This window comes from Pseudoalteromonas sp. SCSIO 43201, from assembly GCF_023716725.1.
In the GTDB taxonomy this organism is placed as follows: domain Bacteria; phylum Pseudomonadota; class Gammaproteobacteria; order Enterobacterales; family Alteromonadaceae; genus Pseudoalteromonas; species Pseudoalteromonas peptidolytica.
The window spans coordinates 3,282,501-3,340,171 of sequence record NZ_CP072683.1; the positions used below are offsets into that span (position 1 = coordinate 3,282,501).

Annotated in this window: 58 protein-coding genes and 2 tRNA genes (2 of these 60 cut by a window edge); 18 read left to right on the plus strand and 42 right to left on the minus strand. The window is 42.5% G+C overall.

Going from position 1 to position 57,671, the window contains the following annotated elements:
- Window positions 1–179: the beginning of a porin gene (locus tag J8Z24_RS14225; RefSeq protein ID WP_125254339.1), read on the minus strand. It extends 751 nt beyond the left edge of the window; only the first 179 of its 930 coding nucleotides appear in the window; it begins with the start codon at window positions 177–179; its stop codon lies off the left edge, out of view.
- Between the two features lie 148 nt (window positions 180–327).
- A complete protein-coding gene (locus J8Z24_RS14230) occupies window positions 328–1,173 on the minus strand; it encodes a LysR family transcriptional regulator (RefSeq protein WP_125254340.1) in 846 nt (281 codons plus the stop codon).
- Between the two features lie 87 nt (window positions 1,174–1,260).
- On the opposite strand from J8Z24_RS14230, the gene maoP reads away from it, so the two are divergent.
- Window positions 1,261–1,632, plus strand: a complete 372-nt coding sequence (gene maoP / locus J8Z24_RS14235; RefSeq protein ID WP_125254341.1) for a DUF413 domain-containing protein — start codon at window positions 1,261–1,263, stop codon at window positions 1,630–1,632.
- A gap of 203 nt (window positions 1,633–1,835) precedes the next feature.
- Window positions 1,836–3,071, plus strand: a complete 1,236-nt coding sequence (locus J8Z24_RS14240; RefSeq protein WP_252094877.1) for a diguanylate cyclase — start codon at window positions 1,836–1,838, stop codon at window positions 3,069–3,071.
- On the opposite strand, the gene rarD is transcribed toward J8Z24_RS14240, so the two are convergent.
- The gene (rarD, locus tag J8Z24_RS14245) at window positions 3,060–3,950 is read right to left on the minus strand and encodes an EamA family transporter RarD (protein ID WP_128729599.1); all 891 of its coding nucleotides are present in this window, start codon (window positions 3,948–3,950) and stop codon (window positions 3,060–3,062) included. The two genes, J8Z24_RS14240 and rarD, sit on opposite strands and share 12 nt — an antisense overlap.
- Window positions 3,951–4,159: 209 nt before the next feature.
- Here rarD and recQ point away from each other — a divergent pair, with 209 nt between their 5' ends.
- The 4 genes from recQ to J8Z24_RS14265 all read left to right on the plus strand — a co-directional run bounded on the left by recQ (window position 4,160) and on the right by J8Z24_RS14265 (window position 8,701).
- Window positions 4,160–5,974, plus strand: coding sequence for a DNA helicase RecQ (gene recQ / locus J8Z24_RS14250; protein WP_252094878.1), 1,815 nt, complete (start codon window positions 4,160–4,162; stop codon window positions 5,972–5,974).
- Window positions 5,975–6,262 carry a DUF3630 family protein gene (locus tag J8Z24_RS14255; RefSeq protein WP_128729597.1) on the plus strand — a complete coding sequence of 96 codons (288 nt, stop codon included), beginning with the start codon at window positions 5,975–5,977 and terminating at the stop codon, window positions 6,260–6,262.
- A gap of 112 nt (window positions 6,263–6,374) precedes the next feature.
- Complete coding sequence (locus J8Z24_RS14260; protein WP_252094879.1) at window positions 6,375–8,081, plus strand: POTRA domain-containing protein; 1,707 nt, start codon at window positions 6,375–6,377, stop codon at window positions 8,079–8,081.
- Window positions 8,082–8,137: 56 nt separating this feature from the next.
- The gene (locus J8Z24_RS14265) at window positions 8,138–8,701 is read left to right on the plus strand and encodes a mechanosensitive ion channel domain-containing protein (protein WP_128729595.1); all 564 of its coding nucleotides are present in this window, start codon (window positions 8,138–8,140) and stop codon (window positions 8,699–8,701) included.
- Here the strand turns inward: J8Z24_RS14265 and J8Z24_RS14270 are convergent.
- From J8Z24_RS14270 to J8Z24_RS14280, 3 genes are read right to left on the minus strand one after another with little or no spacing between them, the layout of a single operon-like run.
- Window positions 8,691–9,719 carry a succinylglutamate desuccinylase/aspartoacylase family protein gene (locus J8Z24_RS14270; RefSeq protein WP_252094880.1) on the minus strand — a complete coding sequence of 343 codons (1,029 nt, stop codon included), beginning with the start codon at window positions 9,717–9,719 and terminating at the stop codon, window positions 8,691–8,693. The genes J8Z24_RS14265 and J8Z24_RS14270 overlap by 11 nt on opposite strands.
- Window positions 9,706–10,611 (minus strand): 30S ribosomal protein S6--L-glutamate ligase, encoded by a 906-nt coding sequence (gene rimK, locus J8Z24_RS14275; RefSeq protein ID WP_128729593.1) that lies wholly within the window; start codon window positions 10,609–10,611, stop codon window positions 9,706–9,708. The genes J8Z24_RS14270 and rimK overlap by 14 nt, the downstream gene beginning before the upstream one ends.
- Window positions 10,608–11,042 carry an ATP-dependent zinc protease family protein gene (locus J8Z24_RS14280; protein WP_252094881.1) on the minus strand — a complete coding sequence of 145 codons (435 nt, stop codon included), beginning with the start codon at window positions 11,040–11,042 and terminating at the stop codon, window positions 10,608–10,610. Before J8Z24_RS14280 ends, rimK begins: the two co-directional genes overlap by 4 nt.
- A 394-nt stretch (window positions 11,043–11,436) precedes the next feature.
- On the opposite strand from J8Z24_RS14280, the gene J8Z24_RS14285 reads away from it, so the two are divergent.
- Window positions 11,437–12,402: a zinc transporter ZntB gene (locus J8Z24_RS14285; RefSeq protein WP_252094882.1), complete on the plus strand. Its 966-nt coding sequence runs from the start codon at window positions 11,437–11,439 to the stop codon at window positions 12,400–12,402.
- Window positions 12,403–12,406: 4 nt separating this feature from the next.
- On the opposite strand, the gene J8Z24_RS14290 is transcribed toward J8Z24_RS14285, so the two are convergent.
- Window positions 12,407–12,481, minus strand: a tRNA-Arg gene (locus J8Z24_RS14290).
- A 216-nt stretch (window positions 12,482–12,697) separates the two neighbouring features.
- Between J8Z24_RS14290 and J8Z24_RS14295 the strand changes: the two genes are divergently transcribed.
- Complete coding sequence (locus J8Z24_RS14295) at window positions 12,698–12,880, plus strand: helix-turn-helix domain-containing protein (RefSeq protein ID WP_010378988.1); 183 nt, start codon at window positions 12,698–12,700, stop codon at window positions 12,878–12,880.
- Window positions 12,881–12,950: 70 nt separating this feature from the next.
- Here J8Z24_RS14295 and J8Z24_RS14300 read toward each other — a convergent pair whose 3' ends face one another.
- The 15 genes from J8Z24_RS14300 to trmJ form a co-directional block, all read right to left on the minus strand.
- On the minus strand, window positions 12,951–13,763 hold the full coding sequence (locus J8Z24_RS14300; protein ID WP_252094883.1) for a phosphotransferase: 813 nt from the start codon (window positions 13,761–13,763) through the stop codon (window positions 12,951–12,953).
- Window positions 13,726–14,346 carry a nicotinamide riboside transporter PnuC gene (pnuC, locus tag J8Z24_RS14305; protein ID WP_128729590.1) on the minus strand — a complete coding sequence of 207 codons (621 nt, stop codon included), beginning with the start codon at window positions 14,344–14,346 and terminating at the stop codon, window positions 13,726–13,728. Before pnuC ends, J8Z24_RS14300 begins: the two co-directional genes overlap by 38 nt.
- A complete protein-coding gene (locus tag J8Z24_RS14310; protein WP_125254354.1) occupies window positions 14,346–14,612 on the minus strand; it encodes a hypothetical protein in 267 nt (88 codons plus the stop codon). The genes pnuC and J8Z24_RS14310 overlap by 1 nt, the downstream gene beginning before the upstream one ends.
- A gap of 236 nt (window positions 14,613–14,848) precedes the next feature.
- The gene (locus J8Z24_RS14315; RefSeq protein ID WP_128729589.1) at window positions 14,849–16,225 is read right to left on the minus strand and encodes a Gfo/Idh/MocA family protein; all 1,377 of its coding nucleotides are present in this window, start codon (window positions 16,223–16,225) and stop codon (window positions 14,849–14,851) included.
- A gap of 353 nt (window positions 16,226–16,578) precedes the next feature.
- Entirely contained in the window at window positions 16,579–17,652 is a 1,074-nt protein-coding gene (locus J8Z24_RS14320) for a phosphotransferase enzyme family protein (protein ID WP_176032601.1), read from the minus strand.
- Window positions 17,653–17,698: 46 nt separating this feature from the next.
- Window positions 17,699–18,580, minus strand: coding sequence for a nucleotidyltransferase family protein (locus tag J8Z24_RS14325; protein WP_176032591.1), 882 nt, complete (start codon window positions 18,578–18,580; stop codon window positions 17,699–17,701).
- A 94-nt stretch (window positions 18,581–18,674) separates the two neighbouring features.
- A complete protein-coding gene (locus J8Z24_RS14330; RefSeq protein WP_176032590.1) occupies window positions 18,675–20,108 on the minus strand; it encodes an NAD-dependent succinate-semialdehyde dehydrogenase in 1,434 nt (477 codons plus the stop codon).
- Window positions 20,109–20,196: 88 nt separating this feature from the next.
- Window positions 20,197–20,535, minus strand: coding sequence for an ISC system 2Fe-2S type ferredoxin (fdx, locus tag J8Z24_RS14335; RefSeq protein WP_125254358.1), 339 nt, complete (start codon window positions 20,533–20,535; stop codon window positions 20,197–20,199).
- A 1-nt stretch (window position 20,536) separates the two neighbouring features.
- A complete protein-coding gene (gene hscA, locus J8Z24_RS14340; RefSeq protein WP_252094884.1) occupies window positions 20,537–22,399 on the minus strand; it encodes a Fe-S protein assembly chaperone HscA in 1,863 nt (620 codons plus the stop codon).
- Between the two features lie 41 nt (window positions 22,400–22,440).
- On the minus strand, window positions 22,441–22,965 hold the full coding sequence (gene hscB / locus J8Z24_RS14345; RefSeq protein ID WP_176032588.1) for a co-chaperone HscB: 525 nt from the start codon (window positions 22,963–22,965) through the stop codon (window positions 22,441–22,443).
- Between the two features lie 60 nt (window positions 22,966–23,025).
- A complete protein-coding gene (gene iscA / locus J8Z24_RS14350) occupies window positions 23,026–23,349 on the minus strand; it encodes an iron-sulfur cluster assembly protein IscA (protein ID WP_125254361.1) in 324 nt (107 codons plus the stop codon).
- 9 nt (window positions 23,350–23,358) lie between these two features.
- Window positions 23,359–23,742, minus strand: coding sequence for a Fe-S cluster assembly scaffold IscU (gene iscU, locus J8Z24_RS14355; RefSeq protein WP_125254362.1), 384 nt, complete (start codon window positions 23,740–23,742; stop codon window positions 23,359–23,361).
- A 60-nt stretch (window positions 23,743–23,802) separates the two neighbouring features.
- A complete protein-coding gene (locus tag J8Z24_RS14360) occupies window positions 23,803–25,017 on the minus strand; it encodes an IscS subfamily cysteine desulfurase (RefSeq protein ID WP_125254363.1) in 1,215 nt (404 codons plus the stop codon).
- A gap of 23 nt (window positions 25,018–25,040) precedes the next feature.
- The gene (gene iscR, locus J8Z24_RS14365) at window positions 25,041–25,532 is read right to left on the minus strand and encodes a Fe-S cluster assembly transcriptional regulator IscR (RefSeq protein WP_125254364.1); all 492 of its coding nucleotides are present in this window, start codon (window positions 25,530–25,532) and stop codon (window positions 25,041–25,043) included.
- 291 nt (window positions 25,533–25,823) lie between these two features.
- On the minus strand, window positions 25,824–26,552 hold the full coding sequence (trmJ, locus tag J8Z24_RS14370) for a tRNA (cytosine(32)/uridine(32)-2'-O)-methyltransferase TrmJ (RefSeq protein ID WP_128729583.1): 729 nt from the start codon (window positions 26,550–26,552) through the stop codon (window positions 25,824–25,826).
- A gap of 216 nt (window positions 26,553–26,768) precedes the next feature.
- Between trmJ and suhB the strand changes: the two genes are divergently transcribed.
- Complete coding sequence (gene suhB, locus J8Z24_RS14375) at window positions 26,769–27,572, plus strand: inositol-1-monophosphatase (RefSeq protein WP_125254366.1); 804 nt, start codon at window positions 26,769–26,771, stop codon at window positions 27,570–27,572.
- 267 nt (window positions 27,573–27,839) lie between these two features.
- On the opposite strand, the gene J8Z24_RS14380 is transcribed toward suhB, so the two are convergent.
- From J8Z24_RS14380 to J8Z24_RS14395, 4 genes are all read right to left on the minus strand, one after another.
- Window positions 27,840–29,015, minus strand: a complete 1,176-nt coding sequence (locus J8Z24_RS14380; RefSeq protein WP_128729581.1) for a mandelate racemase/muconate lactonizing enzyme family protein — start codon at window positions 29,013–29,015, stop codon at window positions 27,840–27,842.
- A gap of 8 nt (window positions 29,016–29,023) precedes the next feature.
- Entirely contained in the window at window positions 29,024–29,791 is a 768-nt protein-coding gene (locus J8Z24_RS14385; protein WP_252094885.1) for a class II aldolase/adducin family protein, read from the minus strand.
- A 119-nt stretch (window positions 29,792–29,910) separates the two neighbouring features.
- On the minus strand, window positions 29,911–30,234 hold the full coding sequence (locus J8Z24_RS14390; RefSeq protein WP_125252082.1) for a c-type cytochrome: 324 nt from the start codon (window positions 30,232–30,234) through the stop codon (window positions 29,911–29,913).
- Window positions 30,235–30,307: 73 nt separating this feature from the next.
- Entirely contained in the window at window positions 30,308–30,844 is a 537-nt protein-coding gene (locus J8Z24_RS14395) for a DUF2058 domain-containing protein (protein WP_125252083.1), read from the minus strand.
- A 189-nt stretch (window positions 30,845–31,033) separates the two neighbouring features.
- Between J8Z24_RS14395 and J8Z24_RS14400 the strand changes: the two genes are divergently transcribed.
- Window positions 31,034–32,167: an MFS transporter gene (locus tag J8Z24_RS14400; RefSeq protein ID WP_176032587.1), complete on the plus strand. Its 1,134-nt coding sequence runs from the start codon at window positions 31,034–31,036 to the stop codon at window positions 32,165–32,167.
- On the opposite strand, the gene J8Z24_RS14405 is transcribed toward J8Z24_RS14400, so the two are convergent.
- The gene (locus tag J8Z24_RS14405) at window positions 32,132–32,638 is read right to left on the minus strand and encodes a prolyl-tRNA synthetase associated domain-containing protein (protein ID WP_125252085.1); all 507 of its coding nucleotides are present in this window, start codon (window positions 32,636–32,638) and stop codon (window positions 32,132–32,134) included. The genes J8Z24_RS14400 and J8Z24_RS14405 overlap by 36 nt on opposite strands.
- Window positions 32,635–33,030, minus strand: coding sequence for a hypothetical protein (locus tag J8Z24_RS14410; protein ID WP_176032585.1), 396 nt, complete (start codon window positions 33,028–33,030; stop codon window positions 32,635–32,637). The genes J8Z24_RS14405 and J8Z24_RS14410 overlap by 4 nt, the downstream gene beginning before the upstream one ends.
- 129 nt (window positions 33,031–33,159) lie before the next feature.
- Here J8Z24_RS14410 and J8Z24_RS14415 point away from each other — a divergent pair.
- Window positions 33,160–33,235 (plus strand) — tRNA-Ala (locus J8Z24_RS14415).
- Between the two features lie 323 nt (window positions 33,236–33,558).
- Here J8Z24_RS14415 and J8Z24_RS14420 read toward each other — a convergent pair.
- Entirely contained in the window at window positions 33,559–34,806 is a 1,248-nt protein-coding gene (locus J8Z24_RS14420) for a glutamate-5-semialdehyde dehydrogenase (RefSeq protein ID WP_252094886.1), read from the minus strand.
- Between the two features lie 3 nt (window positions 34,807–34,809).
- Entirely contained in the window at window positions 34,810–35,916 is a 1,107-nt protein-coding gene (gene proB, locus J8Z24_RS14425) for a glutamate 5-kinase (protein ID WP_404824199.1), read from the minus strand.
- Between the two features lie 556 nt (window positions 35,917–36,472).
- On the opposite strand from proB, the gene J8Z24_RS14430 reads away from it, so the two are divergent.
- Entirely contained in the window at window positions 36,473–38,344 is a 1,872-nt protein-coding gene (locus J8Z24_RS14430) for a cation:proton antiporter (protein WP_252094887.1), read from the plus strand.
- 231 nt (window positions 38,345–38,575) lie between these two features.
- Here J8Z24_RS14430 and J8Z24_RS14435 read toward each other — a convergent pair whose 3' ends face one another.
- The 4 genes from J8Z24_RS14435 to J8Z24_RS14450 all read right to left on the minus strand — a co-directional run bounded on the left by J8Z24_RS14435 (window position 38,576) and on the right by J8Z24_RS14450 (window position 43,051).
- Entirely contained in the window at window positions 38,576–39,214 is a 639-nt protein-coding gene (locus J8Z24_RS14435; protein WP_252094888.1) for a tetratricopeptide repeat protein, read from the minus strand.
- Window positions 39,215–39,783: 569 nt separating this feature from the next.
- Window positions 39,784–41,100, minus strand: a complete 1,317-nt coding sequence (locus J8Z24_RS14440; RefSeq protein WP_125252090.1) for an adenylosuccinate synthase — start codon at window positions 41,098–41,100, stop codon at window positions 39,784–39,786.
- A 340-nt stretch (window positions 41,101–41,440) separates the two neighbouring features.
- Entirely contained in the window at window positions 41,441–42,493 is a 1,053-nt protein-coding gene (gene recA / locus J8Z24_RS14445) for a recombinase RecA (RefSeq protein WP_128731631.1), read from the minus strand.
- Between the two features lie 66 nt (window positions 42,494–42,559).
- Complete coding sequence (locus tag J8Z24_RS14450) at window positions 42,560–43,051, minus strand: CinA family protein (RefSeq protein ID WP_128731630.1); 492 nt, start codon at window positions 43,049–43,051, stop codon at window positions 42,560–42,562.
- Window positions 43,052–43,075: 24 nt separating this feature from the next.
- On the opposite strand from J8Z24_RS14450, the gene mutS reads away from it, so the two are divergent.
- Window positions 43,076–45,667, plus strand: a complete 2,592-nt coding sequence (mutS, locus tag J8Z24_RS14455) for a DNA mismatch repair protein MutS (protein WP_125252093.1) — start codon at window positions 43,076–43,078, stop codon at window positions 45,665–45,667.
- Window positions 45,668–45,722: 55 nt separating this feature from the next.
- On the opposite strand, the gene J8Z24_RS14460 is transcribed toward mutS, so the two are convergent.
- Window positions 45,723–46,982, minus strand: a complete 1,260-nt coding sequence (locus J8Z24_RS14460; protein WP_128731628.1) for an outer membrane protein transport protein — start codon at window positions 46,980–46,982, stop codon at window positions 45,723–45,725.
- A gap of 374 nt (window positions 46,983–47,356) precedes the next feature.
- Here J8Z24_RS14460 and J8Z24_RS14465 point away from each other — a divergent pair, with 374 nt between their 5' ends.
- On the plus strand, window positions 47,357–47,674 hold the full coding sequence (locus J8Z24_RS14465) for a hypothetical protein (RefSeq protein ID WP_125252095.1): 318 nt from the start codon (window positions 47,357–47,359) through the stop codon (window positions 47,672–47,674).
- A gap of 16 nt (window positions 47,675–47,690) precedes the next feature.
- Here J8Z24_RS14465 and J8Z24_RS14470 read toward each other — a convergent pair whose 3' ends face one another.
- From J8Z24_RS14470 to ftsY, 7 genes are all read right to left on the minus strand, one after another.
- Window positions 47,691–48,965 (minus strand): cyclic di-GMP phosphodiesterase, encoded by a 1,275-nt coding sequence (locus tag J8Z24_RS14470; protein ID WP_125252096.1) that lies wholly within the window; start codon window positions 48,963–48,965, stop codon window positions 47,691–47,693.
- A gap of 200 nt (window positions 48,966–49,165) precedes the next feature.
- Complete coding sequence (rraB, locus tag J8Z24_RS14475; protein WP_125252097.1) at window positions 49,166–49,501, minus strand: ribonuclease E inhibitor RraB; 336 nt, start codon at window positions 49,499–49,501, stop codon at window positions 49,166–49,168.
- Window positions 49,501–50,214: a 1-acylglycerol-3-phosphate O-acyltransferase gene (locus tag J8Z24_RS14480; protein WP_176032580.1), complete on the minus strand. Its 714-nt coding sequence runs from the start codon at window positions 50,212–50,214 to the stop codon at window positions 49,501–49,503. Before J8Z24_RS14480 ends, rraB begins: the two co-directional genes overlap by 1 nt.
- 195 nt (window positions 50,215–50,409) lie before the next feature.
- Window positions 50,410–51,267 (minus strand): RNA polymerase sigma factor RpoH, encoded by an 858-nt coding sequence (gene rpoH, locus J8Z24_RS14485; protein ID WP_125252099.1) that lies wholly within the window; start codon window positions 51,265–51,267, stop codon window positions 50,410–50,412.
- A gap of 407 nt (window positions 51,268–51,674) precedes the next feature.
- The gene (gene ftsX / locus J8Z24_RS14490) at window positions 51,675–52,661 is read right to left on the minus strand and encodes a permease-like cell division protein FtsX (RefSeq protein ID WP_128731627.1); all 987 of its coding nucleotides are present in this window, start codon (window positions 52,659–52,661) and stop codon (window positions 51,675–51,677) included.
- Window positions 52,658–53,335, minus strand: coding sequence for a cell division ATP-binding protein FtsE (gene ftsE / locus J8Z24_RS14495; protein ID WP_125252101.1), 678 nt, complete (start codon window positions 53,333–53,335; stop codon window positions 52,658–52,660). Before ftsE ends, ftsX begins: the two co-directional genes overlap by 4 nt.
- 111 nt (window positions 53,336–53,446) lie before the next feature.
- The gene (gene ftsY / locus J8Z24_RS14500; protein ID WP_176032579.1) at window positions 53,447–55,519 is read right to left on the minus strand and encodes a signal recognition particle-docking protein FtsY; all 2,073 of its coding nucleotides are present in this window, start codon (window positions 55,517–55,519) and stop codon (window positions 53,447–53,449) included.
- Window positions 55,520–55,781: 262 nt separating this feature from the next.
- Here ftsY and rsmD point away from each other — a divergent pair, with 262 nt between their 5' ends.
- The 4 genes from rsmD to dnaG all read left to right on the plus strand — a co-directional run.
- Entirely contained in the window at window positions 55,782–56,366 is a 585-nt protein-coding gene (rsmD, locus tag J8Z24_RS14505; protein WP_125252103.1) for a 16S rRNA (guanine(966)-N(2))-methyltransferase RsmD, read from the plus strand.
- 175 nt (window positions 56,367–56,541) lie between these two features.
- Complete coding sequence (rpsU, locus tag J8Z24_RS14510) at window positions 56,542–56,757, plus strand: 30S ribosomal protein S21 (RefSeq protein ID WP_010362466.1); 216 nt, start codon at window positions 56,542–56,544, stop codon at window positions 56,755–56,757.
- A 20-nt stretch (window positions 56,758–56,777) separates the two neighbouring features.
- Window positions 56,778–57,224, plus strand: a complete 447-nt coding sequence (locus tag J8Z24_RS14515) for a GatB/YqeY domain-containing protein (protein WP_125252104.1) — start codon at window positions 56,778–56,780, stop codon at window positions 57,222–57,224.
- Window positions 57,225–57,650: 426 nt separating this feature from the next.
- A protein-coding gene (dnaG, locus tag J8Z24_RS14520) for a DNA primase (RefSeq protein ID WP_252094889.1) crosses the window boundary here: on the plus strand, window positions 57,651–57,671 show its start. The gene runs 1,719 nt beyond the window's last position; 21 of the gene's 1,740 nt are visible here — the first part of the coding sequence; it begins with the start codon at window positions 57,651–57,653; its stop codon lies beyond the right edge, outside the window.

Below are 57,671 nucleotides of genomic sequence, written 5' to 3' on the forward strand. Positions count from 1 at the left end.
TCAGAACCTTTGAAACCAAAGCGAGAAGCGTTACTTTTGATTTCAGTAACAGAGCCGGCACCATCATCTGAAGATTGCACCGATACGTTCGCTTTACCATAAACATCTACTTCAGCATTTGCTTGAAGGGTGATTGCACTTAATAATGATAGCGCCAAAGCAGTCTTAGTTAGTTTCATGTGTATTTCCTCAATATCGCAACACGTATTTTTAAAACATGCGCAGTGTGACATTGCTAAATGACAAAAATATTACACATAAAATATTTCTGAAAATAAAGTGACACTCAAAATTAAGAAATACGTCACAAAATATTCATTATAGGAACTACTGCACCGCTCCTAACAAATTTACTATCGTTTCAATCTGTTCTAACTGATCATTATCTTTGTGGTACGCTACATATATCTCCCTTGAATTACTCTCGACGTCATTAATTTGGAATAATTTTTCGGCCTCAATAGCCTCCAGCGCTAGCGCTTCCGGAACAAAGGCTGATCCGCCACATTGTAAGATCAAATCCAGCGCGATCCGTCCTGTACTTGTTCTGAAATATGGAGGTGTCGCACCTGTAAATTGCTTTGCATGCCATAATGAAAAAGCAGTACCCCAATCGACATAAACATATTGGTTGTCAAAGAAGTCTTCCTTGGTGGCAGTATCAAAGGTGCTCACAGGAATAATTGCCAAGTCACTGATCGGCCTGACCTCCAGCTCATCTACTTTAGGTGGATCGAATAGAACCGCAAGATCTAATGTTCTTTCTAATAGCAATCTTGTACTTTCTTGCTGCGTTTTGACTTCTGCTACTAGAGATACGCCTGGCATAGCAGAAACGATATGATTGATACCAAACTGTAAAAAAGCATCCCAAATATTCGCTGTGCCGCTTAGAGACAATTGTTTGTGCATATTATTTGCGAGCGCAACATCGACTTTTGCTCTTTGCATGCCCGTCAGTATCATTTTTGCGTGAGGTAGCAGTCTTTCACCGGGTGCTGTCAATTGAATATTGTTACGCTGGCGAATGAACAAGTTTACCCCTAGGCTCTGTTCTAATTGACGGATCCTAAAACTTACAGCTGATTGTGTAATGTATAAATTTTCAGCTGCCCTGCCAAAATGGCGGGTCTTCACAACTTCAACAAAAGTTTTTAATAGATCTATGTCCATTTTTCTTCCTGACGATAAAAATTACTCGTTTAAAAAATTTGAGAACTTGGTCCATACTCCAGCCAGATAACCTTAGAGGACTCAGTTATGGATCATAATTTAGCGACTTTGAAAAATGCCTTTGCAAGCAACAGAGCCTTTTATGATGATGCCAATTTCCCTAGAGGATTTGGACGCAGTGGCCACTTTACCCTTCAAGAAGCCGAGATTCTTGAACGCTGTGGAGCCACACTAAGAAGCTTATACAGCAAAGCAGCAGAACCTCAAAATAGTTTCCAGTCACAATTCGTTCAAGTGATGGATGGCTTAATCCCACCGACTAATGCCGTTGAAAAAGCTTGGACCAAATACCTCAAGCATACAACCTGCAAAACAAAGTTTCATACTCTATTTGGTCGCTCAAAAGTACAAAATGATAGCAGCGTGGTAATCCCAGCGGATATTGACGACGAACTATAACATCATGAATGTTAATAGTGTGCCGACACTATCATTGGCAGTTGTTGACAATATTTTAGTTCACAACTGTCAGTGTTTTCCTTCTTCAATCATTATGACAGTAGATTTATACGCTGTTATCCCGTTCAATTATTGATCCTCTCATTGCATTTCCTTTCAGTTAGGTTAAGAATTAATAAAACAGGAAATAATTGGCGAAGGTTGTGTTACGGAAAATCCTAATTATTGAAGACACCCCTACCATTGCGAAAGTGCAAAAGCACATTGCAACTTCTGCTGGGTATCAGGTAGATATTGCAGGGTCTCTTGCTGAAGCTCAGGCGTTGTTATCACAGCATACTTACTTCTGTGCTGTTGTTGATTTTGTACTGCCAGATGCGCCCCATGGAGAAGCTATCCCATGCACTGTTAGCGCAGATATTCCAACTATTGTTATGACGGGTAATATAGAAAGCCAGACTCGCTCTATTGTCGAACAGTACCCGATTATCGATTACATCATAAAAGAAAATAAACAGGCTTATCACTACTTACGGCGACAGTTGGAGCGCTTACCAAGAAATGAAAATGTAAAAGTTCTCGTTGTCGATGACTCAATGGCATCTCGGAACTATGTATCGGCACTTCTAATTAGACATAAATATCAGGTTCTAGAAGCATGTGATGGGCTTGAAGCGCTAGCGGTATTAAAAGAGAACCCAGAAATTTCTGTGATCATTACAGACAACGAGATGCCAAATATGCGTGGAGAAGAGCTTTGTATCGAAATACGACGACTCTACTCAGATGACGATAAAGCAATCATCGGTATTTCAGGAGTAGAAAATGCCAACCTGTCCACACGCTTTTTGAAAAATGGAGCTAATGACTATTTAAGAAAGCCATTTAATGCTGAAGAGTTTTATTGCCGCCTTAGTCAAAACGTCGATATGCTCGAACATATCCAAACAATCAGACGACAAGCTAATACTGACTACCTCACCGGACTGCCTAACCGCCGCTACTTTTTCGACACCGTAAAAAAGAGTTTAAAAGCACGATTTGGCAAAAAGCAGCATGGACTAATAGCCATGATTGACATTGACCACTTTAAACAAGTGAATGATAAGTATGGTCATGACGGTGGCGACGCTGTACTGGAATCTATTGGCAAGGTGTTCGCTACACACTTTGCGAGTGATCTCGTTGCGCGATTAGGCGGAGAGGAGTTCGCTATCTATTTTAAAGATACAAAATCAGAAGGTTGCGTGGAAAAGCTCGAACAATTTAGAAAATATTTGGAAAGTAACAGTAGCAAGCTGACAACTCAGAAAATTGCCTTTACTGTCTCAATGGGACTCGCTTCACAAGTGACAACCAATATAGAAAGCTTGATAAAAGATGCCGATGAGCAACTTTATCAAGCTAAAGATACCGGTAGAAACCGCTTAGTTTACTAAGCGCTTTCTCCTATCACGGTAAGAGTCGAGACTAAACATCACCAATGCACTCCAAATAAAAGCAAAGGTAACGGCTCGTTCAGCGTCAAACGGTTCTCCGTAAAATAGTACAGCCAACATAAACATTAAACTCGGCCCGATATATTGAAAAAAACCTAACGTTGAGTATGGAATGCGCTTGGCGGCACCTGTGAAACACAGTAATGGCAAAGTAGTTACAACCCCTGCGCTAACAAGGAGTATATTAGTATACCAATCATTGTTCATAAGGTTACTAGTAGCACTAGGTTCCGCCCACCACCAGTACACCAATGCTATTGGCGTTAAAATAAGCGCTTCAACCAATAGACCCGGTAGTGACTCTACCGCTAACGTTTTTCGAAGCAAGCCATAAATCGCAAATGAGCCAGCCAAAGAAAAGGCAATGATAGGAAAAGAGCCAAAACTAATAAGCTGTAGCAATACGCCAAATATTGCAAGCATCACAGCAAACTTCTGTCCTGCTCTTAGCTTTTCAGAAAGAAATAACATGCCCAGCAACACATTGAGTAGCGGGTTGATATAATACCCAAGGCTTGCATCTAACATATAGTCGTTTTGCACAGACCAAATAAACAGCCCCCAGTTAAACCCTAGTAATAAAGCAGTTAATGTCAACATCGCCAACAGCTTGGGATTGACTAAAATCGCTTTTATCTTTGGCCACTGTTGTCTAGCCAGCACAATAATAAAGATAAACAGCACCGACCATATTACGCGATGAATTAATATTTCAATCGCATCAACATGAGTCAATTGCTTAAAATAGATGGGGGCTAATCCCCACATCAAAAAGGCAAGTACAGCGAGTAAATGTCCTTTTTTCTGTTCTTCAATCACAGCTTTAGACCTTGTTTAATCTTGGTAGGATCCACTTAAAGGTCAAACAGTATACTATGGTTTGTAGTTAACAGCGATGAAAGTTGGATGAATATATACCAAGGCTTCCTCCAGTTTGTAGAGAGTTAAGTGTTTAAATCTTATTCACTCCCTCAATCCGAGCGTAAAAAGCAAAGACAAGGGTCAAAAAAAACTCTAAAATAGCGGCGATGAATACCCTCGAGAACACGCCAGCTAACGACCCTCATACAGTACTGAAAGATATATTCGGTTACAGTACGTTTCGACATGGTCAACTTGATATCATTCAGTCTAGCTTAGCTGGTCAGGACACGCTTGTGTTGTTGCCAACAGGCGGTGGCAAGTCTTTATGCTATCAAGTTCCTGCAGTATTACTGCCCGGGTTTACACTTGTTATTTCGCCCCTTATATCACTGATGCAAGACCAAGTTGCTCAATTAAAAGCACAAGGTATTGCCGCTGAATATATAAATAATAGTGTTGCATGGGAACAGCAGAGAGACATTTACGACAGGCTCTATAATGGAGACATAACGCTACTTTATGTTGCACCTGAAAAAGCCTTACAGCGAGAGTTTATTGACCGCATTGCTGGCTGCCACATCAGCTTATTCGCAATTGATGAAGCGCATTGTGTGTCTCACTGGGGGCATGACTTTAGACCTCATTACTTTCGCTTGAAAGAGTTACGGCAGTATTTTCCTAATGTTCCAATGATGGCATTAACGGCAACCGCTGATTTAGCAACGCGAAAAGACATCGTGCAGCAACTCGGGATGTATGAACCGTTTATTTATACTGGTAGCTTCGACAGACCGAATATCCGCTACACCATAGAAGAAAAATTTAAGCCACTATCACAACTGTTTCGGTACCTTAAAGAGCAAAAAGGCCAAAGCGGAATTATCTACTGTGGTAGTAGAAAACGTGTAGACGATATTGCCGAGCGACTTATCGATGCGGGGTTTAACGCTGCAGGTTATCATGCTGGCTTGGATAATGACCAACGACAATTTGTGCAAAACCGCTTCGCACGAGACGACATTCAAATTGTCGTAGCCACTGTTGCATTTGGAATGGGGATCAATAAGCCCAATGTTCGGTTTGTTGTACATTACGATATCCCAAAAAGTGTTGAGGCCTATTATCAAGAAACTGGTCGCGCCGGTCGAGATGGCCTTGCTGCTGAGGCGGTAATGTATTTCGATCCTGCTGACATTCCAAGAGTTAGGCGTTTTTTTGAAGATATTCCAGATGAGCAGCGCCGCAAAGTGGAAGAGCAACGTTTTCAAGCAATGTCTAGCTTTGCAGAAGCCCAAACTTGCCGCAGGCAAATTTTACTCAATTATTTTAGTGAGTATCAGCGCGAGGCTTGCGGCAACTGCGATATTTGTCTAAATCCTCCAAAGCAATTTGATGGTACTTTAGTTGCGCAACAAGCATTATCTTGTGTATACCGCGCAGAGCAACGCTTTGGCATTGGCTATATTGTCGATATTCTACGTGGGGCAAATACTGCCAGAATAAGAGAATATAACCACCATACACTGTCTACATACGGGATCGGAAAAGAACATAGTAATGAGTTTTGGCTCAGTATTTTGCGTCAACTTATCCATCATGGCTTATTAAATCAAGATATAACTCAAGGTGCGACTCTCAGACTTACCGAAGCCGCAAGAGCGGTGCTCAAAGGTGAATATGTTTTACAGCTGGCAGAGCCAAGACTCGTTGCTAAACACGTTTATCAAGACAAGCTTGCCCAGTTTAATTACGACAAAAAACTATTTGCTAAATTACGTGCATTGAGAAAACAATTAGCAGATGAAGATGACGTACCCCCGTATGTTGTATTTAACGATAGAACACTCGCTGAAATGGCACAAAAAACACCGACAAACGATAGTGAGTTTTTGCAAGTGTCAGGGGTTGGTTTCACCAAATTAAGTAAATATGGTGCTCCATTTATGCAATTAATTAGAAACTACTTGGAAAGAGACTAAATGACAACTCTGACTTTAGATCTGCTACACGAAGTGATCATCATTCACCCAGAGTTGTTACCTCAAGATGATGAGTTTGAATTATGGGGTCAAGTCTTCTTGCACCATGATGCCGTCGAGCTGATTGAGTTTTCGACAGGCGCAGATAGACATCTGTGGCGTTTTACATTTAGCGGCTGCTATTTCAACTTAAATTTTGAACACTACAGCAACAGCGTTTGGATAGCACCAGATGGTGTTGACGCCCTAGATTTACTGCCCTCGCTACACAAAAACCTTTCTCGTTAAGTCCATATAAAGCTCTTTAAGTCTATAAATATTATTACTTTTGTTGCAGATACAGAGCAAGTTGCAACAATATAATCCATACTAAAGGAAGATTCGACTTAAAGGCTTCAAGATGAAAGTAAATCGGTTATCGTACAGTTGTGTGCTACTCTTTTGCGGTACAAGCACCTTTGCTAACACAGAAAAAGTGACCGCTGAACACTACACTGACAGCTGCAGTAACAACCGTGTTGAAGCTAAAAGTGATGAAAACTTATCTCGTCAGCTTGATGTTGAGCAGATATATCCAGAGCCTGCCAATGGTAAGAAAATCGCAGAGATTACATTAAAACAGCTGAATGTTTTTGATACTAGCAACCCAGAAGAAGATAACGCATTATTTCGATTTGCAAATAATTACCATATCCAAACCAAACCTGAAGTACTGAAAAGTGTGCTCTTATTTCAAGAAGGTGATAAATACAATCCGAGGAAACTCAGCGAATCAGAGCGGCTACTTCGCAATCAGTCTTATTTATATGATGCACGGATCTTTGCCAGCGAAAACTGTGATGGTGATATCCTTGTTACTGTCGTCACTCGAGATCTATGGACTTTGCTACCCGACTTAAGCTTTAGTCGCAGTGGAGGGGAAAATACCTCAAGAGTAGGATTTCGAGAAAGTAACTTATTCGGCTGGGGTAAGCGACTTTCTTTTACTCAAATAACTGAAGTTGACCGCTCTGGGTATCAATTTGTTTATGATGACCCCAATATTTTAAATTCACGGTACCGAGGGAGAATTGAGTATTCCGATAACGACGATGGTGAGCGCCACTATATTGACGTGAGCTACCCATTTTTTGCTACGGATACGCCGTATAGTTATGGTTTTACTAGTTATTCCGATAAACGCGAGGAGCCTTTGTACTCTGAAGGGGAAACCATATCAGAATTTAGTCAATCCACAGAGGTAACCCAACTCTATTTTGGTCACTCAAAGCCATTGTCAGGGAACTGGACTCGTCGCTTAATAGCGGGTGCTCGCCATGAGCAACATACATTCGAGGAGATCGGCGACACTACATTGCCTATCGCAAAGGATCGAACACTAACCTACCCATATATCCAAGCACAATGGTTTGAAGACTCTTATGTCAAAGTGCGTAACTTTGATTCGATTTATAGGACAGAAGATCTCAATTTAGGCTGGAATATTAATGCACTACTTGGTTACTCAACACAAGCTTGGAGTGATGATACTGAGCGACTAATATATTCGTTCTCTGCTAACACTGCACATTACACCTCAGATCATAGCCTATGGCGTTTTTATTTTGATATTGAAGGAAATTGGGATAAAGAAGCAAAGAAATCTGAAAACCTCATCGCCACCACCACCTTTCAGTACTACTTTAACACCAGCATATATGAGTCTTGGTTTCTTAATGCAAGCTATACCTATGGTAAAAACCTTACCTTGGACAATCAAATTACATTAGGAGGGGAAACGGGCTTAAGGGGCTACCCAATAAAATACCAACAAGGTAGCCGCAGCATGCTGCTTAATATTGAAAAGCGTTACTACTGGGAATATGATTTATGGCGCCTATTTAAAGTAGGTGGTGCGGCGTTTTTTGATGTTGGCAGAGCTTATCATTCACACCTTGCGATAGAGGGGAATGAGTCAGTGTTAAAGAATGTTGGTATTGGACTGAGACTAGCACCAAGCCGAGCAAATTCAGACATCATGGTACATATAGACCTAGCAACGCCTATTAACGGACCAGGTAATGTCGATAGTATCCAATGGCTACTAACCGTAAAAAATCGTTTTTAGCGATGTCTTGAATAGGTAAACATGCTACAAAGCAAAAAAATTATTAGGATACCACCGTGCATTTTTTAGACTTTGCACTTAGCCAATACAAACTCATTGTTACTCTGCTGGCCATATTAAGCTTTCCACTGTTAATGAAAGCGTGCTGTAAACTACTAGAAAAAGTCACCAGAGGTAAAATTGATTCTCACCGCAAGCAACGAGCTGACTTACTCGTTAGGGTTCTAGTTGCATTTGTGTTTGTCTGCTTTATGTTGGTATTTTGGGGAATAGAACTACGAGGTCTACTTGTACTTGGGTCATCGCTTTTTGCAATGCTCGGTGTTGCCATGTTTGCTGGCTGGTCACTTCTTTCAAACCTAACGTCATTTTTACTCATGTTTATTCAAAATGATTACCGAGTTGGTAACTGGGTTAGAATAGTTGATGGAGCCAACTTTGTTGAGGGTTGTATTGTTGAAATGGGGTTGATGAGCGTCGTTTTGCGTCACGTCGACGGTCATAAAGTCGTCTACCCTAACAATTTATTCGTCACTAGACCTGTACTTGTACTGAGCCAAGAACCAGTCAAGCCAAAACAGCCAGCTGCGCCAAGACGACCACTAGGCCCTAAGAAATAGGGCCTATATCATCGATAAAGGTTTCTAGCTGCTGCTCCACAATACTATTCGCATGAGCAAAATAGGCAATATGAAATACCGCATCACCTTCATTGACTAAAGGCAACATCTGCTGCCCAATCACTATACCACTTCTTGGAGCAATAATTGCCTCTTCGCTGTGACCTAAGGGGCTGTCAATGTAAGCAAGAATTTGCCCTTTTGAAACGCGCTCACCTAGCGTAACCTGTGCACGTACAATACCGTCCACATCCGCCCTAACCCAGCTAGTCGCTGCTGCAATAACAGCATCATGAACTTGCTTTCGACGTCGCCCTCGTAGCATTTTTAAGTGACGCATGACATTTTCTACACCTTGTAAACCAGCTGCTATCGCAAGCGCATCAAAGCGTAATGCCTCTCCAGCCTCGTATGTGATCACCGGTATATCTAGACCTGACGCTTCACTGCGAAGTGAACCATTGCGCAGTCGTGCATCAATAGCCACAGGAGTACCAAATGCCATCGCCATTTCTTTTGTCATCTCACAAGACAAATCTCCACGGATCTGAGGCAAATTTGAACGATGAATAGCGCCTGTGTGCAAGTCGATGATATGAGTGGATTTTTTCACCACTAGATCGAAAAACATATGCGCCATTCTCGCTCCAAGTGAGCCTTGCTCTGATCCTGGGAAGCAGCGATTCAAATCCCGCCTATCAGGAAGGTAACGAGACTTGTGAATAAAACCGAAAATATTCACGATCGGTACCGCTATTAGTGTACCTCGCAATGTAGCTGCATCGACTTTACTCAATAGCTGACGCACCACTTCAACCCCGTTAAGCTCGTCACCATGAATAGCCGCACAGACCATTAATACAGGGCCAGACTCTGCACCATTAACGACTTCAATTGGAATAGTCATTGGAGTGTGGGTATACAGCTTCGCCACCTCCAATTGTACGGTTTGTCTTTCAGCTACCCCGACACGTGTATCGAGTAAAGTGAAAGGCTGGTTAATTTTAACCTTTGCCACGTGTCGCAGTCCTCTTAGCAGCCGCATTTTTCTCGATGAACGAAATTATCATGCCCGCAATATCTTTGCCTGTTGCTTTTTCTATCCCTTCAAGGCCAGGTGATGAATTTACCTCCATTACCAAAGGTCCACGTTCAGAGCGAAGTAAATCAACCCCCGCAACGTTCAAACCCATTGCTTTTGCAGCCGCTACCGCAGTGCGGCGTTCTTCAGGAGTAATTTTAACCAATGTTGCCGAGCCCCCTCGGTGCAAGTTAGAACGAAACTCACCTTCTTGCGCTTGGCGTTTCATCGCAGCGATAACTTTATCACCAATCACAAAACAACGAATATCCGCTCCACCAGCTTCTTTAATATATTCTTGCACCATAATGTTGGCTTTGAGACCCATAAATGCCTCAATAACACTCTCTGCTGCTTTGCGCGTCTCAGCAAGTACAACACCAATACCTTGTGTGCCTTCTAGCAATTTGATCACAACGGGTGTCCCACCTACCATTTCAAGTAGATCTTTGACGTCGTCTGGCTTACTCGCAAAACCAGTGATCGGCATGCCCACTCCCTTCCTAGACAACAACTGTAATGAACGTAGTTTGTCTCGTGAGCGCGTAATTGCTACCGATTCATTTAATGGGTAAACCCCCATCATTTCAAACTGTCGAAGTACGGCACATCCATAAAATGTCACAGACGCGCCAATCCGAGGTACAATGGCATCGAACCCACTGAGTTGCTGTCCCTTAAAATGGATCTCTGGCTCACTGCTATTAATATTCATGTAACAACGCAGCGCGTCTATTACAGCAACCTCATGTCCCCTTTGCTCAGCAGCTTCAATAAGGCGACGTGTTGAGTATAAAGATTGATTCCTTGAAAGAATGCCAATTTTCACGATTTATCCGTTTTATTACTTAAGTATGAATGTTCTGGGTCAACAATAATGCGGCCTCGCATTGCTGTGCGCCCTAGCAGCATTCTAAATTTCATGGTTTCTCTATTGCTCAGCGTAATTTCAATAGGCCAAGCCTGTTCACCAATATGTAAGTTTGTCCCGATGACATAACGCAGCTCTTTATGACCTCCAGAGTCTGTGACTACACGTTCATCGAGTACTTTTGCTTCACAACATACTTCATAGTCAGTGTCATCCTGGAGTGGATGAAGCCAAAACCTAACCCATCGCTCGCCACTATATGATTGAAATGCTTCAACCTTAAAAGCATGAAGACAAGATGTTCTTGCTCCTGTATCAACTTTTGCTTTTATCTTATTAATTCCTAAGTCAGGTAATGAAAGCCATTCTCGCCAACCAACTGTGATCATAGTGTGCTCTTTTATAGAATGAATTTGGACTTATACGCGCAATTAAGTCATATGAAAAACAAAATAAATTTATCCTAAAGATAATACTGTTTTGTCTTGGAGCTTTCTCAATTTGAAAGATAGCCTAACTCCTATAACCCTGCACACCAATTTAATATTTATGACTCGCGCTAGCGCTCAAACAGGCAACTGAAGATTCATAAATTACCTGCGACTCAGAGTGATTGTTCTACGGTAACAGCACTCGTACACTTTTCAAGCGAGTACTCTATACTTGCTAATATTGTTCAGAGCATATCAAAACAATTTATTTTATCGCCAAGATATTGAAATGAATTTGAAAAATAAATTACCTATGTCAGGCTTGATATGAACTTTTTGCTGGGGATAAACAATGACAGGATTACTCCATGCGTGCGTGCTTGATGGTCAAGGTGGCGGTAGAGTACTGTGCGAGCTCTCTGAAATTGGATCAGTCATTCACAAAGAACCCTTATGGCTTCATTTTGATTATAGTTTTGAAGACACCACAGAGTGGTTAAAAAACCAGAGCTTTTTGGACGAATGGGAATACCAAGCCCTCACTGCTGATGAGACCAGGCCAAGAACGGTTAATGGTAATGAGGGGTTATTGGTATTCTTACGCGGCGTGAATTTAAACCCAAAGCAAAGTCCAGAGGATATGGTTTCTCTTCGCTGTTTTGCTAATGAAAAGCTTTTAATAACCTGTCGTAAGCGGCACATTATGTCTGCTCAAGACATGCTAACACAAATTAAAAAGGGTCAAGGGGCAAAGAGTATTGGTGAACTTCTCTCGACTTTAGTCATGCGTCTTTCAATGAGAATGCAAGATATTATTTGGCAAATAGAAGAGCAACTTGATGAGTTTGAGGAAGCCCTAGAAAATAGCGAGCAACTACCCAACTATCAACAACTATCGGTATTAAGAAGACAAACCATCGGCTTAAAACGATACCTCAAACCACAAAAGCTGGCGATCAACGAATTACTACTAGTTAAAGTAAATTGGCTAAATGAAGACCACTTACACCAGTTAGAAGAAGCGAATAATGCACTCAACCGTTATATTGAAGAATTAGAAGCTGCGATTGAGCGGGCACAAGTGATTCAAAATGCGATCACTAACCACCAAAATGAACAGCTAAACCAGAGAATGTACATCATGTCGGTTGTGGCGGCATTATTTTTACCGCTGGGGTTCTTAACCGGATTGTTAGGTGTCAATATTGGAGGGATCCCAGGTACCGAATGGAATGGGGCTTTTGCCTTGTTTGTAATCATGCTGGTTGTGATCACCGCTGGAGTCGGAGTGTATTTCAAACGCAAAGGCTGGCTATAATGACTGGCGCTCTCGCTAGGGATCGAACCTAGAACTTAGCCTCCGGAGGGCTACGTGATATCCATTTCACCACGAGAGCGACGTCAACATAATAATGCGAAGTGCTAAGAAATACCAGACTATGTTTTCTATATGATTAATTAATAACCGAATTTTGAAAAAAAGCTGTACTTTGAGCAAAAAACCAGTTATTCAACTATGCTTTGAAAATAATAAAATAGAATGAGAGTGCTGTTTAACTGTCAATTCTGACAGAAAAAGGCAGTACCACAATACTTGATTGAGGATCACAAATATGACACCAATGACCACAGAGCAAGTTGCAGAATTTCTTGATGTTAAAGTTGAACGTGTAAGACGTCTTGCTCGAGAGAACCTGCTAGTAGCAAAAGACACTGATGCCAGTGGCGAGCCAATTTTTGACAAAGCCGATGTGGAAAAATACAAAGAGCTTGCACAACGCTTAGGTGGCATTTAAGTCCAGCTTCTCCCGGTGCCAGTATTGTCAGTCAAGGGAACTGATGCATTACTGGCGTAGAGCCTTGCGTTTATATCCAAAGCGTTAATATTTCTCTCAATTTGTTCGCTTCATCGACAACTCCTTTTTGCTCATACCAATGAATGCTCAGCAATAAGTATATTTGACAATATACCTTCAATTTAACGTCTGCATAGAATGGCGTGCACTTCTGATTAAGTAGAAAGTAGGTATCAACAAGACGATATGCTGATGCAACATCACGCTGAAAGCTGCATACTAATGCCGCCAGATCAAAAAAAATATCGTTGTGGCAGGCATATTCAAAGTCAATAAGACGCACGCCTTCAGGACTGCAAATAATATTACTAGTTACCAAGTCATTATGACAAAATGCCACGTCACTTGGTAACCCAGCAAGCTGAGACAAAAGCCATTGCACGTTTACAATAGCGCTACTCTCAAGCTCAATAGCCCTCATATAACCAACAAGGTCAAGAGTTTCATATACAGCAAGCTCAAGCCTGTGTACTTGGAGCAATGGTTTTAATAGCGTCTCATCATCTAGCACACGGTTGTACTTACCCTCAGGGATATAACTGAATATGGCCATTCGCGTATCCATATCATATTGTAGTGCCGTCGAGGTAACTCCAACGCAAGCAAGCTTATTCTGTGCTGCTAGTGCTGCAACAGGAATATCATGACTGTAGCACTTTATGACAAATTGCTGACCATCACTGGTTATCAGATAATTGTTATTGCTCACCCCTTTCGTAAGCTTTCGTATATCATTAACAGCCACACCAAAAACTGCATTTACGCTTGCTTTTATTGCTTCTAGTTCAGAGTGTCGCAAGAGACTTACCTTGCTTTGCTTCATACTCTTCATACCAACGTTTATAGCCCCAACAAGCCATTAAGGTGTAGAAGATGAAAAGTACTAACGTCGGGTAGAACCCTTTTAGATAATAAAGATAAATAGATGCTGCATCTATCACAACCCAATATAGCCAATTCTCAAGTACTTTCTTTGCCACCAAGTAGGTGGTCACCACTGCGAAACAGGTTGTAAAGCTATCTAGATAGGCTAAATCCGCAGACATATAATGTTTAGTCACATAGCCAAGTACAACTGACACAATAGCTGTCACGGCTATCACACTAAGATGTTTTGACATCGACCAAGAGGTTATCCGACTTGGGGTATTCTTGTTACCTTGACGCCACATCCACCAACCGACAACTGCCATCACCATATAGTAGAAATGCAGCAAGGACTCCATGACGAGTGCACCGTTCCAATATAAGACTGTGTATATAAAAGTATTGATAAATGCCACAGGCCAGCACCAGATATTTTCTTTAATGGCTAATAATAAATATGCCACGGCTAGCACGACTGCAATGTACTCCCAAATAGACATGGCAGTAAAGCCAGCTAGCGTATCCGTTAACCACTCCATTAAATAACCGCACTTTGTGTTGGAGATAAATCACCGGCAATAAACTTACAAACAAAAATACTCTTACCAAACGTTTCAAAAGAGCGTTTCATTTCTTGGTTTATGATAGAAGTAACGAGATCAAACTCTCCAAAGACCTGAGTCGACATGGTATTGGTGAGTACTTTTATATCATCGTGTTGATTTAATCTATCAATAAAACCTTGAATAAAAGGGATGTAGTCTTGATGAAGTGGATATTTACTGATTTCAACAGAAACTTGCATGAACGCTCCTTACAAATAGCAATCAATTGGCAATGTATGTATTCATTTTATTTTAACTTAATATGGTACTAATTTGAGGGAAAATTTAAGACTCCGGCGTTAGTCTAGTGTAAAAAATATAGTCACTTAGTAAAAGGCGAACTTCTCTTCGCGGATATAGTTCGCCCCATCTTATTACTCACTGTTTTTATTCTTTTCAATGTGCTTTAGCACCTACGAAAGCGCCATGGCCACTCCTAAACAGTAACAATCCCAAGCGGTGCTGCGGTTTGCCAAGCACCACGAGTAAAATCAGGAATGCTTAATGATTCACTACGATTTGCCACAGATTGTACCGATAGTGGCGAGATCACTGACCAAGCTGCGCCATCATAAACATCTTGATCAAGCGGCTCACCATTGCGTAAACAATAAATCATGCGCCAAAACATTAAAAAGTCCATACCACCATGACCACCATTGCGCTCTGCTTCTTTACCCATTTTAATCCATAGTGGATGGTCATATTGTTTATACCACGACTCCATGTCGTGATCCCATTCATGGAAGCTCTTAGTACCACCTTGCTCCAAAGCAATACGGTTAGGAAAGCCAGCAAAGACACCATTGGTACCTTGGATGAGGTTATGACGAGAGTAAGGTCTTGGGGTTGTTGTGTCATGTTGCACCACGATACTCCGTCCCTTAATGGTTTTGATCATTGTTGTGTTCATATCACCAGCCACGTAGTTTAACTGATTACGCTCGTGATCTGCTGAAAACTCTCGCTTTGCATATGCAGCACGGCCAAGTGCTGGGGAGCTCATTGAAGTAAGGTAATCGAAACGATCGCCTCGGTTGATATTCATGTATTGGGAGACTGGCCCCAACCCATGGGTTGGATACAAATTACCATTACGCTTCGTATGCCAATGAGTACGCCACGACCCTGTTTTATGCTCAATTTCTTTCATCTGCCAACGCAGTTCGTGGATATATGCGGCCTCTGCGTGAAGCAATTCGCCGAATATACCTTGTCGAACCATATTCAGCACCATCAGCTCATCGCGGCCATAGTTGACATTTTCCATCATCATGCAGTTCTTTTGCGTGCGCTCAGCGGTGTCAACGATTTGCCACATTTCTTCAACAGTTAATGCCAATGGCACTTCGACAAAAGCATGCTTGCCACTGTTCATCGTGTCAATGGCCATTGGCGCATGCCATTTCCATGGCGTTGAAATGATAACGATGTCAATATCATCCCGATTAAGCATATCTTGATAAGCTAAATCACTACCACGATACAGCTCAGGCTTTGGTAGCCCCCGTTCGTCAACGAGGTAACTAGCTGACTTTTCGAGAACTGCATCATGAGTATCACAAATGGCAACAATGTGCGCGCCCTCAATATGACTCATACGTTTAACATGACCATAGCCACGCTGACCCACCCCGATAAAACCAACACGAACAACATCCATTTTTGGTGCAACAAGCCCAATGACCGAACGCCCTTGCTGCTTGGGTATGATATTGCTATTTTGATTTGAACTTGCGCAGCCAGCAACAACACTGGCAGCCGCAGCAGCACCTGCGGCTTTTAAAAAGTCGCGGCGATTTACATTTTTCATTTTGACTCCTAAACGATACTTCATCAACAGCGTACATGTACCAGTTAGCCTTAATACTTGCTCAATTTGAAGAAGCAAACCTGACGTTAATTGCGTTCAAAATTTCTCATTTAAAACACTAAATAACAAATTTTTTGCCTTCCTGCATGAATGTAGGTAGCTTGGCGATAACAGGACGCAGTAGCGGTGTTAGCAACAAAGTTTTCTCGCCTCAAAATCGCAAACTCAATCAAGCTAATCGGTATCGGTGCTGAGTGTAAACAAGCTAAACCATACCGATTCTAGGTTCAAAAGATTGCGATAAAACCATAAAAAAAGCGCCTAAGCGCTTTTTATCAATACCCTATTTTCAACTAGATAGATTGTATAATTTCTATTAAGTTAGGTTCTTTTTCTAAGACACTCGCATAAAGTGCCAGCTGGTTTTTAGCCCTATCTAGATTATGGCCAGTTCGATGAATAGCAAAATAGTTATCGCCATCCAGGTAGTCGGTCAAAAAACGCAAGCCTATCATTAATGGCATAACTTTAGCGCCAAGAATAAAGCTATCTTTCTCAGCTTTTGTCACGCTAGCTTGCAAAGGTTCAATATAACCCCGAGCGAGTGCCGAAAATATGTTCTCCCTAACTCGTACTTGAGCCAAGTTGGTTGAATCTTCCGGCTCAGGAGAGCAAAAAGTGCGCACCATATCACCAAAATCAAATAGCCAATGGCCAGGCATGCAGGTATCTAAATCAATGACCGCTCTGGCTTGGTCACTATTTGTTGAAAACAGCATGTTATTGATTTTAGTATCATTGTGACAGGCTCTTAACGGTACAGCTTGCTGTACTTTTTGTAATTCATCCGCGAGCGAGAATTGTTGCTGAAAAGCCTCTATTACCTCACCGCACAGCTTAGCTCTATTATGCTCATCTTTCTTTAGCACCTTATTGAAAGTATCAATACGCATCGCCAAATTATGAAAATCAGGGATCACATGATGTAACTGGGTTGCATCAAAATCATTTAGGGCATGAGCAAATTGTCCAAACGCATTTGCAGCGGTTTGAGCCTGCTGTTCGCTTGTAACCACATCTTCACTATAACTGCGACCAATAAATGCAAGCGCACGCCAAACTTCGTCGTTAATATCAACTAAATATTGGCCTGAACTCGTTGCTAAATGCTTAATAATAGCGAGACTATATTCACCATTGAGCGCTTTCGATGTTAAGTGTTGCTCAATGGCACGAGCATTTTCTACTAAATGCTGCGGATTGGGGAACACATTAGTATTGAGCTTTTGTACTACCATGGTTTTCTGGGCGTCTTGCAACAACATTGTTGTATTAATATGCCCATTGCCGATCGGCTTCATTTTTGCTTCTTCACTAATGAGCCCATATTCATCAGCGAGCTGTTGCGCAACAGCTTGATATTCCATATTCACCTCAAAAGAAGATAAATCGAATGTTGTTGTGTGAAGAGGGTTATTTTCCTTGACGTGCTTCATAGATCTTTCTTGCGACAATATTAAGTTCGCTCTTATAGGTTATGCCATACCAATTAGATTTGGCCTGATAGACAGACACCGCTTGCGTGGCAGTATTGATACAGTGTTGAATACAATCTGGCAGATAATACTCGCTTTTGACACCGTTGTCATAATTCTTTAGAAACCCGATAAAGCCACTTTCAAGTGCAGTGAACAACTCAGGTGTAATCCCCCAGAAGGTCATAGAAGACAACGCTCTGGTGTCTAGATAACAAGGCTTTCCTGAAATTTCACCATACAATTGACCGTTCTCTAAACGGATATTGAGCGCCTCTTCAACAGAATGCAGCTTTCCTTCTTCAATTACACAAATACCTCGGTTTACACCACCTTGCTCTGATAGCGTATTAATAATTGGATATGCCACCATTGCCATATTATTGTGGTATTGAAAGTGTTCCACGAGTTGTAAGAACGCATCAGCTCCATAGTAATCGTCCGCTGTAATGACGATGGCAGGTTTATTTACATAAGGTTTGGCACATAGCAGTGCATGTCCAGTTCCCCAAGGTTTATCACGGCCAATTAGACAATCTTGGTAACCCTCAGGTATATCCGTTAACTTTTGCTCCACTAAGGTAACGGTTAACGACTCTGGTAATCTTGGTATGATGACATCTTCGATGTAATCTCGCACTTTATCGTTGACTATCATTATGACATCGCGCACACCAGCTCGGTGGGCATCTATGATGCTCAATTCCATAATGCTCTGGTTAAGATTCGGCAGCTCAGCGACCTGCTTATTACCACCAAATCGACTTCCCAGCCCACCCGCTAAAATAATGAGTGCGGGATATTGATTGATTCCTGTCATTGAAAAAATATCAAAAGTCAAATGAGCGGATTAGTGTACTGAGCTTTTGCATAGATTAAAAGCGAATACGAGTAAGCAAATGAAAATAGTATTTTTAATAAAACTTTTGACACAAATATTTTATTTCCTGATATTCACTCAACCCCTCTTGCGCACCTTCCCGGCCAAGCCCTGAGAACTTTACACCGCCAAAAGGCGCGACAGGATTGGATATGATCCCTTCGTTAATTCCAACCATACCATATTCAAGTGCTGCACTGACTCGTCTGATTTGATTAACTTCATTTGAATAAAAATAGGCTGCAAGTCCTTCTGGTACAGCATTTGCCATTTTCACCGCCTCACTCTCCTGCTCAAAGCTAATAATACTGACAATAGGAGCAAAGATTTCTTCATGGAAAAGCGCCATCGTATTATCTACGCCCGTGATCACCACTGGTGCCATAAACTGGCCAGCTTGGTTATCGCCTTGATAGGCAATATTTGCGCCTTTAGCTAACGCATCCTCGAGTAAGCGCTGTGCTTTTTGCTTTGCCTCAATAGAAATAAGTGGCCCAATGTCAACGCCTTCCTCGAAGCCATTGCCAACCTTAAGTTGTTCAACTTGTCGTGATAACTTGTCAGTGAAATCAGCAGCAATACCTTGTGCAACAAACACGCGATTTGCAGCTACACATGTTTGTCCTGCGTTTCTAAACTTCGCCGCCATCAAGCCACTTATCGCTTGCTCAATGTCGGCGCTATCAAAAATAATAAATGGGGCGTTGCCACCAAGCTCCATGGACGTTCTTTTTACCGTGTCTGCGCATTGTTTTAATAGTGCACTACCTACTTGTGTTGAACCCGTGAACGTAAGCTTTCTTACTTGAGGGGACTGAGTCAAATGCGCCACTAATCCTTTTGAGTCATTAGTAACAAGGACTTGAAAAGCACCGACTTCCATTCCCGCTTGTATCGCAAGCTTAGCTAAAGCGATGGCCGCAAGAGGGGTTTTCTCGGAAGGCTTTAGAATAAAGCTACATCCTGCTGCATAGGCTGGTGCTACTTTTCTGGTGATCATCGCCAGTGGAAAGTTCCATGGTGTGATCCCAAGTACCACACCAACCCCCTGCCGAATGGTAGTTAGCGTATGCGATTGTGAGTGACTAGGGATCACTTGACCATAGGCTCGTTTAGCTTCTTCACTATACCATTCGATAAATCCAGCAGCATAATCCGCCTCAGCAAGCGCTTCTTTAAGCGGTTTGCCTTGTTCTTTAGTCACTATCTCAGCCAGTGCTTGTCGATACTCAACAACCAGCTCATACCATTTTCTAAGTACTTTGCTACGAGTGTGGGCTGTTGAGTTAGAGAGTGTTTCAAAAGTTTCAGCCGCGGCTTGCAGCGCTATATCAGCAGCCTGATTATCTGCCTCAGAAACCTGGGTAATGGATTCACCTGTCGCAGGGTTTATCACATCGACTTGCTGTTTACTGCTATGCGATTGGCCATTGATAAGTGAAAATTCGGGATTACTGATGAGTGACATAGCGTTCCTCCTAGAAAAACAAAAAGCCGTAGTACAAGACTACGGCTTTATTAAATGCGTCATTAACAACCTAGGTTGTTAACTGTACTTAATGGTCTTCATTAACGATATTGAGATTGTACTTTGGAATTTCAACCACCAAGTCTTCATCACTAATTATCGCTTGGCAACCTAAACGTGATTCAGCTTCCAGTCCCCAAGCTTTATCTAGCATGTCATCTTCAAGCTCATCACTTTCTTCTAGTGAGTCAAACCCTTCACGGATCACGACATGACAAGTGGTACATGCACATGACTTTTCACAAGCATGTGGAATACTAATGCCATTTTTTAATGCCACATTAAGCACTGTCTCACCCGTTTTTGCTTCAATTGCAGCACCTTCTGGACACAACTCTTCATGGGGTAAAAAGATAATTTGTGGCATATTACACCTCGTCTACCGACTGCCCTTGCAGTGCTTTCTTAATTGATTGATCCATACGACGTGAAGCAAAATCGCTACTCGCCTGATCGACTTCTTCGATCGCCTTTTTGATTTGCTCTGGGTTTTCTGCACTTTCACGAATGTTAGCAAGCTCTGTCATTGCAGTACGTAGCGTATGAAGTTCGTCTTCCAGCAGCAAGTTACCATCAGTAGCTAATGATGCTTCTAGCGCTTCTAATACTCGTAGCGCTTCAACTTGCTGTTCTTTAAGCATCCGAGCACTCATGTCTTCTTTTGCGTTACTCATTGAGTCTTTAAGCATTTGTGCTACTTGATCGTCACTCAAACCGAATGATGGCTTAACTTGGATCTCAGCTTGAACACCAGTCGATTTTTCTTCAGCCGACACACTCAATAGACCATCAGCGTCCACTCTAAAGGTCACACGAATATGCGCAGCACCGGCAGCCATTGGCGGTATACCTTTGAGACTAAATTTCGCTAAACTACGGCAATCATCAACGAGCTCTCGCTCACCTTGCAATACATGCAGTGCCATAGCCGTTTGGCCATCTTTAAAAGTAGTAAATTCTTGTGCACGTGCAACCGGAATGGTGGTATTGCGCGGAATAATTTTTTCAACCAATCCCCCCATAGTTTCCAAGCCTAAAGATAATGGCAATACGTCAAGCAGCAGCATATCAGAGTCTGGCTTGTTACCTACTAAAATATCAGCTTGAATAGCAGCGCCTAGTGCCACAACACGGTCTGGATCAATTGAGGTTAGTGGCTCTTTGGCAAAGAAGTTACCGACTTCTTCTCGTACTACTGGCATGCGGGTCGAGCCTCCAACCATCACAACTTGTAGTACTTCCTCTTGGATCACATCAGCATCTTTTAACGCACGACGGCAAGAGCGTAAGGTTTTTTTAACCAACGGCATCGCAAGTTCAGCAAATGCTTGGCGCGTAATCGTCACAACAAATTTTTGCTCACGAACAGGTAGCTCAACGTTTACGGTCTCGTAACTTGATAGTGCTTCTTTACAGGCTCTCGCCTTATTGATAAACAGGCGTAGCTCTTTTGGATTTAAATCAAACAGTTGAGTTTGCTGCTTAAAAAAGTCGACCAGCAATGAATCAAAATCATCACCACCAAGGCTCGAATCACCGCCTGTTGATAATACCTCGAACACCCCTTGATTCAGGCGTAAGATAGAGATATCAAACGTACCACCACCGAGGTCATACACCGCGATAACACCTTCTTGGCCAGAGTCTAGGCCATAAGCTACTGCCGCTGCGGTCGGCTCGTTAAGCAACCTCAATACTTTCAGACCAGCAAAATCGGCTGCATCTTTTGTACTTTGTCTTTGCGCATCATCAAAATACGCAGGTACGGTGATCACCGCGCCCATTACATCTTCACCTGCAAAGCTATCGATAGCCCGTTGGTGTAATGTTTTTAAAATTTCAGCGGAGGCTTGTACTGGGCTTACAGCGCCTGTCACAGTTTCAATAGCAAGCGAACCGTTATTATCGACAAAGTTATAAGGCAACTGGCCATAGCTTTGTTCTATTTCAGATTGCGTTTTACCTAAAAAACGTTTTACAGAAATCAGCGTATTAGTCGGGTCTTCAGCAGAAGCAGCTTGGGCTTGTTCACCTACTATAACCTCTGAGTCAGTATACCTTACTACCGAAGGCAACATGGCCTTACCCATTAAGTCGCTCAGGGTTTTTGTTTCGCCACTTTGCACCGTGGCAACAAGAGAGTTTGTGGTACCTAAATCGATACCAATTGCTAATTTATGCTCATGAGGTGCCGCGCTCTGCCCCGGCTCAGCAATTTGCAATAATGCCATAATGCTCTTTTCACTTTAACGTTTGTTGATGTTACACATCATCAATCGAATAAATCATCTTCGATACGTGCTAATTCATCGCGTAATTTGTAGACAAATTTCAGCTTGCGAATATTATCGGCTGCCGCTTCCAATACGTTCGTATCATCGCTTTGAAGCTGTTCAGCAAGGGAGGCGCTAAACTCTATATCTAACGCTTTAATTTGAGTTTCAAATTCTGCAATGGCGCTGTCTGGGTCCGTGGTATTAGGGAGCTCCTCTAATGCTTCACGCAGTTCCATTTGCTGCATTAAAAACAGGGGATCTTGCAGTGTTTGTTGCTCAGCTCTAATATCAACGCCCTTCTCGCTCAGCATATATTCAGCACGCTTAACAGGGTGCTTAAGTACTGCCAGCGCATCGTTAATCTCAGCTGTTTTTTGGACCGCAAGTAGTTTCTCACGCTCACTTTTACCAGCGAACCTATCTGGGTGAACCGCACGTTGTAGCTCCAGGTAGCCTTGATTCAATTTATTTAAATCAACGTGATACTCGACAGGTAAATCAAATAATTCAAAATAACGCATACGCACCTAATACAGCAAAGCCCCACCAAGGCAGGGCTTTAAGCTATTCACTGTTGCAAACTATACGGTGAAGCTTTCGCCACAGCCACATTCGTCTTTCTGATTTGGGTTATTAAATTTAAACCCTTCGTTCAGACCTTCTTTTGTGTAATCTAGCTCTGTGCCGTCAATATAAACTAGACTCTTCGCATCGACGATGAGTTTTACGTTTTTGTCTTCAAAAACCTCATCGCCTTCATCTAAGTCGTCGACAAATTCAAGAACATAAGCAAGACCTGAACAGCCCGTGGTTTTTATACCAACGCGCAGCCCAATGCCTTTTCCACGGTTACTCAAAAAGGCTAATACGCGATTAGCGGCTGCATCTGTTAACGTCACTGCCATAATATTCTCTTACTTCGCTTGTTTACTCTTGTAGTCTGCAATCGCAGCTTGTATCGCATCTTCGGCTAAAATTGAGCAGTGGATCTTCACCGGTGGCAACTCTAGCTCAGCGCTGATATCTGTGTTTTTGATGGTCGCAGCTTCTTCTAATGATTTGCCCTTCACCCACTCTGTTACAAGTGATGAAGATGCAATGGCACTACCACAACCATAGGTTTTGAACTTTGCATCTTCAATGATACCTGTATCAGAAACCTTGATTTGTAGCTTCATCACGTCACCACATGCAGGCGCCCCCACCATGCCAGTTGCAACGTTTGGATCATTTTTGTCTAGAGAACCTACATTACGTGGATTCTCAACGTGGTCGATAACTTTATCACTGTAAGCCATAACTATTTCCTCACTACCTGCTTGCGGCTGGAGCGTATCCAGCCAGCGGCCAAAACTTGCTTAATGGTGTGCCCACTCAACGCTATCTAAATCGATGCCATCTTGGTGCATTTCCCAAAGTGGCGACATCTCACGTAGGCGACCTATTGAATCTTTGATCAGATTGACGGTGTAATCGATCTCTTCTTCTGTCGTAAAACGACCAATACTAAAACGAATTGAGCTATGTGCAAGTTCGTCGTTACGTCCTAATGCACGTAGTACATAAGATGGCTCCAAGCTTGCCGATGTACATGCTGAGCCAGAAGAAACAGCGATATCTTTTACCGCCATCAGTAGGCTCTCACCCTCAACAAAATTAAAGCTAATGTTTACAATGCCAGGTACTGATTGATCGATAGCACCGTTAAAGTAAACTTCATCCATATCCATAACACCATCTAGCAAACGCTTACGCAGCGCGCTGATATGTGCATGGTCTTTTTCAAAATCTTGCTTGGCAACTCTACATGCAGCGCCCAGCCCTACAATCTGGTGTGTCGCAAGCGTACCTGAGCGCATACCGCGCTCATGACCACCACCGTGCATTTGTGCTTCTAAACGCGCGCGTGGTTTACGGCGAACATATAACGCGCCTATACCTTTAGGACCATAAATTTTATGGCCAGAGAATGACATAAAATCGACCTTTAATGCTTGTAGGTCAATTTGCACCTTACCGGCGCTTTGTGCTGCATCAACGTGGAACATAATCTTACGCTCACGACACATTTCACCGATAGTCGCGATATCTTGGATCACACCCAGTTCGTTATTAACGTGCATTACGCTCACTAAAACAGTGTCTTCGCGCATTGCAGCTTCTAACTTTTTAAGATCAAGCAAGCCGTTCTCTTCCACATCCATATAAGTGACTTCAAAGCCTTGGCGCTCAAGCTCACGACACGTGTCTAGCACCGCTTTATGCTCTGTTCGTACCGTGATGATGTGCTTACCTTTCTTTTTATAAAACTGCGCGGCACCTTTAATGGCAAGGTTGTTTGATTCAGTTGCACCAGATGTGAAAACGATTTCACGCGGATCAGCATTGATTAAATCAGCGATATCATTACGCGCCTGATCAACCAGCTCTTCTGCTTGCCAACCGAAACGGTGTGAACGAGAAGCTGGATTACCAAAGTTACCATCCATTGTCAGGCACTGCATCATCTCGTCTGCAACACGCTGATCAACCGGTGCGGTTGCTGCATAATCTAGATATATCGGTAATTTCATTTATCTCTCCGCTTGACGTCAACTTAGAGTTGACAGCTCACTTGAATATTGTCTAATTGCTCAATTGCACGTCTTACGTGCTTGTCTTGTCGCGTTGCTACAGACTGCACATCTGCATCAGCGACTAACTCTGCTAGGGAAATATTATTTAAAAACTCTTCTATTCGCACACTTAGGTCAGACCATAAAGAGTGAGTCAGACAGCGCATACCACTTTGGCAACCACCGCCCTCGCCGTGGCAACGGGTCGCATCAACGGACTCGTCAACGGCATTAATCACATCACCAACAGAAATTGTGTGCGCATCACGGCCTAGTAAATAGCCGCCGCCAGGGCCGCGTACAGAGCTGACTAAACCATGTTTACGTAGACGGGCAAATAATTGTTCAAGGTAAGATAGCGAAATCTCTTGTCTTTCAGAGATATCTGCTAGTGGAACAGGGCCAATACTTGCGTGTAACGCAACATCTAACATTGCTGTCACGGCGTATCTGCCTTTTGATGTTAGTTTCATGCACAATCCCCGCTAATTTACCAAGCCGCAAATTTTAATTACTTGACTAGGATAGTCAAGTATTAACCAAGCATAAAAACGGCTTTAGACCGACAAACCTTGTATGCTTCACCCTAATACCTGAGTAATTTAATCAGGTATTATCGATATTGTAATTACCTGAGTATTTTAGTCAAGTATTACTGTTGAAGATTTATGCAAAAATATGAAGGGTCAATCAAACTATTTTAGGAGGGTCAAAATGAGAAGCACCGGTGTAGAGTGCTCACCGATGCCAACTGAGTGTTCATTTTATTTTTTGGTAGATTTGTCCACTGAACTTAATATCCCACGTAAAATATTAAGCTCTTGATCTTCAGGCCTGGCACGATTGAACAAACGCTTCAGTTTAGTCATCACCATGCCTGGATGCTGTTTAATGATAAAGCCTGTATCATTTAAGGTATTCTCGAGATGCTCGTAAAATAGCTCCATTTGTTTTGATGAAGGATAAATTGTTTCATCAACTTCTTCAGGCTGCTTATCAAGCGTATCCAGATACGTCATTCGTGTTTCATAGGCGAGTGTTTGCACCGCCATTGCAAGGTTCAGCGAGCTATATTCTGGGTTTGCTGGAATACACACATGGTAATTACAAAGCTGTAATTCCTCATTCGTCAAGCCACTATTCTCTCGGCCAAATACTAATGCAACGGGAGCATTTACTGACTCTGCTACTAGTTTTTGCGCACATTCACGCGGGTCGACCATTGGCCATGATAAGGTACGTGAACGAGCACTAGTGCCTATTGTTAAAGCACAATCAGCAATTGCCTCCTGAAGTGTATCGACTTTAATTGCAGCACCAAGTACATCCGTTGCACCGGCAGCCAGCGCACTGGCATGACTGTCCACTTCACACGCAGGATCAACTAAATAGAGTTTAGATAACCCCATCGTCTTCATTGCCCTTGCGACAGAGCCAATATTGCCAGAGTGTGAGGTGTTTACTAATACGATTCGAATATCTTCTAAAGCCATTTACACGAGTCTCAAACAAAAATAATGACGCAGTGTAGCATATCTCAGCGGTGTTAAGCCAAATTCAACTCTGGGGAAATAAAAATCCTATACACAGCATGAATGTACAAAAAACACCCAGAAAAATTCTCTATTAGATGTTTACTTTAGAGAAAAAACCGCTAGAATACGCCGGCTCAAAATGATCCTGTTCTTTTACAACCTAAAGGTAATGCTATGCATCCAATGTTGAACATTGCGGTACGCGCTGCGCGTAACGCGGGTAAGGTTATCCTACGTGCAAGTGAAGATTTATCGCGCGTTGAAGCTACTCAAAAAGGCACCAATGATTTAGTTACAAACATCGATAAAGATGCGGAATCAATCATTCGTGACACTATTTTAAAATCTTACCCTGATCACGCTATTGTTGGTGAAGAATTTGGTCACCACGAAGGCAAAGATGCAGACTACCTTTGGGTTATCGATCCCCTAGACGGTACTACTAACTTCGTTAAAGGTATTCCTCATTATGCTGTTTCTATCGCGCTAAGAGTTAAAGGGCGCGTAGAGCAAGCAGTTGTATACGATCCAATCCGCGATGAATTATTTACCGCTTCTCGTGGTCAAGGCGCGCAGCTAAACAACAAACGTATTCGTGTATCTAAGTCTATTGAATTACAAGGTACTGTGCTTGCAACAGGTTTCCCTTTCAAGCAAAAGCACCATATGGATGCTTACCTAGAAGCGTTCAAAGCATTATTCATTCATACCGCTGATATCCGCCGTGCAGGCTCAGCTGCACTAGATATGGCATATGTTGCAGCAGGTCGTGTGGATGGTTTCTTTGAAATTGGTCTTAAGCCTTGGGATACAGCAGCCGGTGAGTTGCTAGTAAAAGAAGCAGGTGGTATGGTCACTGACTTTGCAGGTGGCGCTAACTTTAACCGTAGTGGCAACATCATCTGCGGCGCACCTAAGCTTTGCCAAGCAATTGTAAAAGAAATTCGCCCAGTATTGACTGAGTCATTGCTAAAATAATAGCGCTGGCTGAGATGAAAAAACCCAAGCATTGCTTGGGTTTTTTTGTGTCTGACTCGGTCGCAACAATAGCAAGCGCTAGCTGTTATTCCAAAACTATACCAATTTTCTTTTTTAAGTGGGCTATTTTGAGACGAGAAAATCTTGTCGATAACACCACTTCCGCGTCCTGCTCTCGCCGAGGTACCTACGTCCTGTAGGCAAGGCAAAAATTTTGCTACTTAGTTGTTCTAAATAAAAATTTTTAACGCTGTTAGCGTCAGATACCTACTTAATTTCCACACGGGCTGAGCGCATTACGATTTCATCGTTTAACTCAATACCAAGCCCCGGCTCTTCTGACACTCTAAAGATACCGTTTTTAGGTTGTGGATCTTGCAAGCACAATTCTCTGTTCCACTTTTTAATTGCATAAGTATGGTGCTCATGGATCAGGAAGTTGGGGATCGCGGTTTCTAAGTGTAATGAAGCCGCGGTTGCGACTGGCCCGCCACAAACATGCGCCTGAATACGAATATCAAAGATATCAGCGTAGTCACATACTTTCTTGGTTTCTGTAAAACCACCACATAAGCCAATATCTGGCTGTAGTACATCAATACTTTGATCTTCAAAATAAGGACGGACACCCCAACGGTTATACAATCGCTCACCACCAGCGATTGGCACAGAGGTTTTGTTTGCTACCTTTGCATGTAAAGAGTGGTTAAGATAATTCACAGGCTCCTCATAATACATACAATCAAATTCTTCAGCGATATCCGCAATTTGAATAGCTGATGTCGCGCCTGGTAGGCTGTGGCACTCAAAAATAATGTCCACTTCATCGCCTACCGCTTCACGAATAGCCTGCATTCTCGCACGGTATAATTTCATTTCTGCGCGTGAAATTAGCTTTGTTCTATCGTAATAAGTGTTGCCATCTTTATCGTACTGAATCGGGTCAACTTTAACCGCATCGTACCCTTCAGCAATGGCTTTATGTGCCGCTTCGGCATATTCGTGTGGTTGCACCAATGCTTTAAACTCGCTATCCCAGTCAAACTGTAATTGTGAGGCATAGGTGCGAAGCTCAGGGTTCACTTTACCACCAAGCAACTGATAAACCGGTAGATTTAAGGCTTTACCTTTGATGTCCCAAAGCGCGGTATCTATTGCTGACATCGCCGCATAAACCACAGGTCCCCCACCTAAACCCCAGAAGCTTTCTCTGAGCATACGTGACCAGAGCAACTCCGTTTGAAAAGGGTCGTGACCAATCAAAAAAGCTTCAGCCATTTCTTTGATCATACTGGCCGCGGCGCTGTGACCAAGGTCGTATGCAAGGCCTGCTTCACCTACTCCTGAAATACCTTCATCGGTGTGAATACGTACAAAAACCGGTGTCCAAGCAGGTCTATCTGGACAATGAATGTCGAAGACTTCGACGCGATTAACTTTCATGTTGACTCCTATTGAGCAAAGCTTGGGTCTAGGCGGTATGCTTTACGAAGCATTGCAGGCCAAGCAAGTTGGCCACCGGTGCTACCGCTGTGCACGACATTCGCTTGATTATAAATATTATCAATAATGGGCTGTGGTACAGGTACCGCTTGTTGTCCCGTTGCTTGAATCGCAACTTGAATTTCGCATGCACGCTGTAAGTCATAAAAACGCATAAAGGCGTCACCTACCGTTGGTCCTACCGTCAAACCGCCATGGTTTACTAAGAGCATATGGTTTGTAGTGCCCAAGTCATCTTGCAGGCGCTTTTTCTCATCCATATTGACCGCCAAGCCTTCGTAACCATGATACGATAACGATGGTAAGGAGAACATACTATGCTGACTCAACGGCAGTAACCCACATTCTAGGCTTGCGACGGCTATCGTCTCCTTGGTATGAAGATGGATAACACAATGCGCATCTTCTCGCACTTCATGGATTGCGCTATGAATAGTAAAGCCCGCAGGGTTAATTTTAAATGGCGTGTCATCAAGAATATTCCCCTGCAAATCAACCTTCACCAGGTTAGAGGCGGTCACTTCATCAAACGTCAAACCAAAGGCATTAACAAGATAATGGTCTGTCCCAGGTAAACGCGCCGACATATGCGTATAAATTAAGTCTCCCCAACGAAAGTGCTCAACCAGTCGATAGCAAGCTGCAAGGTCAACACGCAGTTGCCATTCATCTGTGCTTACTTTGTCTTTTAGATTTAACTGAGGTAATTCGAACATGGGGATCCCTTATTGACTCCACATCTGGATGTATAGAAGTCTAAAATAGCTTAATTATATCTTCAACTAAAAACCACCGCGAACGGTGGTTTTTTATTTTTAACGTCGAGCTGATGTTGTTATTCAACTTTAGATAGATACTCTGCAATAGCATCGATTTCTGCATCAGAAACATTCGCAACCATCGCTTTCATTGCAGCCGACATACCATTGTTGCGTTTACCTGACTTAATGTCTTTCATCTGTGCCGCTAAGTATTCTTTGTTCTGACCGTTTAGCTTTGGATACAGAGGCATGATTGGTGCTTTACCTTCTGCACCATGGCAGGTTTGACACATTTTAGCTGTGTATAGCGCTTTACCATCAGCAGCCATCGAACTTGTTGAACCAAGTGCACATATAGCCACAGCAGTCCCTACTAGTAGTTTTTTCATCTTGCTCATATCATTACTCTTTTTTGTTGACGGTTAACATTGTAAGTCAGTGTAGACTAAAGTTTGACCTTAAGCCTAATCACTACCACATCAAATCATCTGGGACTTCAAAGTCAGCATAAGGGTCATCCTCGTCACCTTGCTGATTGTCCTCTACATGGAAAACGATATATTTTTCGTCTACCTCAGCAATCTTTCTTGCTGGTTCATCTTGTAATACGTAGAACTTATCCTCTAATACGCAAATGGCCAACCGCCCCTTAGCTAAGGCTTGTTGTGTTTGAGCGTTTACGTCTAGCTCTTTAACTTTATTTTGATAAGTAAAGTTAAAGGTGACATCTCCACGGATAGCATCTTGATTGTGATGTTCCAAGATCTGTTTTACTCGAGCTATCTGCTCTTTGTTTTTTTGCGCCTCTAACTTGGCTTGATTTAACTCTTCAGCACGTTTTTGCTGCTCAAGCTTGGTTTGCTCAATATGCTTTTGAAGATCGGTTTGGTCGCTTGTCGCGCCCTTCTTTTTTTTCTTTTGCTGCTTACGCTTTTGCGTTTTCGCAACTTTCGCTTTGTGCTCAGTTGTTAGGCCAGCTTTTAGCAACTGCTCTTGCAGTGAACCCATAATGCAACTCCGTAAAATAGACTTTTCACTATTTTAACTCAGCAATTTTGATTGACCAGTGAGTAATTACGCCAATTCACTGTAAAACTATCAAAATTACTCTATAACATCGTGATGTAGCGCAAAAAATTGTCAACTAGTTTGCTTTAATTTAAGCTAAGTCATCAAAATTTAAAGCTTTCCAGCGCAATGCCCATCATCCACTTACTACTCTGCTCTGTTGCAATCTTTTTTGTATTGTACGCACCACAACCATTATTAGCTGAATTTTCAGAGCAATTTATGGTGTCCGCTTCCGATGCTGGAATGCTGATGTCTGCAACCATGCTACCGCTTGCCATTGCCCCAATTTGCTATGGTTTAATACTTGCCAAATCTAATCCCTTGAAAATTTTAAAGTGGACAATGCTGTTACTGGCGTTAAGCAACCTTGCTTTTGCATCTGTAGACTCATTCTCTGGACTGTTATTAATTAGGTTGATCCAAGGGTTATTGTTACCAGCTGCACTTACCGCCATGACGGGCTACATAGGCCAACAATTTAGTGGAACATTGTTGAAAACAAATATGAGCCTGTATATTGGTAGCAGTATCGCTGGGGGTTATTTTGGTCGTACATTGGCTGCAAATTTTGCAGTGTGGTTTGAATGGCAGAGCTTTTATTATCTTAACGCTTTATTGTTGATAGTACTTGCTTTTAGCATTAGCGCGAGTAAAAACAAACCACCTATCATTACTGCAACTAAGATTAAAGACTATTTAGCGCCACTTAAGCAGGCTCACCTAGTTCGGCTATATAGCTCGATATTTTGCATGTTTTTTTGCTTTGCTGGCTTACTTAACTTTTTACCCTTTATACTCAAGTATGACTTTAAGTTAACCGACCCTAGTAAAGTAGGCTGGGTCTATACGGGTTACTTAGTGGGAGCATTAGGCTCGACAATTACGCCTTGGCTACAAAATAGATTTCAATCAACATGGCAATTTCTGGCCATAGTGTTTTTTATCTACGCTACAACTATTGCGCTTTTACCAACAGCTTCACTCGTCTTTTTTGTGCTGTTATTTACACTTTTTTGCGCGTGTATGTTTGTCATCCACACTACCGCAGCACCGCTGGCTAACAGTATTAGTCAAGCTCCCGCAACGGTAACAAATGGCGCCTATGTATCTTTCTATTACTCAGGTGGAGTACTCGGCTCCTACCTACCCGGCCTCATTTATGAGTATGCAGGATTAAACTGGTTTGCCGTGTCACTTTTTGCAGTATGCACATTAGGGCTATGCTTAAGTCTTAGAAATGCAATCCAACCAGCGCGGTGAGTGCCCCGTTGATTGCCAAAAATGATTTAGGTTATCTAGAGTCACAACCCAAGTTTTAGTATTCACTAATGGGTGGCACTGCCATCGCATCGCAGATTGTAGTTCACTATCGAGCCACAGCTCTACTTTTTGCTCGCTATCATTACAAAGGGCAAGAGCTGAAACACAGCCTTGTTCAACACCCAAATATTTTGCTAATCGCTCTTTGGAAGCAAAACCCAAACGAGATAGTCCCTGCGCTTTTGATAACGCTTTTAAATCGACTTGCTTATCAGCAGGAATAATAAAAAGAAAATGGCGCTTTCCATAGTTGTCTCGCAAAAAAAGATTTTTCAGGCGCGTCCCTTCTCTTACTAATCCCAGCTCATCGGCATCGCTACACGTATGTAAAGGAGGATGATCGTAATTCAGGTAGTCGATACCTAATGTAGCTAACTGCTTTGCCAATGCTTCGGGATTGTTTCTAATCATAAGCACTGGCCTCTAAGCTGTACACTACGTTGGCGCCAATAAACATCGGTAATTTTATAGCCTGCGCCACAATAGCGCTCGCTAGCCAAAGCAGGCTTTAATAATGCAACAGCTTGTTCTTCGAGCTTGAGTTTGAGCGCGGGTGAATCTTCTATGCGTTCAAACTCAGCAAAACGTTTAAGCTCGCGCCTTGACACTGGCTTGCTTGAGTCCAATTCCATTCTTGGAGTTGCCTCTACCGTCACAATAAATGCAAACTCTTGCTCACCAGACGCTGACTGACGTTTGTGGAGCGATTGTTTCTCAATTACTAGCACAGGTTCGTCAGACTTAGATGCACATCCAGCGAGTGTACTAAATGCAATAACAAAAAACAGGCAACGTTGAAACATAGCTAACTTAATAATTATTCTTTCGGTTCAGTGTAACAAAGACTACAAAAAAATAGCGAAATTTTTTGCCAAGGGTTGACGAGTAAATAAAAAATGATTAAATTTCGACTCGTCTAGAAGACGAAACGTGGGGCTATAGCTCAGCTGGGAGAGCGCCTGCCTTGCACGCAGGAGGTCAGCAGTTCGATCCTGCTTAGCTCCACCACTTTTCTTTCCTTCTTTATTTTTATCCTAATACCACCTAAAAAAGAAAAAAGCCCAAGTCTATTGACCCGAGCTTTACAGTTACTTATGTCATTATTCTGTGTTATACCAATTCTCTCAATTAAGTGGTCTATTTTAACGCGAGAAAATCTTGTCGATAACTTCACCACCGTGTCCTGCTTTCGCTAAGGTACCTACATCTATATAGGCAACGCAAAAATTTTGCTATTTAGTTGTTCTAAATAAGAAATTTTTAACGCTGTTAGCGTCAGATTTACTACCTCAAATTGAGCAAATATTAAGTCAAATTGGTATTAATTCACACTATTCTCTTACTTGGCCTTCGCCATTTACTAAGAACTTTTCCGTTGTAAGAGACTCTAGACCCATTGGCCCATAGGCGTGTAATTTAGTTGTCGCAATACCAATTTCAGCACCTAGACCTAACGCTGAACCATCGCTAAAACGAGAGGATGCGTTTACCATCACAACTGATGCGTCGACACCACGTTGAAACAGCGCTGCTGTCGCTTGGTTTTCTGTACAAATAACTTCAGTGTGGTGACTCCCAAAGCGGTCGATATGTGCAAGTGCCGCATCAAAGTCTGCAACTTGTCGTATCGCAATTTCTAAGCTTAAATATTCTTCACCAAACTCATCTTCATTCAGCACCACTGCATGCTCAAAATAATCAGCACTTTGCTTACACGCATTTATTTTTACGCCTTTTTCAGCCAACGCTGCAGCCGCTTTGGGTAAGAAGTCTGCAGCAATATCTTGGTGAACAATAAGCCCCTCAAGTGCATTACATACGCCTGTGCGCTGAGTCTTACCATTTAATAGCAAGGCCAGTGCTTTGTCCAAATCAGCATCCTTATCAATGTATAAGTGACAAACGCCTTTAAAGTGCTGAATAACGGGTACTGTACTGTTCTGTGTAACGAAGTTGATCAGCCCTTCGCCACCACGGGGTATGATCAAATCGATATAGTCTTTTTGCTGCATCAACTCCATTAATAAACCACGGTCTGGATCTGGAATTACAGAAACAAGCGCAGTAGGCAAGCCGTGCTTTTCTAGCGCTTTGTGCATCGCTTTGGCAATCTCTAGTGAGCTGCAAAGCGCTTCCTTACCGCCTCTTAAAATCACACCATTACCTGATTTAAAGCACAATGCTCCAGCATCTGCTGTCACATTCGGGCGTGCTTCATAAATCATGCAAACAACACCAAGTGGCACTCGCATTTTGCTAATTTTAATGCCATTTGGTCTTACCCCCATATCTCGCAGTGCACCGACAGGATCGTCTAGTTGAATAATCGTTTCGATGCCCTCAGCCATACTTTCGATACGCGCTTGGTTTAGCGTCAATCTATCTACCATGGCATCGCTAAGTTGATTATCACGCGCTGCTGCTAAATCAGCTTCGTTAGCAGTGATAATTGCCTCACTGTTTTCACGAATACCTTTGGCCATATCTGTAAGGACTGCATTTTTTTCTTCTGTAGACAGCAATGCTAACTTCTTTGCAGCTGTTGCTGCTTGTGATGAAATATCTGTAATTAAACTCATACCTTAAGACTTCTCCAATAATGCAATATCTTGTTCTGAAATAACGGGCCCTATGCTGTCTTGAATTTTTTCGCTGATCGGACTTTCTTCATGTTCGGTTAAAAAGTTAAGTAGACAACTACTATAGTTGGTCGTTGCTTTCGCGAGACGCTTACCATCTTTGCTACGCACCAGCACGGTATCCCCTACAGAGAATTCTCCTTTCACTTCAGCTATCTCATCACCACTAAGCTGCCCAACAACCTGATTATCACTTTCACCATAATCACTTTCTACAACCAACTCACCTTGTTCGGATGCCGTGTGAGTCATCCAATGTACAGCCTCTTGCATTGGTTTGTCATAAGCGGTGAAAACAGTGCCAGGATTTTTACCTGCCAGTAGTTGTTCAAAAGTGGTCTCTTCAAAACCATTGACAATATATGTGTCTATACCGTGAGACGTTGCCTTTTCGGCCGCTTCAATTTTTGTTTTCATCCCACCAGTACCTACCTTGCTTGTTGGGCACCCGGCCATGTCGTAGATTTCTTCTGTGATCTCTGTCACTTCTGAAATCAACACTGCATCAGCGTGTAAATTGGGGTTTTTAGTATATAACCCACTGACGTCAGAGCAGATAATCAAGCCATCAGCATCTGCCGCAGCAGCAACCATAGCTGATAGGTTGTCATTATCTCCAACTTTCAAATTATCGGTGGTCACCGTGTCATTTTCATTGATAATAGGCAGTATTCCGTGCTCCAGTAAAGTGAATATTGTTTCACGGATACTGGTATATCGTTCCCTATCACGCAAGTCACCATGAGTCAATAGGATCTGTGCTGACGGAAAGTCGAAGAAACGATCCCATGTCGCCATCATTTCTGTCTGTCCTGCTGCGGCCATTGCTTTTTTAACCGCAATACTTGGATGATCTGAATTTGGAAATAAGTGTGACCCAGCAGCAACAGAGCCTGAGGAAACCAAGATAACCTCAATACCTCGAGCCCGACAGCGCACTATAAATTGCGCGATGCTGAGTAAGTAGCGAGAACGGCAACCATCTTGCTCAGGTGCAATTAATGCACTTCCAATTTTGATAACGATACGCTTTGATTGTTTCATCGACATAAATTCCTGCTTAAATTCACCACTCACTCACACAAGGGTACTCAAATACCTTCTACTAGAAGACAACAGAAAAGCGCAATGCTTCGACCAAAACGGCCGGCAAATAGATAAAACAAACAGACGTGCGACAAAAATGTATATGCTTAATCGCCACACATGCTAAATCCAGACACAACACACAAAGTAGTTGGCTGACATTTCACTAATAGAAGATTGATTGTGACACCAAGTATTTAAACCTCGACGTCGAGCCGTTTTCAGCAGAGGCCACCATGGTTTGGTGCGGCTGAAAAGGCTGTACCGCAATGAATAATTGCGTAATGAGTAGATTTTAAAGATGGCGTAAGCTCGCTCACGCCTTGAGTTTTATTACCTTAACGTAAGCTTAGGTCAGATTGCAACCTTCACACATATTAATTATTTATGACGACTATAAATAAACTTAATAACAGCCTATTTTCAATTATTTATTCACTTTCCCCCCATTCAAACTATGTTATAACTGGATGATGGCTATACTGATAAAAATGTTGGGATATTCCAACTAGGAGAATCTATGTCAGCAATCTACATTGCAGGTATTGCAGTATGTTCTGTAATCGCCCAATGGCTCGCATGGGCCTTTAAGGTTCCTGCTATTTTGTTTTTACTACTGATAGGATTAGCATTAGGTCCTTTTAGTGGAACGCTCGATCCAGATGCCCTGCTAGGTGACTTGCTTTTTCCTGTCGTGTCTCTGTCTGTCGCAGTTATTCTCTTTGAAGGGTCGCTTACCCTTCACTTTAAAGAGCTTAAAGGGATCGGTAAAGTCGTTCGAAACCTATGCTCGATTGGTATGCTAGCCACATTCGCGGTGATTGCGACAACCGCAATTCTGGTACTAGAGCTTAACTGGCAAGTTGCAGCTGTACTAGGCGCGGTATTAGTCGTAACCGGCCCAACCGTTATAGCTCCTATGTTAAATGCAATGCGCCCCGATAAAGACATAGATCGTATACTTCGCTGGGAAGGCATTGTTATCGATCCGATCGGTGCTTTGTTTGCAGTATTAGTATTTGAAGCCGTTTCTTTAGTTGGCAATGAAGGGATCTTTAGTCACACACTCTGGGCGCTCATTTCCACCTTGGGTGTAGGAATAAGCATCGGTGTTATCTCTGGTTTTTTAACCAGTTTATTAATTCGTAAGGAATGGCTGCCATTCGAGCTACATAAGTTCGCTATTTTAGCTCTGGTGCTATTTAGCTTTACCATATCAAACCACCTTAGCCACGAGTCAGGTCTACTTGTCGTCACCATTTTCGGTATATGGCTAGCAAACCAAGACGATTTAGAAATAGATTCTGTGTTGGAGTTTAAAGAAGATCTTTCTATGATCCTCATTTCCAGTCTATTTATTTTACTAGCAGCGCGACTCAAGCTCGAAGATTTAATGCTACTGGACACGGATGTGTTCATCTTTTTAGCTGTGGTATTGTTTGTTGCTCGTCCACTATCCATATTTGTATCAACATTTAATACCGACTTACCGATTAAATCTCGTATTTTACTTAGTTGGATAGCCCCACGAGGGATTGTTGCTGCTGCAGTTGGGTCTGTTTTTGCACTTAGTATGACCAAGTCTGAAATTACTGATGCTGATAAAATGGTACCACTTATCTTTACAGTTATTATTATCACCGTTGTATTACAAAGCTTAACCGCAACACCATTTGCGCGCCTTTTAGGAGTTCGTCAACCCAAGCCAAACACCTTACTTATTATAGGTGCAAATCATGTTGCGCGAGCTATTGCAAAAGGCTTAAAGGATCAAAATGTTGATGTTTACTTGTCAGATCCAGCTTGGGAAAACTGTAAAATGGCAAGGATGGATGGCTTACCCTGTTACTATGGGAACCCCCAGTCAGAACATGCAGAGCGCTATCTTCCGCTCACCAGTCTCAAATCTGTGTTGGCACTTTCTCCTAATCGTCACCACAATGCACTTGGAGTTCAGTATTTCTCACACTTACTTGGAGAGCAATTTGTTTACTCCCTTAAGTCATCTACCAATCATGCGAAAGCAAACAAAGACAGTGCGACTTTTCTTTCACGTCAGATTTTATTCGGCGACGAAGGTAACTACGCCAAACTCAGTAGTATGATGGCCAAAGGTGGAAAAGTAAGTGTAACTCGGATCTCTGATGAATTTGATTGGGAACAGTATAAAGAGGTTAATTGTGAAGCAATACCTTTGTTTGTGCTAACTGAGCAAAACAAGGATGAAGAGCCTTTATTGATCCGCCCATTCACTTCAGAGATGAAGAAACTACCAGAAGAAGGCGATAAGATCATTGCACTGCAGCCGCCAAAACTAACGGTGTTAAAGGATCCGAATGTCAGCAAAGAAGGGCAAATTGGTGCAAAGCTGAGTAATCAACAAATTACGTAACTTTAGTTTAAACCAATTCTCTTAATTAAGTGGTCTATTTTGAGGCGAGAAAATCTTGTCGATAACCTTGCTACCGCGTCCTGCTATCGCCAAGGTACATACATGCGTGTAAGCAAGACAAAAATTCTGCTATTTAGTTGTTCTAAATAAGAAATTTTTAACGCTGTTAGCGTCAGATTTACTCCTTCAAATTGAGCAAGTATTAAGTCAAATTGGTACGGATATTACAGCTTATATCGGCAGCCTAGCGCGTTTTACTACGCTGCTAGGCATCTTTTGGGCTAACTGAGCAAGTGCAATTTGAATACGCTTATGCAGTTTTTTATCTGCAACTGCAGAGTGAAATAACCATCGGTAGGCATCTTCATAGTCTCTAGGGCTGCCATGGCCATCATTAAATACATCAACAAGGCGTAACTGGGCATTAAGATTTCCGAGCGCAGCCGCCTCTCTCAAGTAAGTCACAGCCATCGCTTTATCCTCTTGCACCAACTGGCCAACATCGTAATAGCGGCCAAGTTGTTCAAGTGCTGCTGCCAGACCTTGCTCAGCGGCTTTTTTCATGTAGTAAAGCCCAAGCTCAACATCACGGTCTACGCATACGGCATAAGCGAGCATATCGCCATAGAGAAATTGATATGATGGTAGGGCCATTATTTCAGCGCGCGCTTCAATATCCCTCACCAACTGACACTCATCTGCTTTTACGCGGGCAAGGTGTTGGTTTTTATTAATAAGCTCAATCAACTCTTGCTGAGTATATAAGGGCACAGCCTCAATAGCTTCTTCAGCAAATGCTTTATTAGGTATTGTAAGACCTAGCGCAACGCCCAGTACTGGTGCTGCAATATAACGGAGTAAGTAGTTCATTGAAAACCCATCAAAGTAACGCTAACTGATATACCAATTCACTTAATTAGGAGCTCTATTTTAAAGCAAGAAAATCTTGTCGATAACACCGCTGCCGCCCCCTGCTTGCGCCATAGTACCTACGCTCTACAGGCAAGGAAAAATTTTGCTATTTATACCAATTTTCTTAATTAAGTGGTCTATTTTGAAACGAGAAAATCTTGTCGATAACAAGGCAAAAATTTTGCTATTTAGTTGTTCTAAATAAGAAATTTTTAACGCTGTTAGCGTCAGACTTACTCCTTCAAATTGAGCAAGTATTAAGTCAAATTGGTATTAGTTGCGCTAAACAAAAAATTTAATATAGCTAACGTTAGATTTACGCCTTCAAACTGAGCTAGTGTTAAACCTTATTGGTAATAACTATAGCAGGCTGTAGAGATAACTTTATCACCGCAAAAGCAATTTAATGAATAGTAACCCAGCAGCCAGCATACATACTAACCTTAATATCGGCAGGAGTAGGAAAACTTGTAGGAAAATAGACACAAAAAAAGCTGCATTTGCAGCTTTTTTAGATTGATAGCAGATTATTCAGTAAACGGGTTACGTACAATCATGGTTTCAACACGGTCAGGACCAGTTGAAATAATATCAATAGGAACGCCTGTAATTTCTTCTAAGCGTTTGATGTAGTTGATAGCAGCCTCCGGTAGCTGCTCAACAGAAGTTGCACCAAAAGTGTTTTCACTCCAACCTGGCATTTCTTCATATACAGGTGTTACTTTTTCATAGCCTTCTGCGGCAAGAGGTGTCACGTTAGTCACCGTGCCATCTTCAAGCTGGTAACCTGTACAGATTTTTACTTTTTCTAAACCATCAAGCACATCTAGTTTAGTTAAGCAGAATCCGCTGATGCTGTTAATTTGCACAGCACGACGCATTGCTACTGCATCAAACCAGCCTGTACGACGGAGACGACCAGTTGTTGCACCAAACTCGTTGCCTTTCTCGCCTAGATGTCTGCCAACTGGGTCTTGCTTGTCTTGGCCGTCGTAAAGCTCTGTAGGGAAAGGACCTGAACCAACACGAGTTGTGTAGGCTTTAACAATACCTAAAACGTAATCTAAGTGTAGAGGACCGAAACCCGCACCAGTTGCAACGCCACCAGCTGTCGTATTTGAAGAGGTTACATACGGATAAGTACCATGGTCGATATCTAGCAATGTACCTTGCGCACCTTCAAATAGAATATGGTCGCCGGCGTTGCGTGCTTGATCAAGTAGTTCAGTAACGTCAACAATCATTGACTTAAGTACTTTTGCAACTTCCATTGCATCATCATATGTCTTCTGGAAGTCAACTGGATCTACTTTGTAGTAATTGACCAAAGCAAAGTTATGGAACTCTAGTACTTCTTTTAGTTTCGCTGCAAATTGCTCTGGGTTGAAAAGGTCACCAACACGTAGGCCGCGACGTGCAACTTTATCTTCGTATGCAGGACCGATACCACGACCGGTTGTACCAATGGCTTTTTCACCACGTGCAAGTTCACGCGCTTGGTCTAGTGCAACGTGGTAAGGCAAGATTAAAGGACACGCTTCGCTGATCAATAGACGCTCGCGTACAGGAACACCACGCTCTTCAAGCATATGGATTTCTTTCATTAATGCGTCTGGTGCAAGTACCACACCGTTACCAATCACACATTTAACGTCTTCACGTAAAACACCCGATGGGATCAAGTGTAATACTGTTTTTTCACCGTTAATTACTAGTGTGTGGCCCGCGTTGTGCCCGCCTTGATAGCGAACAACTAAAGAAGCCTTATCTGTAAGTAGGTCAACTACTTTACCTTTACCTTCGTCACCCCACTGGGTGCCCAATACAACGACGTTTTTACCCATTGCAAATTCACTTAGAAAAAATTAGGCGCAGATTTTACCAGAAAACCATAGTTGAGATCATCCCAATTTGCCTAATTTTTCTGCTTTCATTGATATTCATTATTTCTCATGTCTCTCTAAAGAATATAACTCATTGAAAAGGCGGCTGAATAGGCACAAGTAAAGATGGCTAATAAATTTTTATATCAAAATTCGTAATCCATTCGAATTAATCGATAACTATCTCCTTGTTATCAAAAGTAAACTTATCGTAAAACGCAAAAAGCCCGACATCTGATGTCGGGCTTTCCTACCATAGTCACTACAGCCAATAAGCACATGTTGCTATTGGCTAATTAGGTTATAGCTCTAAATCGTCCTCAGCTTCTGCAAGATCTTTGCCTTCTGCATCTTCAGGAATGGTAGCTTGTGCTAGTAGCATTTCTCTCAGCTTGCCTTCAATTTCATTGGCAATCTCAACGTTTTCTTTTAAGAACTTAATTGAGTTAGCTTTACCTTGACCAATCTTATTGCCCTTGTAGCTAAACCATGCACCTGCTTTATCAACGAGCTTATGTTTAACCCCAAGGTCGATCAGCTCACCTTGTTTAGAGGTACCTTCACCATACATGATGATAAACTCAGCTTGTTTAAATGGTGGTGCCACTTTGTTCTTAACAACTTTAACACGTGTTTCGTTACCAACGACTTCGTCACCTTCTTTTACCGAACCAATACGACGAATATCTAAACGAACTGAAGCGTAAAACTTAAGTGCGTTACCACCTGTTGTTGTCTCTGGGTTACCAAACATTACACCAATTTTCATACGAATTTGGTTAATGAAAACACATAGTGTGTTTGAACGCTTGATGTTAGCTGTAAGCTTACGCAGCGCCTGAGACATCAGACGAGCTTGCAGACCTACGTGCGAGTCACCCATGTCACCTTCAATTTCTGCTTTTGGTGTTAGCGCCGCTACTGAGTCAACAATAACCACATCAACTGCACCAGAACGTACTAGCATGTCACAGATTTCAAGCGCTTGTTCACCAGTATCTGGCTGCGACACTAAAAGCTCATCAACATTTACACCAAGCTTTTCTGCATAAATTGGGTCAAGTGCATGTTCCGCATCAACGAAAGCACAGGTTTTACCTAGCTTTTGCGCTTCGGCAATCGCTTGTAATGTGAGCGTTGTTTTACCTGATGATTCTGGACCATAGATTTCAACAATACGACCTGTTGGTAAGCCACCAATACCAAGCGCAATATCTAGACCTAGTGAACCAGTTGAGATGGCTTCAATATCTAGTGCCTTGTTCTCACCTAGCTTCATAATTGAGCCTTTACCAAACTGACGCTCAATTTGTGATAGTGCTGCGTCTAGTGCTTTTTGCTTGTTATCGTTCATTTGCTTCTCCAATTCAGCCTAATGACACCTAGTATACTGTATGAAATTACAGTATCAAGTATAATTTTATGAATTTACTATCATCATGGTCTTTTTCAAAGCAAATTCAATGGCTTGCAACCTAACACTTGCTCTATCACCAGCAAAAATTTGATGAAAAGCAAGTACCTGTGTCGCATTTGCAACGGCAAACCACACGGTGCCAACGGGTTTATCAACACTGCCACCCGATGGTCCTGCAATGCCTGATACCGCAATAGCAACTTGGGCATTCGCAGCGCGCTGAGCACCTTGCGCCATTTCTAACACGGTTTGTTCACTCACGGCACCATATTGATCTAGTGTCTGTTGTGATACACCTAACAATTCATGTTTAGCTTGATTACTATAAGTAACAAAACATCGTTCAATATAAGCAGAACTCCCGGGGGTATCTGTTAATGCGTAACTTACCCCACCACCAGTACATGATTCTGCGGTAGTGATTGTTACGCCTTTATTCGTTAGAATAGCGCCCAATTGTGCCGCAAATTCGGCTATCTCTTTGTAGTGCTCCATAGGAAAACCTTTTAGGTATCAACAATGTCGTCAGATCTTTATTCAGAACACACTATAAACCAACAAACCCCAATGATGCAGCAATACCTGAGAATAAAAGCTCAGCATCAAGAAATTTTGCTGTTCTATCGCATGGGAGACTTTTACGAACTCTTTTTTGACGATGCCATTAGAGCAGCACAGCTTTTAGATATTTCACAAACATATCGTGGTAAAGCCGGTGGCAACCCAATTCCTATGGCTGGCGTTCCTTATCATGCGGTAGAAAATTATCTAGCACGCTTGGTACAGCTTGGTGAATCAGTAGCTATCTGCGAGCAAGTAGGCGATCCTGCGACAAGTAAAGGCCCTGTTGAGCGAAAAGTCGTGCGTATTGTTACACCAGGAACAGTAACAGACGAAGCTCTACTGCAAGAACGCCAAGATAATTTGTTAGCCGCGGTCTATCAACATCCAAAACAATTAGGCTATGGCGTCGCTTATTTAGATATAAACTCGGGTAGCTTTAACATTGTTGAGCTAAAAACGGATGAAGCATTGAGTTCAACACTACAGCGTCTACAACCTGCGGAGTTGCTGTATCCAGAATCGTTTCAAAATCTTTTAGTGCTTGAATCTATAAAAGGTAGCCGCCGCCGCCCTGATTGGGAGTTTGATTTAGATACTGCTAGACATTTACTTTGCCAACAATTCGAAACACGCGACTTAGTTGGTTTTGGTGTTGAAAAAGCAGAAATGGGGCTTATCGCAGCGGGCTGCGTCATGCAGTATGTAAAAGATACACAGCGCACAGCACTCCCCCATATTCGAGCCATTACGCTCGAAAAAAATGAGCATGCAGTGATCTTAGATGCTGCAACACGTAAAAACTTAGAGTTGACGGTCAATTTATCTGGTGGAGTTGAAAATACCCTTGCCCAGATATTAGATAAGTCCTCAACAGCAATGGGCTCGCGACTATTAAAACGTCGGATCCACACCCCAGTGCGTCAGCGCCAAGAACTACATTCTCGCCTGAATGCCATCGCCTGCCTGATAGAACAGCAGCTATGTATGGAAGTCTATGATGCACTGAAGCAAATTGGTGATATAGAGCGAGTTGTTGCTCGCCTTGCACTCTATACTGCCCGACCAAGAGATCTAACCAGACTGAGAAATGCGCTGCAAGCGCTGCCACCTCTGCACGATATTTTACATGATGCTAAAGATCCCCGTATTCAATCCATTATTAACCAGTCACCGGTATTGCCTAAATTACAGGATTTATTAGAACGTGCCGTTATTGATAATCCCCCCGTACTGATCCGTGATGGTGGTGTAATCGCAGAAGGCTACCACGCAGAATTAGATGAGCTCCGCGCACTGAGCGCAGGAGCAACCGATGTGTTAGAAAAGCTCGAAGAGCGTGAGCGTGAACGCACAGGAATATCAACGCTCAAAATTGGCTACAACCGAGTCCATGGCTTTTACATTGAGATCAGCCGTGCCAATTCACATTTAGTACCAGCAGAATACATTCGCAGACAAACGCTGAAGAATAATGAGCGCTACATTATTCCTGAATTGAAAGAACATGAAGACAAAGTACTTGGTAGCCAGTCAAAAGCACTTGCGCTTGAGAAGCGTCTTTATGAAGAATTGTTTGAACTGATTGCGCCATACATTGAGCAGTTACAAGTAATGGCCGCAGCACTTGCAGATTTAGATGTGTTAAATACCTTAGCAGAACGTGCGCAAACACTCGATTATTGCAAGCCGACTCTAACCGAAGGAACAGAAATCGACTTGCTCGATGGCCGCCACCCAGTTGTTGAACAGGTTAGTAAAGAGCCCTTTATTGCCAACCCAGTTAAGTTAAATGATGAGCGTAAAATGCTCATTATCACCGGGCCCAATATGGGAGGTAAATCGACTTACATGCGTCAAACTGCGCTGATTGTGTTGATGGCGCATATAGGTAGCTATGTACCTGCAAGTGCTGCCACTATCGGTTTGGTCGACCGTATCTTTACTCGAATTGGAGCCAGCGATGATCTTGCTTCAGGGCGCTCAACCTTTATGGTTGAAATGACTGAAACGGCCACCATTTTGAATAATGCTACGGCACAGTCATTGGTATTGATGGATGAAATAGGTCGTGGCACCAGTACTTATGACGGTTTATCTTTGGCCTATGCCACAGCAGATTATCTTGCAAGCAAAATAGCAGCCAAAACACTTTTTGCCACTCACTATTTCGAACTTACTGAACTGGCAGAGCAACAAGCAGGCCTGGTCAATGTGCATCTTGATGCCATTGAACATAATGATACTATCGCCTTCAAACATACCGTCATGGAAGGTGCAGCAAGTAAGAGCTTTGGTTTACAAGTTGCGAGCCTTGCTGGGGTGCCAAAAGCGGTGATCAAAATGGCTAAGCAAAAACTCGCTTTATTGGAGCAGCATCAAAGTGTGGTTGGTGAACAAACAAGTACCACACAAGCACCAATACAACAAAATCTCATGTTGGCCAACGAACCGTCAGAGGTAGAGGCACTGCTCGCAGATACCGATCCAGATGAGATGACACCGAAGCAAGCACATGCTTTACTATACCAACTTAAGTCCATGCTTTAATTAATAAAAAAGCGGCCAACGAGCCGCTTTTTTGTGTTCTAAAATAATGTTGCGATTAGAACGTGTGGTTATACTGAAGACCAAATACCATCGCATGACCTTTTGAGCGGAAGCCCCACTGGCTTTGTGCTTTGTCAGTCTCGATAAAGTTTTGTGTCTTACCTCTTAGCAAGCTAATGCCGAAGTCAAGAGTTGCTTGATTTGGTAACGTGTATTCAGCACCAAAAGAGTACCAAGTACGGTCTGTATCTGGGATTGAAATCGACAGTAAGTTTTCATCCGCTGGCGACTCATCATAAGCCATACCCGCACGTAACTTAACATAGTCATTTAGCTGGTAATCTGCACCAAATGCAAAACGTAGCGAGTTCGAGAAGTTTTCTTCTTTTGTGAATGCTGATTTAGAAGTACCGATGATAGCTTGTAGCTCATCAAAGCTGCTCCATCCTGTCCACAATACGCTGTAGTGTACAGAGGTTGCCGCATTTAACTTATGTGAACCAGAAATTTCAGCGATTGCAGGTAGTGTGATATCGACATAGCCTGGAACAGACGCATTACTCGTTCCACCCAAGGTTACTGGTAACGCGCTGCGGAAGTGACCATCAAAAGTGATGTCTGTTTCGCTACGGTAGTGGAAACCAAGACGGTTGTTTTCATCGATTTGATAAGCAACACCTACGTTCCAACCAAAGCCTGTATCGTCGCCTTCAAGATGTACCGCTTCAAGGCTTGCCGGTTGACCTAAGTTATTCGCACCTAAGTTACGGATAATTTTTGCATCGGCATAGACATGATTCACACCTAATGCAACACTCCACTGCTCGTCTACCTGATATGAAGCTGAAATACCGGCATTCACAGTTACAATTTCAGTTTCACCGGCGATTTGACCGGCAACATAATCTTCATCAAACTCTGTCGCTAAGCCAAACTGCGAGTATACACCTGCACCGATGGACCACTTGTCGTTATACTTGTGAGTGGCATAAACCGCTGGAATAACTGCACTTGGTGCGATGCTATTGTCATTTAGTGCTACAGCTGGAACACCATTGTTTGTACTCGTCCCTGTTAGGCTTACATCAGGCTGTACGTACATAGCCGCCACAGAAAGCTGAGTACCAGATAACTGTCCCATTAGCGCTGGGTTACGGGCAACAACTGAGGCATCATCAGCCACAGAAGCCTCACCGGCATAAGCACGGCCAAGTCCAGATACATTTTGCTCAGCTAGCTGAAAAGCAGCTGCTAATGCCTGCGAAGACGATAAAATCGCACCCGAGGCTATAAGACCTAATAATACTTTGTTCATTCTCTGATCCCCTGTGTAATTATCACTGACATGCCAATGACTAAAAAACTACGCTTTATGAACATCTAGCTGAGTTACACCAGCTCATTGAGTGAGCTCAGACACTTAGCTATTGTCACTTTACAAATAGGTTGAATATTAAATTCCAGACACCCTACCTAAAAGCTGACTAGAAATCTTCTTTTTTGCGACTTCTTGTAGATTAAGTGAACATTTAACGTACAAATTACGCACTTTACATACTCATCGGATGAGCAAAACCACACAAATGATAATAGTTATTAATATCATTGACGACTTTGCGACTCTTATATAAACTCTTGGGTCTAAGTGTGAATTCCTTTTTGAATGCCTACCCTAGCAAGGAGAACATCATGTCAATAGCATTACTACTTTTCGCTTTAGCATTTTGTGGTATTAGTGTTTATTGTCTTTGTAAAGCAAACTATTGTGCTTGTCGCCATGCTGGAGAGTGCGATAATCCTGTGAGCCAATTCTGGCTAGGCTCGATTGTTGCGGCGTTACTTTCTTTGCTACTCAGTTGCTCAGCATTACATTCGGAAAAGGGAACTTTGTTGTGGATCCTGATGATGGCAAGTTGTATGACAGGGGCGTTACTTTCAGCAAGGTGGCAGAACCTTAAACGACGTTGTAAAAATGCCTTTTCTCCCGCTGCACACTCAAAACCCTAAAAAACCTGAACTTTGGTTAAATAAGCAGTTGATCTCTTAACAAACGAGAAAGATTGATTTGGTAATCTAATGGCCGCACACTGGCAATCACTTTAATATCAGACCCACTTAGATCTACATCTTTGGCGGTCACATGATGCAAGTGCTTGGTATTATAAAATACCCGAACCAAGGGTGCGGTTGGCGCATGTTTATTCCCTTCAAGCACCAGCCCCAAACGTTCGTTTGTTAGCTTTACAATAGTACCTACGGGATGCACCCCCATACACTTTATAAAACGTTGTACAAGGATAGGATCAAATTGTGCTTTACTTGATAACAAAAAGCGCAGTGCGTTAATCGGTTCATCAGCTTCTTTGTGATACTGATCCGAGGTAATAGCATCGTATACATCAACAATCGCCATCATCCTCGCCGCAGTACTCAGTGCATCCCCCTTAATTCCGCGAGGATACCCAGTACCGTCTAACCGCTCGTGATGATTTATAATCATATCTAGCATGATAGGGGTTATCCCAGCTTCCCCTTTACTGAGTCCTAACGACTGTGCGACGTGTTTTTTCACCGCCTTGTACTCAAGCTCTGTAAAGTGACCTGGTTTATTAATTAACCCTTGTGGCAACTTCGCATGACCAATATCATGCAACATCGCTCCTGTGGCTAACTGTTCAATAATATGGGGCTGTAAGCCTAGGTGTTTTCCAAATACCGTGATCAAAATGGCACAGTTAGTCATATGACGCCAGTTATAGCCATCTTTGTCTTTGATCCGAGTTAAGATCGCCATAGCATTCGTGTTACGTAGCACCGAGGCGACAATATCTTTGCTCACTTCGTTAATTAGCGTCATGTCAACTTTCAAGCCTGAGGTAACATCACCATACAAGCTTTGGATCTTACGATTGTTGTTTTCAAACTTCTGCATTGCAACAGCAAATTCTTGCTGTAATGTTTGCTCTTTAGTTTGTACTTTTCGCTTACTTTTGGGCTTGCTACGCGCTGTCGATAAATTGCCCTCAATTCCCTGCTTGGGCTTCGTCTCGGGTTCATCTTCAGTTGTTTGAGGGGCTGGCTCTTGTGGTTTTTGATACTTTTGCGGTATGGGAATATCACTTTGTGTAAAGTCTATCGTTAGCTCAAGTACCCCCTTGTCTATGAGCTTTTGAATGATCGATTCATCTCTAACCATTCCCCGCGATTTAATCTTAATACCCGCGTCAGATCTATGCTTGTGAACACTATCTACAAACATACCGGGTTTAAGATCTTCAATAGGGAGAATAATCTGCATGGATCATTTACACTGCGAGTTAGCCAATCAATATTAATACCATTGAATTAGATAAAACACCATCAATTCAGAATAAATTCACACTAATGTATGGATAAATTGCAAGCATTAAGAAAATCAATGTGAGCAGGTTTTGTACAAAGAGACAATAACATAATCAGACGGGTGAAAAGCCCTGCAAGCAGGGCTAGAGGCAGTGACTACTCTTGGAAATAAGTTCCCCAACCGTCATATTCAACACCTGTATCCATTGCAACCTTTTCAAGCTTTTCCACATCTTCCATAATTACATCAGTGTCAAGCTCAGCTTCTACAACAACATCAAAGCCCCAAATTTTACCACCGTCTTCTAGCTCAAGCTCAGCAGGCTCTTCAACATCATAACCAAGCTTAAACGCAGCTAATGCTGCAGCTTCTAGTTTGTCGAAGTCTTCACATACAAAATGATGTTCAACCTCGTATAAAGTCTCAGGGTTTGAGCCATCTTCTAGCAATGAAGAAACGATGTCTTCACTTATTTCACGCCAGTTTTCCATTATTTCAATCTCGCTTTTGCATCTAGTTCAGCTATTCTTTGTGCCATTTTAGCATGGATCCGTACCGCATGATCCCTTGCAGGAATTTCTGGGTCTAAATACTCAGGCTCAAGCATATCTATATATACTTTCCCGTTGTTCCAACGGTTTAACTTTATTTGTTCGTGTGTAGAGCTCATACATACTGGGATAATCGGCACATTGGCGCTTATTGCAGTATGAAAAGCGCCTGTCTTAAATGGTAACAACCCTCGTCCATAACTTCTCGTCCCTTCAGGAAACATCCAAACAGATAGCTTAGATTCAGTGATCTTTTTAGCTGACTTTGAAAGAGTCCCAAGCGCCTTTGAGCGATTACTTCTATCAATTAAAATATTGCCTGATAACCAATACATTTGGCCAAAGAAAGGGATCCACTTTAAGCTTTTTTTGCCCATGCTCACCGTGTTTTGAGGCACAATGGCAGGTAAAGTAAACAAATCATAGTTATTTTGATGATTTGCGATGTACATTGCAGGCACTACATCTTTGGCTTTTTTATGCCTTGTTATAACCAGTTCAACCCCAATAAATCGAGACATGTAGCCATACCACCTTGCAATTGTATGGACATTGTTGGCATGAAATGGGCGTACAATACACAATAGCAATCCTACAATACCGCTAGTAATGATAAATATTGCTAATAGAAGAATTCGTATAATGGCAATCAATTTAACCACTCCAGAACTAAAATCTGGCGCATTATAGTAAAATTAGCGAACACTTGTAAGCTCAAAGAAGTGATAGTTTAAAGAATGCGAGAAGCTTGAGAGAATATGCCAGTTAAAGCATTGATTTAAAATTAAAAATAAAATGCCGCTAGGACAGCGGCATTTCACACACGATTTATCATAAGTTGCAAATAATTAGCTCATGGCACTTTGCAACTTTTTCATTGCTGATTTCTCTAACTGGCGCACACGCTCTGCTGAGACATTATATTTCTCAGCAAGCTCTTGTAGAGTTGCCTTTTCATCAGCAAGCCAACGCGCACTAACAATGTCTTGAGAACGCTCATCAAGCGTTTTCAGCGCCGCAAATAAGCGGTTATGTGATTGCTCTTGCCATTGCTCTTGCTCAACCTCTTCAGCAAGATCACTGCTGGTATCAGTTAGGTATTGCACTGGTGAAAAGCTGCTTGTCTGCCCTTCATCTTCATCAGCGGACAAGTCAAAGCCCATATCTTGGCCAGCCATGCGTGATTCCATTTCACGCACTTCCTTCTCACTTACACCAAGCTCATTAGCAACTGTCGTCACTTCATCTTGGTTAAACCAACCTAAACGCTTTTTATTTTTGCGTAGGTTAAAAAATAATTTACGCTGCGCTTTGGTAGTCGCAACTTTTACAATACGCCAGTTTTTTAGTACATATTCATGAATTTCAGCTTTAATCCAATGCACTGCAAAAGAAACTAGTCGCACACCTACACTTGGGTCAAATCGTTTTACCGCTTTCATTAATCCGATGTTACCTTCTTGGATTAAGTCTGCTTGAGGTAAACCGTAGCCTGAATAACTTTTCGCAATATGTGCAACAAATCTCAAATGAGACATGATCAGTTGCTTAGCCGCGTTAAGATCCCCTTCCTCCTGAAGGCGTGTCGCAAGTTCTTTCTCTTCCTCAGCGCCAAGCATAGGTATTGTGCTAACCGATTGAAGGTAACCTTCAACGCTCGCGCTTTGTTGCCCAGTTAGTGCTAGTGCGTATAAATCTTTAGTCATTTTTCACCTCAGTGATAAACCGTTCGTGTATGTTTAGCACTCTAACATCTAGAGTGCTAAATGCAATCTACTTTATCTATGGTATAAAATCAACCTTTTTATACCTTCATCAAAAATAGAGAATAACCATATGAATTAAAAGAAAAATAAAAACAATGATTGATAAATATCAACGATATTATTTTTTTATGACAACGCTAAACTCATCATCTTTTTACGTTTAGCGCGTTAACTAACCTGAGCTTCAGGTTGTAAATGCCTCTCTAGCAGCTGGTTATACCAATTATCTAAATTAAGCTTGCTATTTTGAGGCGAGAAAACTTTGTCGATAACACCGCTTCCGCCTCCTGCTATTGCCAAAGTACCTACATTCACGTAGGCAAGGCAAAAATTTGGCTACATTAGTATTAGACCTTATCCGGCTCTATTTCTTTAATATAACGCTGTACAGAAAGAAAAGAGCCAATAAACCCTAGTGTGACTGCAGTGCCAAGTAATACTAAAAGTTCGTTACCTACCAGGCCTTGCAATACGAAGCTACTTTGATATACGCCCACCACCGCTGAAACAGCAGACTCTAACCACCACAGCATAAGGGCGACACATATAAAAGCAACTAGCCCACCGACTATGCCATACCATACACCAGTCCAAAGAAACGGCGCCTGAATAAACGCATTGGTTGCGCCAACGAGCTTTAATACTTGTATTTCTTCTTTTTTATCCATAATGGATAATCGTATCGTATTACCAATAATTAAGATAACTGCACTAAGTAACAGGAAACCTACAGTAATAACACTTTCTTTTAGCAGTCCTAGTAGCGCATTAAGTCGCTCAAGCCATTCAATATCGAGCTTACCAAAGTCAACTTCACGTTCTTTTTCCAGCTTGGACAAAAGCTCAGCTGCGGCTTGCGGCTTTCGATATCGACTTACTGGTGTCACTAAAACAACATCGGGTAACGGATTTTCATCTAAATAATTAAGTGCTTGGCCAAAACCTGACATAGTTTTAAATTCTTCGAGTGCTTGATTTTTACTTACCAGCACGACTTTTTCTATCTCAGGGTAGAGTGCTAACCGTTTTACCAAGGTTTGCGTTTGTGCCTCGGACATCTCTTCTTTCACAAACAGCGAAATTTCTGATGCTTCTTTAAAACCACTACTTACTTGCTGAACATTTTTAACAACAACATAAAGGGTTGCTGGTAAAGTTAGGCTTAACCCAAGCACCAAAATAGTCATCAAAGAAGCCATCGGGGTACGCCACATTTCACCTAAGCTTTGCACCCCTTGACGAATGATCATTAAGCAAAAAAAGTAAAAATGGTGAAATATTGACTTTTTATCTTGTTCAATCTGATTTCCACGGCCTTTAAACAGCAAGCTCATAATAAATTCTCCGCTAGAGGATCTTGCAACATGCGTCCTTGATTCAGTGTAAAGCTGCGATACTTCATTCGGGCGATCAGGCCAAGGTCATGGGTCGCAATTAATACTGAGGTGCCATGATGGTTAAATTCCTCGAACAGGTTCAAGATTTCCATAGACAACTCAGGATCTAAGTTTCCAGTGGGTTCATCTGCGAGTAGTAACGGCGGCGAATTTACGATAGCTCTTGCAATCCCTACCCTTTGTTGCTCTCCTCCTGATAGAACACTTGGATGACATCTTAACTTGTCTAGCAAACCCACTTTGTCTAATGCAGCATGAACTCGTTTGGTGATCTGTTTATGATGTGTACCTTCGATAACTAATGGCAAAGCGACATTATCAAAAACACTATAACGTTCTAGTAGGCGATGGTTTTGAAAAATAATCCCGATGTCTCTGCGTACAAAAGGAACTTGCCTGTTAGTTACTGTGTTCAGATCTACACCGTTTATATAAACGTGTCCTGCCGATGGTCTTTCCATTACGCTAACCAGCTTCAACAATGTACTTTTACCAGCTCCACTGTGACCGGTTAAAAATGCAAGCTCTCCATTAGCTAGTTCAAAGCTCACCTTTTCAAGTGCTTTATGTCCACCGGGATAAGTTTTGCTAACTTGCTCAAATTTAATCATGCTGGCCTCTTATACTTATTATTGCCGTTGGCGCTCTGTCCTTGGCTATGGTAGCAATTAGGCAATCGACAAAGCGGGCAAATTTGCCCGCTTTATTATTGAACGCTTTACTTATTCTTGACTGAATAATGCCTCAATGAAGTCATCACTCTTGAAGGTACGTAAATCATCAATTCCCTCACCAACACCAATGTAGCGAATTGGTACTTTAAATTGATCTGCTACAGAGAAAATCACCCCACCTTTTGCAGTACCATCCAATTTAGTCAATGTGATCCCCGTCAGTCCAACTGCTTGATTAAATAGCTTAACCTGACTAATAGCATTCTGGCCTGTTCCAGCATCAATAGTAAGCATGACCTCGTGAGGTGCATCGGGATCTAATTTCTTCATTACCCGCGCTATTTTTTCAAGCTCCTGCATCAAATTATCTTTATTCTGGAGTCGACCTGCTGTATCAGCTATTAACACGTCAACATTTCGTGCTTTCGCAGCTTGGAATGCATCAAATACCACCGAAGCTGAATCTGCACCTGTGTGCTGTGCAATCACTGGAATGCTGTTTCTTTCGCCCCAGACTTGTAATTGCTCAACCGCAGCGGCACGGAAAGTATCACCCGCAGCTAACATAACCGACTTACCTTCACTTTGGAATTGCTTTGCAAGCTTACCAATTGTCGTTGTTTTACCAACGCCGTTAACACCTACCATTAAGATAACATAGGGTTTTTTGTCGGATGGGATTTCTAGCGGCTGTTCAGCCGTTTTTAGGATTTCCGACATTTCCTTTTTCATTAAGTCATACAGCGCTTCACCATCTTTGAGCTGCTTTCTATCTGCGGCGTCTGTTAGGTTATCGATTAGCTTCATGGTGGTTTCTACACCAATATCAGCCGTTAACAATTGAGTTTCAAGGTCTTCAAATAACTCATCATCAATCTTTTTACCTTTGAAGATTGAAGCGAAACCTGAGCCAATATTCGCTTTGGTTTTTAATAATCCCTTTTTAAGACGAGAGAAGAACCCTTCTTTTTTTGGCTTTTCTTGTGCTTGGCGCTCTGCCTCTTCACGCTCAGCTGCTTCTTTAGCTAGTTGCGCTTGGCGCTCTGCCTCTGCACGTTCGGCTGCTTCTTTAGCTAGTTGTGCTTGGCGCTTTGCCTCTGCACGCTCAGCTGCTTCTTTAGCTAGTTGTGCCTGACGCTCTGCTTCTGCACGTTCGGCTGCTTCTTTAGCCAGTTGTGCTTGGCGCTCTGCCTCTTCACGCTCGGCTGCTTCTTTAGCCAGTTGTGCTTGGCGCTCAGCCTCTTCACGCTCAGCTGCTTCTTTAGCCAGTTGCGCTTGGCGCTCTGCTTCTGCTCGCTCAGCGGCTTCTTTAGCCAGTTGCGCTTGGCGCTCTGCCTCTTCACGTTCGGCAGCTTCTTTAGCCAGTTGTGCTTGGCGCTCTGCTTCTGCACGCTCGGCTTGCTCTTTCACCAGTTGTGCTTGGCGCTCTGCTTCTGCACGCTCGGCTTGCTCTTTCGCCAGTTGTGCTTGGCGCTCTGCTTCTTCACGCTCAGCTTGTTCTTTCACTAGTTGTGCCTGACGCTCTGCTTCTTCACGCTCAGCTTGCTCTTTCGCCAGTTGTGCTTGGCGCTCCGCTTCTGCACGCTCGGCTTGCTCTTTCACCAGTTGGGCTTGGCGCTCTGCCTCTTCACGCTCAGCTGCTTCTTTGGCTAGTTGGGCTTGGCGCTCTGCCTCTTCACGCTCAGCTTGTTCTTTCGCCAGTTGTGCTTGGCGCTCTGCCTCTGCACGCTCAGCTTGTTCTTTCACCAGTTGTGCTTGGCGCTCTGCTTCTGCACGTTCAGCTTGTTCTTTCACTAGTTGTGCCTGACGCTCTGCTTCTTCACGCTCAGCTTGCTCTTTCGCCAGTTGTGCTTGACGCTCTGCTTCTGCACGCTCAGCTTGCTCTTTCGCCAGTTGTGCTTGGCGCTCTACCTCTTCACGCTCAGCTGCTTCTTTGGCTAGTTGGGCTTGGCGCTCTGCCTCTGCTCGCTCAGCGGCTTCTTTAGCCTGTTGGGCTTGGCGTTCAGCCTCTTCACGTTCTGCTTGCTCTTTGGCTAGTTGTGCCTCACGTTCTGCTTCTTGTTGCGCTTTATCGGATTTTCCAAAGCCTAACCAAGATAAAAACTTATTTTTTTTTCCCATATTCACTTACGACCGTGTTAGATAAATTGCATAAACCCAAAGCAAAGTGTCGATGATCTTGATACCATACTTGAAAATACCAACCTGCTTAGACTTATTGCTGCAAGTTGGATTGAATTCACACTTAATTTTGAGCTTGAAAGGCAAGCCGAGGTTGGCAACCTTAGTGCTTAGACAAAATTGTGAGCAAGTGTACCATGTTCCGTGAGGATGAAAAATCCTGATACCGTGAACCTTTAATAAAGAAGCAAATTACGTCGCTATGAGAAAATCTAAGCCCAAATCTAATCCTAAGCAATCAGGTTTCATTCGCTTAATTAGCGGAAAACACAAAGGTCGTAAATTACCTGTTCATGATGTAGAGGGACTGCGTCCAACCACCGACAGAATGAAAGAAACGGTATTTAATTGGCTTATGCAAGATGTTAGAGATGCCAAAGTGCTGGATTGTTTTGCAGGTGCAGGAAGCTTAGGCTTTGAAGCAATATCTCGGTTTGCAGCCCATGGAACATTTATTGAACTTGATAGAAAGGCAGCAACTCAACTTACAGCTAATTCGACCTTACTCAAGCTCGGTAATGTTGAAGTTATAAATCAAGATGCACTGACGGTGTTAGCGAACAATCCGCAACAACAGCAATATGATCTGGTGTTTATCGACCCCCCTTTTCGTAAAAACTTGGTCTCACCGTGCTGTGCATTGCTTGAATCAAGTCATTGGCTTAGTGAAGAAGCTTTAATTTATGTTGAGTTTGAGCAAGATGCGCAGCCAGATATTCCTTCTAACTGGAAAATAAAAAAGGAAAAGCAGGCAGGACAAGTGATTTGCCGCCTTTACCAACGATAAATTATCCGAAAAAACCTAGACCAGAGCGTCACATGACAGAGACTCTGTGTTTAGCTATAATTTAAGCTTTACATGCGGTCTTGCTTCAGATTACAATACCGCACCATTTTTGAACCAATTGGCTAGTTTTTAGCCAGATAGAGCTAAGCTCATTAATTAGGTAGGTGAATTTTTAATGCCAGTAATTAAAGTAAGAGAAAACGAGCCGTTTGACGTTGCACTACGTCGTTTCAAACGTTCATGTGAAAAAGCAGGTATCCTTTCTGAAGTTCGTCGTCGCGAGCACTATGAGAAGCCAACTGCTGAGCGTAAGCGTAAAAAAGCTGCAGCTGTTAAGCGTCACATGAAAAAGCTTTCTCGCGAAAACGCACGTCGCGTTAAATTATACTAATTAGTATTGGTCTTGTATCAATGAGCTTATTAGTTACGCTAAAAGACGCGCAAAAAGAAGCGATGAAAGCCAAAGACAAACTTCGTCTTGGTGCGATTCGTGCGGTACTTGCTGAAATTAAACAGCGAGAAATCGATAACCAAACGACACTAGATGATGCAGGAATAACTGCTGTTTTAGTTAAATTGGTAAAGCAGCGTCGCGATTCTTATACCCAGTACAAAGATGCAGGGCGTGAAGACTTAGCTGAAATCGAAGCTACTGAAATTAGCGTACTTGAGACTTTCCTTCCTAAACCACTTAGTGAAGATGAAATCATTGAGCTAATTGATGCCGTGATTGCACAAACTGGTGCAGCTGGTATGCAAGACATGGGCAAAGTTATGGGCGCTATCAAGGCAAAAGCTGAAGGTCGTGCTGACATGGGCAAAATGTCTGGTTTAATCAAACAGAGACTTACTGCCTAAGCCCACATACAAATGTATGATTGAAAGTGAACCGAGCCTTGTGCTCGGTTTCTTCGTTTTAGGCGTCACGCATATCAATGCAGCGCTGATAATACCAATTTTCTTAATTAAGTGGTCTATTTTGAGGCGAGGAAATCTTGTCGATAACTCCGCTACCGCGTCCTGCTATCGCTTTGGTACCTACATCCACATAGGCAAGGCAAAAATTTTGCTATTTAGTTGTTCTAAATGAGAAATTTTTAACGCGGTTAGCGTCAGATTTATTCCTTCAAATTGAGCAAGTATTAAGTCAAATTGGTATTACTCCTTCAAGTTGAGCAAGTATTAAGTTTAATTGGTATAACATACCGCAATTGAATTAAGTTGATTTTTTATCGCCGCAACTTGATATAATAACCCAATCACTTGGTTAACTTCGGAACGTAGATGAAAGGTAAAATCCCTAGG

Coding starts and splice junctions, on each gene's coding strand:
- J8Z24_RS14230 (WP_125254340.1), bottom strand. CDS start 1,173: ATGGACATAGATCTATTAAAAACTTTTGTTGAAGTTGTGAAGACCCGC.
- maoP (WP_125254341.1), top strand. CDS start 1,261: ATGGATCATAATTTAGCGACTTTGAAAAATGCCTTTGCAAGCAACAGA.
- recQ (WP_252094878.1), top strand. CDS start 4,160: ATGAATACCCTCGAGAACACGCCAGCTAACGACCCTCATACAGTACTG.
- J8Z24_RS14255 (WP_128729597.1), top strand. CDS start 5,975: ATGACAACTCTGACTTTAGATCTGCTACACGAAGTGATCATCATTCAC.
- J8Z24_RS14260 (WP_252094879.1), top strand. CDS start 6,375: ATGAAAGTAAATCGGTTATCGTACAGTTGTGTGCTACTCTTTTGCGGT.
- J8Z24_RS14280 (WP_252094881.1), bottom strand. CDS start 11,042: ATGATCACAGTTGGTTGGCGAGAATGGCTTTCATTACCTGACTTAGGA.
- J8Z24_RS14285 (WP_252094882.1), top strand. CDS start 11,437: ATGACAGGATTACTCCATGCGTGCGTGCTTGATGGTCAAGGTGGCGGT.
- J8Z24_RS14295 (WP_010378988.1), top strand. CDS start 12,698: ATGACACCAATGACCACAGAGCAAGTTGCAGAATTTCTTGATGTTAAA.
- J8Z24_RS14300 (WP_252094883.1), bottom strand. CDS start 13,763: ATGAAGCAAAGCAAGGTAAGTCTCTTGCGACACTCTGAACTAGAAGCA.
- pnuC (WP_128729590.1), bottom strand. CDS start 14,346: ATGGAGTGGTTAACGGATACGCTAGCTGGCTTTACTGCCATGTCTATT.
- J8Z24_RS14310 (WP_125254354.1), bottom strand. CDS start 14,612: ATGCAAGTTTCTGTTGAAATCAGTAAATATCCACTTCATCAAGACTAC.
- J8Z24_RS14315 (WP_128729589.1), bottom strand. CDS start 16,225: ATGAAAAATGTAAATCGCCGCGACTTTTTAAAAGCCGCAGGTGCTGCT.
- J8Z24_RS14320 (WP_176032601.1), bottom strand. CDS start 17,652: ATGGAATATCAAGCTGTTGCGCAACAGCTCGCTGATGAATATGGGCTC.
- J8Z24_RS14325 (WP_176032591.1), bottom strand. CDS start 18,580: ATGACAGGAATCAATCAATATCCCGCACTCATTATTTTAGCGGGTGGG.
- J8Z24_RS14330 (WP_176032590.1), bottom strand. CDS start 20,108: ATGTCACTCATCAGTAATCCCGAATTTTCACTTATCAATGGCCAATCG.
- fdx (WP_125254358.1), bottom strand. CDS start 20,535: ATGCCACAAATTATCTTTTTACCCCATGAAGAGTTGTGTCCAGAAGGT.
- hscA (WP_252094884.1), bottom strand. CDS start 22,399: ATGGCATTATTGCAAATTGCTGAGCCGGGGCAGAGCGCGGCACCTCAT.
- hscB (WP_176032588.1), bottom strand. CDS start 22,965: ATGCGTTATTTTGAATTATTTGATTTACCTGTCGAGTATCACGTTGAT.
- iscA (WP_125254361.1), bottom strand. CDS start 23,349: ATGGCAGTGACGTTAACAGATGCAGCCGCTAATCGCGTATTAGCCTTT.
- iscU (WP_125254362.1), bottom strand. CDS start 23,742: ATGGCTTACAGTGATAAAGTTATCGACCACGTTGAGAATCCACGTAAT.
- J8Z24_RS14360 (WP_125254363.1), bottom strand. CDS start 25,017: ATGAAATTACCGATATATCTAGATTATGCAGCAACCGCACCGGTTGAT.
- iscR (WP_125254364.1), bottom strand. CDS start 25,532: ATGAAACTAACATCAAAAGGCAGATACGCCGTGACAGCAATGTTAGAT.
- trmJ (WP_128729583.1), bottom strand. CDS start 26,552: ATGGCTTTAGAAGATATTCGAATCGTATTAGTAAACACCTCACACTCT.
- suhB (WP_125254366.1), top strand. CDS start 26,769: ATGCATCCAATGTTGAACATTGCGGTACGCGCTGCGCGTAACGCGGGT.
- J8Z24_RS14380 (WP_128729581.1), bottom strand. CDS start 29,015: ATGAAAGTTAATCGCGTCGAAGTCTTCGACATTCATTGTCCAGATAGA.
- J8Z24_RS14385 (WP_252094885.1), bottom strand. CDS start 29,791: ATGTTCGAATTACCTCAGTTAAATCTAAAAGACAAAGTAAGCACAGAT.
- J8Z24_RS14390 (WP_125252082.1), bottom strand. CDS start 30,234: ATGAGCAAGATGAAAAAACTACTAGTAGGGACTGCTGTGGCTATATGT.
- J8Z24_RS14395 (WP_125252083.1), bottom strand. CDS start 30,844: ATGGGTTCACTGCAAGAGCAGTTGCTAAAAGCTGGCCTAACAACTGAG.
- J8Z24_RS14400 (WP_176032587.1), top strand. CDS start 31,034: ATGCCCATCATCCACTTACTACTCTGCTCTGTTGCAATCTTTTTTGTA.
- J8Z24_RS14405 (WP_125252085.1), bottom strand. CDS start 32,638: ATGATTAGAAACAATCCCGAAGCATTGGCAAAGCAGTTAGCTACATTA.
- J8Z24_RS14410 (WP_176032585.1), bottom strand. CDS start 33,030: ATGTTTCAACGTTGCCTGTTTTTTGTTATTGCATTTAGTACACTCGCT.
- J8Z24_RS14420 (WP_252094886.1), bottom strand. CDS start 34,806: ATGAGTTTAATTACAGATATTTCATCACAAGCAGCAACAGCTGCAAAG.
- proB (WP_404824199.1), bottom strand. CDS start 35,916: ATGTCGATGAAACAATCAAAGCGTATCGTTATCAAAATTGGAAGTGCA.
- J8Z24_RS14430 (WP_252094887.1), top strand. CDS start 36,473: ATGTCAGCAATCTACATTGCAGGTATTGCAGTATGTTCTGTAATCGCC.
- J8Z24_RS14435 (WP_252094888.1), bottom strand. CDS start 39,214: ATGAACTACTTACTCCGTTATATTGCAGCACCAGTACTGGGCGTTGCG.
- J8Z24_RS14440 (WP_125252090.1), bottom strand. CDS start 41,100: ATGGGTAAAAACGTCGTTGTATTGGGCACCCAGTGGGGTGACGAAGGT.
- recA (WP_128731631.1), bottom strand. CDS start 42,493: ATGAACGATAACAAGCAAAAAGCACTAGACGCAGCACTATCACAAATT.
- J8Z24_RS14450 (WP_128731630.1), bottom strand. CDS start 43,051: ATGGAGCACTACAAAGAGATAGCCGAATTTGCGGCACAATTGGGCGCT.
- mutS (WP_125252093.1), top strand. CDS start 43,076: ATGTCGTCAGATCTTTATTCAGAACACACTATAAACCAACAAACCCCA.
- J8Z24_RS14460 (WP_128731628.1), bottom strand. CDS start 46,982: ATGAACAAAGTATTATTAGGTCTTATAGCCTCGGGTGCGATTTTATCG.
- J8Z24_RS14465 (WP_125252095.1), top strand. CDS start 47,357: ATGTCAATAGCATTACTACTTTTCGCTTTAGCATTTTGTGGTATTAGT.
- J8Z24_RS14470 (WP_125252096.1), bottom strand. CDS start 48,965: ATGCAGATTATTCTCCCTATTGAAGATCTTAAACCCGGTATGTTTGTA.
- rraB (WP_125252097.1), bottom strand. CDS start 49,501: ATGGAAAACTGGCGTGAAATAAGTGAAGACATCGTTTCTTCATTGCTA.
- rpoH (WP_125252099.1), bottom strand. CDS start 51,267: ATGACTAAAGATTTATACGCACTAGCACTAACTGGGCAACAAAGCGCG.
- ftsX (WP_128731627.1), bottom strand. CDS start 52,661: ATGAGCTTGCTGTTTAAAGGCCGTGGAAATCAGATTGAACAAGATAAA.
- ftsE (WP_125252101.1), bottom strand. CDS start 53,335: ATGATTAAATTTGAGCAAGTTAGCAAAACTTATCCCGGTGGACATAAA.
- ftsY (WP_176032579.1), bottom strand. CDS start 55,519: ATGGGAAAAAAAAATAAGTTTTTATCTTGGTTAGGCTTTGGAAAATCC.
- rsmD (WP_125252103.1), top strand. CDS start 55,782: ATGAGAAAATCTAAGCCCAAATCTAATCCTAAGCAATCAGGTTTCATT.
- rpsU (WP_010362466.1), top strand. CDS start 56,542: ATGCCAGTAATTAAAGTAAGAGAAAACGAGCCGTTTGACGTTGCACTA.
- J8Z24_RS14515 (WP_125252104.1), top strand. CDS start 56,778: ATGAGCTTATTAGTTACGCTAAAAGACGCGCAAAAAGAAGCGATGAAA.